The 57,671-nt window shown below is 59.6% G+C and carries 57 protein-coding genes, 2 tRNA genes and 4 pseudogenes (2 of these 63 running past the window's edge); 12 read left to right on the top strand and 51 right to left on the bottom strand.

Features of this window, described 5'->3' with window-relative positions; all coding sequences use genetic code 11:
* The 5 genes from A5483_RS04325 to A5483_RS04305 all read right to left on the bottom strand — a co-directional run.
* A protein-coding gene (locus A5483_RS04325) for a sugar kinase (protein ID WP_002548969.1) crosses the window boundary here: on the bottom strand, positions 1-241 show its 5' portion. Its footprint begins 710 nt before the window's first position; only the first 241 of its 951 coding nucleotides appear in the window; the start codon lies at positions 239-241; the stop codon falls past the left edge of the window.
* On the bottom strand, positions 238-906 hold the full coding sequence (locus A5483_RS04320) for an L-ribulose-5-phosphate 4-epimerase (protein WP_063811106.1): 669 nt from the start codon (positions 904-906) through the stop codon (positions 238-240). Before A5483_RS04320 ends, A5483_RS04325 begins: the two co-directional genes overlap by 4 nt.
* An 89-nt stretch (positions 907-995) precedes the next feature.
* Positions 996-1,883: an L-ribulose-5-phosphate 3-epimerase gene (locus A5483_RS04315; protein ID WP_002548513.1), complete on the bottom strand. Its 888-nt coding sequence runs from the start codon at positions 1,881-1,883 to the stop codon at positions 996-998.
* On the bottom strand, positions 1,880-2,533 hold the full coding sequence (locus A5483_RS04310) for a 3-keto-L-gulonate-6-phosphate decarboxylase UlaD (protein ID WP_042842640.1): 654 nt from the start codon (positions 2,531-2,533) through the stop codon (positions 1,880-1,882). Before A5483_RS04310 ends, A5483_RS04315 begins: the two co-directional genes overlap by 4 nt.
* Before the next feature lie 5 nt (positions 2,534-2,538).
* Complete coding sequence (locus A5483_RS04305) at positions 2,539-3,531, bottom strand: phosphotriesterase family protein (RefSeq protein ID WP_002548421.1); 993 nt, start codon at positions 3,529-3,531, stop codon at positions 2,539-2,541.
* A 179-nt stretch (positions 3,532-3,710) separates the two neighbouring features.
* On the opposite strand from A5483_RS04305, the gene A5483_RS04300 reads away from it, so the two are divergent.
* Entirely contained in the window at positions 3,711-4,655 is a 945-nt protein-coding gene (locus A5483_RS04300) for a sugar-binding transcriptional regulator (protein WP_002548533.1), read from the top strand.
* Positions 4,656-4,872: 217 nt separating this feature from the next.
* Here the strand turns inward: A5483_RS04300 and A5483_RS04295 are convergent, their stop codons facing one another.
* The 5 genes and pseudogenes from A5483_RS04295 to A5483_RS12600 form a co-directional block, all read right to left on the bottom strand.
* Entirely contained in the window at positions 4,873-7,998 is a 3,126-nt protein-coding gene (locus A5483_RS04295) for a type I restriction endonuclease subunit R (RefSeq protein WP_063811105.1), read from the bottom strand.
* A complete protein-coding gene (locus tag A5483_RS12525; RefSeq protein ID WP_082863993.1) occupies positions 7,998-8,219 on the bottom strand; it encodes a restriction endonuclease subunit S in 222 nt (73 codons plus the stop codon). Before A5483_RS12525 ends, A5483_RS04295 begins: the two co-directional genes overlap by 1 nt.
* 5 nt (positions 8,220-8,224) lie before the next feature.
* Positions 8,225-9,211, bottom strand: coding sequence for a restriction endonuclease subunit S (locus A5483_RS04290; protein ID WP_161485337.1), 987 nt, complete (start codon positions 9,209-9,211; stop codon positions 8,225-8,227).
* Positions 9,204-10,772, bottom strand: a complete 1,569-nt coding sequence (locus A5483_RS04285) for a type I restriction-modification system subunit M (RefSeq protein ID WP_063811104.1) — start codon at positions 10,770-10,772, stop codon at positions 9,204-9,206. The genes A5483_RS04290 and A5483_RS04285 overlap by 8 nt, the downstream gene beginning before the upstream one ends.
* A 157-nt stretch (positions 10,773-10,929) precedes the next feature.
* A pseudogene (locus tag A5483_RS12600) lies at positions 10,930-11,303 on the bottom strand (aminotransferase-like domain-containing protein); the annotation flags it as partial.
* Positions 11,304-11,442: 139 nt separating this feature from the next.
* Between A5483_RS12600 and A5483_RS12520 the strand changes: the two are divergent.
* Positions 11,443-11,565 carry a hypothetical protein gene (locus A5483_RS12520; RefSeq protein ID WP_255262729.1) on the top strand — a complete coding sequence of 41 codons (123 nt, stop codon included), beginning with the start codon at positions 11,443-11,445 and terminating at the stop codon, positions 11,563-11,565.
* A gap of 101 nt (positions 11,566-11,666) precedes the next feature.
* Here the strand turns inward: A5483_RS12520 and A5483_RS04280 are convergent, their stop codons facing one another.
* Positions 11,667-12,602, bottom strand: a complete 936-nt coding sequence (locus tag A5483_RS04280; protein ID WP_063811103.1) for an Abi family protein — start codon at positions 12,600-12,602, stop codon at positions 11,667-11,669.
* 290 nt (positions 12,603-12,892) lie between these two features.
* On the opposite strand from A5483_RS04280, the gene A5483_RS11230 reads away from it, so the two are divergent.
* Both A5483_RS11230 and A5483_RS04265 read left to right on the top strand, forming a co-directional pair.
* Entirely contained in the window at positions 12,893-13,327 is a 435-nt protein-coding gene (locus A5483_RS11230; protein ID WP_241497675.1) for a phage antirepressor KilAC domain-containing protein, read from the top strand.
* Positions 13,328-13,477: 150 nt separating this feature from the next.
* A complete protein-coding gene (locus A5483_RS04265; RefSeq protein WP_002548854.1) occupies positions 13,478-13,702 on the top strand; it encodes a hypothetical protein in 225 nt (74 codons plus the stop codon).
* Between the two features lie 1,080 nt (positions 13,703-14,782).
* On the opposite strand, the gene A5483_RS04255 is transcribed toward A5483_RS04265, so the two are convergent.
* The 4 genes and pseudogenes from A5483_RS04255 to A5483_RS04245 form a co-directional block, all read right to left on the bottom strand.
* Complete coding sequence (locus tag A5483_RS04255) at positions 14,783-15,298, bottom strand: Ltp family lipoprotein (RefSeq protein ID WP_002548656.1); 516 nt, start codon at positions 15,296-15,298, stop codon at positions 14,783-14,785.
* A gap of 450 nt (positions 15,299-15,748) precedes the next feature.
* Positions 15,749-16,255, bottom strand: coding sequence for a TetR/AcrR family transcriptional regulator (locus tag A5483_RS04250; RefSeq protein WP_063811309.1), 507 nt, complete (start codon positions 16,253-16,255; stop codon positions 15,749-15,751).
* 2 nt (positions 16,256-16,257) lie between these two features.
* Positions 16,258-16,448 (bottom strand): annotated as a pseudogene (locus A5483_RS12690) (hypothetical protein).
* A 3-nt stretch (positions 16,449-16,451) separates the two neighbouring features.
* Positions 16,452-16,739, bottom strand: coding sequence for a hypothetical protein (locus A5483_RS04245; protein ID WP_063811102.1), 288 nt, complete (start codon positions 16,737-16,739; stop codon positions 16,452-16,454).
* Between the two features lie 196 nt (positions 16,740-16,935).
* On the opposite strand from A5483_RS04245, the pseudogene A5483_RS04240 reads away from it, so the two are divergent.
* Positions 16,936-17,504: pseudogene (locus A5483_RS04240) on the top strand (flavin reductase family protein).
* Between the two features lie 260 nt (positions 17,505-17,764).
* On the opposite strand, the gene A5483_RS04235 reads toward A5483_RS04240, so the two are convergent.
* The gene (locus A5483_RS04235; protein ID WP_042842644.1) at positions 17,765-17,974 is read right to left on the bottom strand and encodes a hypothetical protein; all 210 of its coding nucleotides are present in this window, start codon (positions 17,972-17,974) and stop codon (positions 17,765-17,767) included.
* A gap of 96 nt (positions 17,975-18,070) precedes the next feature.
* Here A5483_RS04235 and A5483_RS04230 point away from each other — a divergent pair, with 96 nt between their 5' ends.
* Both A5483_RS04230 and A5483_RS04225 read left to right on the top strand, forming a co-directional pair.
* Positions 18,071-18,325 (top strand): type II toxin-antitoxin system Phd/YefM family antitoxin, encoded by a 255-nt coding sequence (locus A5483_RS04230; RefSeq protein ID WP_002548574.1) that lies wholly within the window; start codon positions 18,071-18,073, stop codon positions 18,323-18,325.
* A 3-nt stretch (positions 18,326-18,328) separates the two neighbouring features.
* Positions 18,329-18,589, top strand: coding sequence for a Txe/YoeB family addiction module toxin (locus A5483_RS04225; RefSeq protein ID WP_063811101.1), 261 nt, complete (start codon positions 18,329-18,331; stop codon positions 18,587-18,589).
* Positions 18,590-18,732: 143 nt separating this feature from the next.
* Here A5483_RS04225 and A5483_RS04220 read toward each other — a convergent pair.
* From A5483_RS04220 to A5483_RS04075, 30 genes and pseudogenes are all read right to left on the bottom strand, one after another.
* Positions 18,733-18,808 (bottom strand) — tRNA-Ala (locus A5483_RS04220).
* A gap of 72 nt (positions 18,809-18,880) precedes the next feature.
* Positions 18,881-18,953 (bottom strand) — tRNA-Ala (locus A5483_RS04215).
* A gap of 125 nt (positions 18,954-19,078) precedes the next feature.
* Positions 19,079-19,711, bottom strand: a complete 633-nt coding sequence (locus A5483_RS04210; protein ID WP_002548864.1) for a histidine phosphatase family protein — start codon at positions 19,709-19,711, stop codon at positions 19,079-19,081.
* The gene (gene rsfS, locus A5483_RS04205) at positions 19,708-20,094 is read right to left on the bottom strand and encodes a ribosome silencing factor (RefSeq protein ID WP_002548735.1); all 387 of its coding nucleotides are present in this window, start codon (positions 20,092-20,094) and stop codon (positions 19,708-19,710) included. Before rsfS ends, A5483_RS04210 begins: the two co-directional genes overlap by 4 nt.
* Positions 20,091-20,756 carry a nicotinate-nucleotide adenylyltransferase gene (nadD, locus tag A5483_RS04200; protein ID WP_002548626.1) on the bottom strand — a complete coding sequence of 222 codons (666 nt, stop codon included), beginning with the start codon at positions 20,754-20,756 and terminating at the stop codon, positions 20,091-20,093. The genes rsfS and nadD overlap by 4 nt, the downstream gene beginning before the upstream one ends.
* Positions 20,756-20,878, bottom strand: coding sequence for a hypothetical protein (locus A5483_RS12515; RefSeq protein ID WP_002548582.1), 123 nt, complete (start codon positions 20,876-20,878; stop codon positions 20,756-20,758). Before A5483_RS12515 ends, nadD begins: the two co-directional genes overlap by 1 nt.
* Before the next feature lie 47 nt (positions 20,879-20,925).
* Entirely contained in the window at positions 20,926-22,173 is a 1,248-nt protein-coding gene (locus A5483_RS04190; protein WP_063811100.1) for a glutamate-5-semialdehyde dehydrogenase, read from the bottom strand.
* 31 nt (positions 22,174-22,204) lie between these two features.
* Complete coding sequence (gene proB / locus A5483_RS04185) at positions 22,205-23,371, bottom strand: glutamate 5-kinase (protein WP_002548396.1); 1,167 nt, start codon at positions 23,369-23,371, stop codon at positions 22,205-22,207.
* Positions 23,364-24,881, bottom strand: coding sequence for a GTPase ObgE (gene obgE / locus A5483_RS04180; RefSeq protein WP_063811099.1), 1,518 nt, complete (start codon positions 24,879-24,881; stop codon positions 23,364-23,366). The genes proB and obgE overlap by 8 nt, the downstream gene beginning before the upstream one ends.
* 92 nt (positions 24,882-24,973) lie before the next feature.
* Complete coding sequence (locus A5483_RS04175) at positions 24,974-26,740, bottom strand: MDR family MFS transporter (RefSeq protein WP_063811098.1); 1,767 nt, start codon at positions 26,738-26,740, stop codon at positions 24,974-24,976.
* A gap of 95 nt (positions 26,741-26,835) precedes the next feature.
* Positions 26,836-27,444, bottom strand: coding sequence for a TetR/AcrR family transcriptional regulator (locus tag A5483_RS04170; protein WP_002548387.1), 609 nt, complete (start codon positions 27,442-27,444; stop codon positions 26,836-26,838).
* Positions 27,445-27,544: 100 nt separating this feature from the next.
* Complete coding sequence (locus tag A5483_RS12100; RefSeq protein WP_042842645.1) at positions 27,545-28,222, bottom strand: hypothetical protein; 678 nt, start codon at positions 28,220-28,222, stop codon at positions 27,545-27,547.
* Positions 28,223-28,391: 169 nt separating this feature from the next.
* Positions 28,392-28,661, bottom strand: a complete 270-nt coding sequence (rpmA, locus tag A5483_RS04160) for a 50S ribosomal protein L27 (RefSeq protein WP_063811097.1) — start codon at positions 28,659-28,661, stop codon at positions 28,392-28,394.
* An 11-nt stretch (positions 28,662-28,672) separates the two neighbouring features.
* Positions 28,673-28,981, bottom strand: a complete 309-nt coding sequence (gene rplU / locus A5483_RS04155; protein ID WP_002548615.1) for a 50S ribosomal protein L21 — start codon at positions 28,979-28,981, stop codon at positions 28,673-28,675.
* Positions 28,982-29,140: 159 nt separating this feature from the next.
* A complete protein-coding gene (locus tag A5483_RS04150; RefSeq protein WP_002548775.1) occupies positions 29,141-31,780 on the bottom strand; it encodes an Rne/Rng family ribonuclease in 2,640 nt (879 codons plus the stop codon).
* A 267-nt stretch (positions 31,781-32,047) separates the two neighbouring features.
* The gene (locus tag A5483_RS04145; RefSeq protein WP_002548959.1) at positions 32,048-32,782 is read right to left on the bottom strand and encodes a TIGR03936 family radical SAM-associated protein; all 735 of its coding nucleotides are present in this window, start codon (positions 32,780-32,782) and stop codon (positions 32,048-32,050) included.
* Positions 32,783-32,784: 2 nt separating this feature from the next.
* Positions 32,785-34,737 carry a TIGR03960 family B12-binding radical SAM protein gene (locus A5483_RS04140; protein ID WP_063811096.1) on the bottom strand — a complete coding sequence of 651 codons (1,953 nt, stop codon included), beginning with the start codon at positions 34,735-34,737 and terminating at the stop codon, positions 32,785-32,787.
* Between the two features lie 45 nt (positions 34,738-34,782).
* Positions 34,783-35,199 (bottom strand): nucleoside-diphosphate kinase, encoded by a 417-nt coding sequence (gene ndk, locus A5483_RS04135; protein WP_042842647.1) that lies wholly within the window; start codon positions 35,197-35,199, stop codon positions 34,783-34,785.
* Between the two features lie 33 nt (positions 35,200-35,232).
* On the bottom strand, positions 35,233-35,619 hold the full coding sequence (locus A5483_RS04130) for a DUF4233 domain-containing protein (protein ID WP_002548373.1): 387 nt from the start codon (positions 35,617-35,619) through the stop codon (positions 35,233-35,235).
* On the bottom strand, positions 35,616-37,064 hold the full coding sequence (locus A5483_RS04125) for a bifunctional folylpolyglutamate synthase/dihydrofolate synthase (protein ID WP_063811095.1): 1,449 nt from the start codon (positions 37,062-37,064) through the stop codon (positions 35,616-35,618). The genes A5483_RS04130 and A5483_RS04125 overlap by 4 nt, the downstream gene beginning before the upstream one ends.
* Positions 37,061-37,417, bottom strand: coding sequence for an RNA polymerase-binding protein RbpA (locus A5483_RS04120; protein ID WP_002548413.1), 357 nt, complete (start codon positions 37,415-37,417; stop codon positions 37,061-37,063). Before A5483_RS04120 ends, A5483_RS04125 begins: the two co-directional genes overlap by 4 nt.
* Before the next feature lie 116 nt (positions 37,418-37,533).
* The gene (gene secG, locus A5483_RS04115) at positions 37,534-37,776 is read right to left on the bottom strand and encodes a preprotein translocase subunit SecG (protein ID WP_176607859.1); all 243 of its coding nucleotides are present in this window, start codon (positions 37,774-37,776) and stop codon (positions 37,534-37,536) included.
* 157 nt (positions 37,777-37,933) lie between these two features.
* Entirely contained in the window at positions 37,934-38,713 is a 780-nt protein-coding gene (tpiA, locus tag A5483_RS04110; RefSeq protein WP_063811094.1) for a triose-phosphate isomerase, read from the bottom strand.
* The gene (locus A5483_RS04105; protein WP_063811093.1) at positions 38,713-39,921 is read right to left on the bottom strand and encodes a phosphoglycerate kinase; all 1,209 of its coding nucleotides are present in this window, start codon (positions 39,919-39,921) and stop codon (positions 38,713-38,715) included. The genes tpiA and A5483_RS04105 overlap by 1 nt, the downstream gene beginning before the upstream one ends.
* 122 nt (positions 39,922-40,043) lie before the next feature.
* Positions 40,044-41,051, bottom strand: coding sequence for a type I glyceraldehyde-3-phosphate dehydrogenase (gene gap / locus A5483_RS04100; RefSeq protein ID WP_063811092.1), 1,008 nt, complete (start codon positions 41,049-41,051; stop codon positions 40,044-40,046).
* 233 nt (positions 41,052-41,284) lie between these two features.
* Complete coding sequence (whiA, locus tag A5483_RS04095; protein ID WP_002548689.1) at positions 41,285-42,274, bottom strand: DNA-binding protein WhiA; 990 nt, start codon at positions 42,272-42,274, stop codon at positions 41,285-41,287.
* A gap of 56 nt (positions 42,275-42,330) precedes the next feature.
* A complete protein-coding gene (locus tag A5483_RS04090; RefSeq protein ID WP_042842649.1) occupies positions 42,331-43,299 on the bottom strand; it encodes a gluconeogenesis factor YvcK family protein in 969 nt (322 codons plus the stop codon).
* Positions 43,296-44,171: an RNase adapter RapZ gene (gene rapZ, locus A5483_RS04085; RefSeq protein WP_002548811.1), complete on the bottom strand. Its 876-nt coding sequence runs from the start codon at positions 44,169-44,171 to the stop codon at positions 43,296-43,298. The genes A5483_RS04090 and rapZ overlap by 4 nt, the downstream gene beginning before the upstream one ends.
* 18 nt (positions 44,172-44,189) lie before the next feature.
* Positions 44,190-46,208 (bottom strand): excinuclease ABC subunit UvrC, encoded by a 2,019-nt coding sequence (gene uvrC / locus A5483_RS04080; RefSeq protein WP_063811091.1) that lies wholly within the window; start codon positions 46,206-46,208, stop codon positions 44,190-44,192.
* A 116-nt stretch (positions 46,209-46,324) separates the two neighbouring features.
* Positions 46,325-46,546, bottom strand: a pseudogene (locus A5483_RS04075) (hypothetical protein); the annotation flags it as partial.
* 305 nt (positions 46,547-46,851) lie between these two features.
* Between A5483_RS04075 and A5483_RS04070 the strand changes: the two are divergent.
* Positions 46,852-47,598: a histidine phosphatase family protein gene (locus A5483_RS04070; protein ID WP_063811089.1), complete on the top strand. Its 747-nt coding sequence runs from the start codon at positions 46,852-46,854 to the stop codon at positions 47,596-47,598.
* 15 nt (positions 47,599-47,613) lie between these two features.
* On the top strand, positions 47,614-48,021 hold the full coding sequence (locus tag A5483_RS04065) for a Rieske (2Fe-2S) protein (protein WP_002548568.1): 408 nt from the start codon (positions 47,614-47,616) through the stop codon (positions 48,019-48,021).
* 14 nt (positions 48,022-48,035) lie between these two features.
* Here the strand turns inward: A5483_RS04065 and uvrA are convergent, their stop codons facing one another.
* Positions 48,036-51,005: an excinuclease ABC subunit UvrA gene (uvrA, locus tag A5483_RS04060; RefSeq protein ID WP_063811088.1), complete on the bottom strand. Its 2,970-nt coding sequence runs from the start codon at positions 51,003-51,005 to the stop codon at positions 48,036-48,038.
* Between the two features lie 245 nt (positions 51,006-51,250).
* Between uvrA and A5483_RS04055 the strand changes: the two genes are divergently transcribed.
* Together A5483_RS04055 and A5483_RS04050 are read left to right on the top strand one after the other, a co-directional pair.
* On the top strand, positions 51,251-51,892 hold the full coding sequence (locus A5483_RS04055; RefSeq protein WP_042842749.1) for a maleylpyruvate isomerase family mycothiol-dependent enzyme: 642 nt from the start codon (positions 51,251-51,253) through the stop codon (positions 51,890-51,892).
* Between the two features lie 45 nt (positions 51,893-51,937).
* Positions 51,938-52,594, top strand: coding sequence for an MBL fold metallo-hydrolase (locus A5483_RS04050; protein WP_002548722.1), 657 nt, complete (start codon positions 51,938-51,940; stop codon positions 52,592-52,594).
* An 8-nt stretch (positions 52,595-52,602) separates the two neighbouring features.
* Here the strand turns inward: A5483_RS04050 and A5483_RS04045 are convergent, their stop codons facing one another.
* Both A5483_RS04045 and uvrB read right to left on the bottom strand, forming a co-directional pair.
* Positions 52,603-53,589 carry a TerC family protein gene (locus tag A5483_RS04045; protein ID WP_063811087.1) on the bottom strand — a complete coding sequence of 329 codons (987 nt, stop codon included), beginning with the start codon at positions 53,587-53,589 and terminating at the stop codon, positions 52,603-52,605.
* Positions 53,590-53,786: 197 nt separating this feature from the next.
* Positions 53,787-55,892: an excinuclease ABC subunit UvrB gene (gene uvrB / locus A5483_RS04040; protein WP_063811086.1), complete on the bottom strand. Its 2,106-nt coding sequence runs from the start codon at positions 55,890-55,892 to the stop codon at positions 53,787-53,789.
* A gap of 84 nt (positions 55,893-55,976) precedes the next feature.
* Here uvrB and A5483_RS04035 point away from each other — a divergent pair, with 84 nt between their 5' ends.
* Positions 55,977-56,408 (top strand): ATP-binding cassette domain-containing protein, encoded by a 432-nt coding sequence (locus tag A5483_RS04035; RefSeq protein ID WP_002549001.1) that lies wholly within the window; start codon positions 55,977-55,979, stop codon positions 56,406-56,408.
* Between the two features lie 94 nt (positions 56,409-56,502).
* Here A5483_RS04035 and coaE read toward each other — a convergent pair whose 3' ends face one another.
* Both coaE and A5483_RS04025 read right to left on the bottom strand, forming a co-directional pair.
* The gene (gene coaE, locus A5483_RS04030) at positions 56,503-57,201 is read right to left on the bottom strand and encodes a dephospho-CoA kinase (protein WP_063811085.1); all 699 of its coding nucleotides are present in this window, start codon (positions 57,199-57,201) and stop codon (positions 56,503-56,505) included.
* A gap of 30 nt (positions 57,202-57,231) precedes the next feature.
* Positions 57,232-57,671: the final stretch of an amino acid ABC transporter ATP-binding/permease protein gene (locus A5483_RS04025; protein ID WP_193790438.1), read on the bottom strand. The gene runs 1,228 nt beyond the window's last position; the window shows 440 of its 1,668 coding nt (coding positions 1,229-1,668); its start codon lies off the right edge, out of view; the stop codon is at positions 57,232-57,234.

Below are 57,671 nucleotides of genomic sequence, written 5' to 3'. Positions count from 1 at the left end.
AGATGTGTGAAACATCGACCCCGACGCTGCGGAACTCGTTGACGACCCGATCAGTGAGATCACCCTTCGGCATGACGGAGGCCCAGCAGGTGCTGCGCCCAAGTTGGGACAACAGGCCGGACACATTGGCCTCGGAGCAAGCTGCGGTGGCACGCAGCTGCTGAGCATTGATGAGCCGTTCACCTTTGTAGCAGGTGAGTCGGATCTGCCCTTCCCCGATAGTCGAGATGTCGTAGGTCATGCCGTCACCCCCGTGGATGCTGCCGCGGTGCCGTAGCGATTGGTGTATCGGTCGTGATTGGAATCGATCTCCGACTGTGGCAGCGCAGAGATCTCGCCAATGAGCTTGGCGTAGGTGAGGGTTTTGGCAACATCCTCGACCATGACGGCTGCCTTGATGGCCTTCTCGATAGATGCACCAACAGTGAAGACACCGTGCTGTTTGAGCAGCACCGCCGGGGACTGGTCGATAAACCGCATGATCTGCTCACCAATCTGTTCGGTGCCGATCTGGGCGTACTCGCCGCATGGCACCGGCCCCCCAAACTCGTCGGCAATGGCCGTCACGGCACAGGGGATGTCTTGGCCGGTGGCCGCCCACGCAGTGGCGAAGGTGGAATGGGTGTGGATGATGCTACGAATGTCGTCGCGACGCCGGTAGACGTACAAGTGCGAGGCAGTGTCCGAGGACGGTCCTCGATGTCCTTCTACGACCTTGCCGTCAAGGTCGACGACGACCATATCGTCGGGGGTCATGGCGTCGTACAGCATCCCGGACGGCTTGATGACGACCAGGCCGGTTTCAGGGTCGCGAGCCGAGAGGTTACCCGAAGTCCACGTCACGAGGCCGTGGCGGGGCAGTTCCAGGTTGCCCCGGCAGACGTCTGTCTTGAGCTTTTCAAGCATGAAGGGTTCTCCTTTGAACAGTAATGAAAGTTTTGTTGGGGTGCGGAGCCGGTCAGCCCGGGTTTCATGCCGAGCCGACCGACCGATGGTCAAGCGAGGGCGCGACGAACCGGGATTCCAGCAGTCCGAAGGTGATCCTCGATGAACTCGCGTGCCGACGAGCTGCGCGCGTTGGAATCGGGAGCGTCGTCGTTCCACATCTCGATCATCATCCGACCGCGCCAGTTCTGTTCGGCCAGGATGGCGAAGGACTCGTCCCAGTCGACAGTTCCTTCCCCCATCGGCACTCGACGAGGCTCGCCCGGCCGAACATCTTTGACGTGGATCGCGACCATGTGGCCTCGCCCGGCCTCGAGCTCAGTCACGGCGTCAAGCTGTTGCTCGGCAATGTTGCCGAGGTCTGGGTACACCTGCAGGTAGGGCGAGTCGGCAAGCTTGACGAACTCCATCGCCTTACGGATAGAGGTGACGTCGGTGCCGTCAACGTTCTCGATGCCCATGACAACTCCCAGTCGTGCGGCCATCGGGAGGGCGTCCAGCAGGAGGTCGGTGTACCACTGCTCAGCATGGTCGTTCATCTGCTCGTAATAGCAGTAGTACCCCGCGACCTGAAGCACGGGCGCGCCGAGGTCGTGACACAGCCGTAATCCTTCGGCCATCACGTCTCGAGCCCGCTGCCGCACGGCAGGGTCGGCACTACCAGGACCAATACGCCGATGCACCGATAGGCAGACGCCACCAATCACGGTTTCTGCAGCCTCGGCGCAATGGCGCACCATGCGACGCCGGTTCTGCTCCCATCCCAGCCGTGCCATCCTCTCATCGGACTCATCGACGGACAGGTCGACGAAGCTGAACCCTGCTTCGGGTACCTGGTTCAGAAAGCGTCGCCAGTCGTCGTCGGTGGCCAGCCGGTTGCCGACGAGGGCTTTCTCATAGATACCGAGGGTCACCCCGTCGGTCAGCGATTCGGTCATTGCGGCCACACCTCGTCCAGGGCTGAGCGCAGTTGTTGGGCGGCAACCCTGGGATCATCAGCAGCAACGATGGAACGACCGGCAATAACGATCCCGACCGGACGCCCGGCGAAAACCGGGAGGTCCTCGGGGGTGATTCCTCCGGTGACGGTGACGGTAAATCCCATCTCAGCCAGTTCGTCGACCCGCCCCAGGTCTTCGGGCTTCCAGGAGAGGTCTCCGGCAGCCTCACGGTCGCGGGAACGCTTGACGATGACGTGTTGGACACCAAGTTTGCGCCATGCGCGGGCACGGTCGGCGTCGTACCATTCGTCGGCGAGCTCGACTTGCACTTCACCGCCAAACTCCCCCGCCACTTTGCATACTTGGTCGATGGTTGTCAGGGATGCCCCGGCGACGCAGGAGACGAGGTCGGCGCCTGCTTCGAAGCACATCCGGGCGATCTTGGCCCCGGCTTCGGCGATGCGAACGTCGGCAAGAATCGTTTTGTCAGGATAGGCAGCCCGGATAGCCCGCACCGCACTCATTCCCTCGGCAAGGACGAGGATGGTACCGCACTCGATGATGTCGATCTGGTCGACGGCGGTGGCCAACGGAGCGAGGGCCGATGGCAGATCGTACGTGTCGAGAGCAATCTGAAGTCGTGGCATCGTCGTCACCCGGCTAGCGGCTCGAAGCCGAAGAAGGTGGCTGCGTTGTTGATGAGGAGATCGTCGACGTAGCCGCGGTCGACGCCTTCGTCCTCGACGAGACGCGGGCAGAAGACGGCCGGATCGTAGTCGATACCTGAGACCGAACCGTAAACCTTCTGGTAGGAGGCCTTACCGGAGTCAGTGCCCAGCAGGATCTGCTTACCGTAGCCCTTCTCGCCGAGGGTTTTCACCAGATTGACGCGGGTGTTATCCGGGACGTACTTGATGCGGTTAGTGCCGTCAAGCTCGACGTAGCAGCCGAGCTTGCAGATCTGCTCGTGAACCCACGGATCCCAGTTGCGCTGCATATGGCCGATGGCGATTTTGGCGGGATCAACACCTTGGTCAACGAGGAATCGCGCCTGCTCTGGGCCACAGGTTCCGGCTGTGACGTGGGTATTAATGGGGCAGCCGGTCTCTTTGGAGGCGATAGCGACGGCCTTACCGGACTTCTTCTCCCACTCGGTGATCTTGCCGTAGGCGGTGGCCCACTTGATGACGCCCGCCTTAACGTTGGTGCGCTCGACGATGGGGCCCATGTAGTCGAAGCGGTCGATACCCTCAACGATGTCGGCGATGAGCAAATCGGCGATCTGGTTGACGGTGTACTGGTTGACCCAGCTCTGGCGCCACTCGAGGTAGACCTTCTGCTGGTGGAAACCAGTGGCTTGGACAACCTGCAGGCCCGGGACTTTCTCGACGACCTCGAGGGTCTTGAGCACGCCACGGCCCGAGGAGGCGGGGCACATGTCGATAATGGTGCCGCCGTCGGCCCAGTTCTTAGAGGCCTCAACGAAGTATGTGGCTTCCTGGGCGGCCTTGTCGACATCGTCGAGCAAGTGGTCGGGGTCGATGTAGACCTCCCCGGCTCCGACGCGGATGAGGTGATCGTGGGCGTTGACGACGCCGAGGGTGTCGGGTGAAACGTCGCCATTGATGGTGCGAACGACGGCCATTGGAGTGATTCCTCTCTCACGACTGTGTGACGGGAACCATTGAGCCGCCGCCACGGCAACCTCGCAAGGCCACGTGCTCACACATGTGAATTCTTCCTAAGCAGAACGACTAGTAGAGTGGCTCTACTCCGCGCTTCAGCGGACAAACTACGACAAAGATTCACATCTGTGAGATTCCTATGACTGATCGCGAACACATCCAGACCCTGCTGACGGTCGCGAGGCGGTACTGGTTGGAGCAGGCAACTCAGGCCGAGATCGCCGCCGAGATCGGCTACTCCCGCTCGATGGTGTCCAGGCTGCTCGACGAGGCGAGGCGCCGCGGGATCATCACTTTCACAGTGCAGCACCCCTTGGAGCGGGCCATCGAGTTGGAGGACGCCCTAACACGCACCTTCGGGCTGACCTGTGCCCGGGTTGCCATGTCCAACGACAATGCCACAGCCGACGAGGTGGCGCGGATGGCGGCCGACTTGGTGACGACGTACATGCATCCCGATTCGGTGATCGCATTGTCGAACGGACGTGGGGTGGCGTCGGTGGTGCATGCCATGACGCCGATGCGTCGTCCGGGGGCAACAGTGGTGCAAGCAATCGGCGGGACGGCCAAGGGAAATTTGTTATTGGACTCCCCCGAGCTATGCCGCCAGCTGGCAGAACGAATCGGGTGTGCGTACCGAGTGATGCCAGCTCCGGTGCTGGTATCGAACCCACAGGCGGCGGCCGCGCTGAAGGCCGAGGAGTCTGTGGGTATGACGATCGCGATGGCCTCCCACGCGGACATCCTAGTAACCGGCGTGGGAGCGGTTGGAATGCATTCGGTAGCGCCGATCTTCGACCACGTGATGTCGGAGCGCGCACACGCAGAATTGTTATCACGCGGGGCAATAGGCCACATCTGCGGGCATCATGTCGATTCCCGGGGTCGTCACATCGACGCAGACTTTTGTCAAGGGCTGATGGCAGTTCCGCTGGACCGAGTTCCGTCAATCACCCACGTCATCGTCAGCGCCTTCGGAGTCGAGAAAGTACCGGCCCTGGCAGCAATCCTGCGAGGCAACTGGGTGACGGATCTGGTGACCGACATAGCGACGGCGAGGGCGGTACTAGGCCATCTTGACTGAGATTCCAGTGGCTCGCCGGCTGCTAAAGCCACGGCATCCTGGTCGGGGACGATTACCGTGACCGCTGACGCCACACGGACGAGTTCGTTGAGATGGCTGCTGCGGGCCAAGATGAGATCACATCTCGACCCGCAACAGGTAGCTCAGGAGCGACAGGGCGACGAAGAATAGAGCTTCGGTGACCGAAGAGACCGCCGAGCTGTTAAAGAGGTGCGGCTCAATCTCCTAGATCCTCACCGAGCCCGAGTCCGCGGAATCGATCAAAGTGGGCACGGAGCGCCTTGATGACTCTGGCCTTTTTCTCGGCGTGATTGTTTTCAGCACCAAACCTAGATATCGGTTTCATGACCTTGGTGATCGCGATTCCAGTAGTCTGCAGTTCACCGTCACGAAACACATTGTCCATGTATTCGTGAGTCTTGTCGGAGTACAGGTTTTCTCGCTCGATGATCTTGTCGAGTTCCTGGTCTCGCTTGTTATTGATGAACTGCTCCCATTGAGGATTGACGGCTTTGTCAACTGACATCGTCGCCACGAACTGCTCGATGAGATCCTTCTTGCTGCGCAGGCTGGGGTTGGCGTCAATAGCTCGGGAGATTGCCGGGGTCAGTTTGGCGTTCCTGCCATCACGATGCTCCTCGCAGTGCTTCTTGCGGTGCTCCTCAACGAGCATGAGGATGTAGTCGACATTGATGGCGACCTGCTTGATGAGTTCGATCTCGAAGACGACGTCCTCATGGTCGATCTTCTCCTTGTCGCTTTCCTCTTCCCGCACTCTTCGGAATTCATCCCACAGGTCTAAGTAGATACTGCGATAGTCCTGCTTCTGGCGCTCAGTGAGCGTGTCGTCGTCAGCGAATTCATCGAAGGAGGTAAGGATGTTTTCCAGCCTGATGATCGCACCAAAGAGTTTGACGAACTTCTTTTTTGCTACTTCGCCTACGATGGGATCTCCGAGCGGGTACTGGACGAGCAGATCGTTAACCTTCGCGGTGTAATCCTTCAGGTAATGCTGGTATGGCTTGAGCAGCACTATGCCTCCGGCATCCTTATTTCCGAAGAGCTCGAGCGCCTTGTTGGTGGCGTCCTCAAGGTCCCGGAAGCAAACGATGTTGCCGTAGGTCTTGACGGAGTTGAGGATGCGATTGGTACGCGAGAAGGCTTGCAGCAACCCGTGAGCCTTTAATGGCTTGTCGACGAACAGCGTGTTGAGGGTGGTGGCGTCGAATCCGGTGAGGAACATGTTGACGACGATGACCAGATCGACCTCACGGTTCTTGAGCCGTTGCGAGAGGTCCTTATAGTAATTCTGAAACTTTTCAGCAGTGGTGTCGTAACTGGTTCCAAACAGATCGTTGTAATCCTGGATGGCATTCTCAAGAAAAGCGCGCGAGTCCTCGGAAAGGGACTCGGTATCGAAGGCCTCGTCGTCGAGAGTGTCGTCATCGGTGGCCTCGTTGGCTCCGTAGGAGTAGATGATGGCGATCTTGAGCCTTTTGTCCGGTGCGAGATCCTCCTGCTGGCGCTGAAACTCGTTGTAGTAACGGCGGGCAGCATCAATAGATGCCGTGGCGAAAATGGCGTTGAAGCCGTGAACCCTCTTGCGCTCGCGGAGGGCTTCTGCGGCGCGACGGCCGCGGGTGGACTCGCTGACGTTCGTGACGACAGAGTGCTCGTAGCTACTCGTACGCTTGGTCTTCTGATCGAAATGCTCCAAGGTGTACTGAACGATCTGCCTGATGCGTTCGGGCGCCATGAGGGCCATTTCGGTATCGATGCCAGCAACCTGACGGTCTTCCGGGCTTCCGACTCTCATGGTGTTGTTGTAGTCCACACGGAAAGGCAGCACGTTCTTGTCGTTGATAGCGTCGATGATGGTGTAGGTGTGCAGCTTGTCTCCGAAGGTCTGCTCGGTAGTACGCAACTTCGGATTGCCCGAGCTTCTACTGTTGGCCGCGAAGATGGGCGTACCGGTGAAGCCGAAGAGGTGGTAACGCTTGAAAGCGCGGGTGATGTCGGTGTGCATGTCACCGAACTGGGAGCGGTGACACTCGTCGAAGACGATGACGACGTGCTTGTTGTAGACGTCGTGGTGGTTGTTGTTGCGAATGAAAATACTGAGCTTCTGGATCGTCGTGATGATGATCTTGGCACTCGGATCCTCAAGCTGGGCCTTTAGGATTGCCGTTGAGGCGTTCGAGTTGGCAGCGCCTTTTTCGAAGCGGTCGTATTCGCGCATGGTCTGGTAGTCCAGATCCTTGCGGTCGACGACGAAAAGCACCTTGTCAATGCCGGGCATCCTGGTGGCGAGCTGGGCCGTCTTGAACGAGGTGAGCGTTTTACCCGATCCGGTGGTGTGCCAGATGTATCCACCAGCGGCGACAGTGCCGAGCTGGCGGTAATTGGTCGAAGTGGCGATGCGCTGCAGAATCCGCTCAGTGGCGACGATCTGGTAAGGGCGCATGACCAGGAGCATGCGGTCAACGGTGAGCACACAATACTTGGTGAGAATGTTGAGCAGGGTGTGCTTGGCGAAGAAGGTTCTCGCGAATGCCTCGAGATCCTGAATGGGTTTATTTTGGGCATCAGCCCACCACGAGGTGAATTCGAAGCTGTTGGAAGTCTTCTTAGCCGAGCGCTTGCGCTGATCTTTGAGGTGCTGGCTACGGGTCGTGTTCGAGTAATATTTGGTGTGAGTACCGTTTGAAATGACGAAGAGCTGTACGTACTCAAACAATCCCGAACCCGCCCAGAAGCTGTCGCGCTGATAGCGCCGGATCTGGTTGAAGGCTTCGCGGATTGCGACTCCCCTGCGCTTGAGCTCTACGTGGACCATAGGCAGACCATTGACGAGGATGGTGACGTCGTAACGATTGTCATACCGGGACCCATCACGCTCGGTACCCACCTGGTACTGGTTGATGACCTGGAGACGGTTGTTGTGGATATTGCTCTTGTCAATGAGCTTGACGTTCTTCGTAGTACCGTCATCACGACGCAGTAACTGGACCTCGTCTTCCTGGAGACGGACGGTCTTGTCCTCAATGCTGTCGTTGGCCGAGGCAACGCACGTCGAATAGAAGGATGACCACTCGTTCTCACTGAAGGTGAACCCATTGAGGTCCTCAAGTTGACGTCGCAAATTGACGACGAGATCCCTCTCGCAGTGAATCGGAAGGTGCTCGTAGGCCTGTGATTCCAAAATCCTGATGAATTCACGCTCTAGCGCCGCCTCAGATTGGTACTCCTCACAGCGAGAATCAGTCGGAGCATATTCGGCGACGACGGTGCTCTGGTCGGACATCACGATGGGGTCATAAACGTGAGGTGATGATTCACTCATTACGACAACTCCTTGAAGGTCAGCAGTTTGTCTCGGTAGTACTCGTACTGCTTACGGCGAGCAGAGATTTCGGCAGGAAGACCAGACGACAAGTCCATCGTCAGCGTTTGAAAAGAATCCAAAGTTCGCGCGATTTCAACTTGACGACCCATTTCTGGAATCGGTATAGGAAAACTCTTAATCAGATTAGAATTGAGGTCACCCCGCACACCTCGACCCATGGCCTTTAGATTCGTATAATTACTGGCAACCCAATGATAAACATAACGAAAATACGCCTTTTTTCATCAACCTCAATATTGCAGCAATGTTGATTTGTTGTCACTGGAATCGCATTCACCGCAGATCTGCCGGCCGATGCGCCAGAGATAGCAACAATCACGCAGTTTCCTGGTATCCACTTTGCCGAGGAATTTTTTACTGCCGATTCCGTAATATAAACCGCAGTGTCATGGATGTCCTGGAAACGGACTTCATTAGTGCGCAGCCACGGAATAGTTCCACCATCATAGAAATCTGGATTACGCGCCGACGGCGTTCCCCCAGAACTAACCCTTTTGGCGACGTCCGAAATTGACAACCATTCACACTCCCCCTCTTCAGGAAAGATCATGTGACCATACCAGGAAAACTGAGCCTTCCTCGCCTCCAGCTCCGCCTCCAGCTCCGCCTCCAGCTGGGTGAACCGATCCAATACCTTCACAATTTCGCTCTGCACCTCAAGCGGTGGTACAGGGACCATTACCGTGGCCAGTTTCCTAGCTGCCACATCTATGACTTTGACACCTCCAGCAATTGCCCTCTTCTGCCTCTGAAAGGCTTGACTTCCGAGCCAATAAACCAAATACTTGGGATCAAGACGATGACGAATCGTAACCGTGTGGCCACCTGTCACGATCGGCTCTTCTCCCAGCCACGCAAGCGGTGTGCAGACATCTTCCATGTTCTCGCTCGTACACGCAACGATGACATCACCAGGATTTACTACGACGAGCTTGTCGGCAATGTCCCGATCCACACGCGAAATCGTCGTGGTCGTGAAACGGCTGTACTTCGTGTATATCTGACCATAATGGATAGCGCCAACGTCCGATCCAATCAATTGCTTCTTCGAGAGACCATTTCCTCTCACCAACGTCGCAATATCACCAAGGCGCTGGAATCTGACCCCGTTTGGACACTTGTGCTCGATGAAGGCACGAAGATCACTCACCACTATCCTCCAACATAGCAATAGTTTCATCTAACTGGGTACGAATTTGTGATTGACGCTCTACAATACGAGCGATCTCGGAGTTCAATTCAACAATGTCGGTCTCTTCATGGGTATCCTCAGGCTCAACATAGGATAATACCGTCAAGTTATACTCATTCCCGGCGATGTCTTCATTGTGAACCAGCGTGCACACATGCGGCTCCTCAGATCGCGCCGAGACTAGTTCAACGATTCGGTCCTGGTTGGCCGACAGGAGCTTATTCTTGTTTCCAACCCGCGAGAACTCCGCCGATGCGTCCACGAACAACACCGAATTGTCCTTCTTTGACTTCTTGAGAACGATGACACAGGTGGCGATCGTCGTCCCGAAGAAAAGATCCGGCGGAAGCTGAATTACGACATCAATGTAGTTGTTATCGATGAGGTACTTGCGGATTTTCCGCTCTGCTCCCCCTCGGTACAGCACACCTGGGAACTCGACGACGGCAGCCGTCCCGTTCGTCGCCAACGACGACAAGATGTGCATCGTAAAGGCGAGATCCGCCTTGGACTTGGGAGCCAACACTCCCGCAGGCGCGTACCGATCATCGTTAATGAGGAGCGGGTTGTCGCTGCCCTCCCACTTGGTCGAGTACGGCGGGTTGGAGACTATCGCTTCGAACGGCTCTTCATCCCTGTGCATTGGATTGGTGAGGGTATCCCCCAGCACAATGTCGAACTGCTCGTAATTGATCCCGTGCAGGAACATATTAATGCGGGCCAGGTTGTAAGTAGTCAGGTTGATCTCCTGGCCGTAGAAACCCTTCACGTTCTCGGGTCCCAGCAGTTTGGCGAACTTCAGTAGGAGAGAACCCGAGCCCACAGCCGGGTCGTACACCTTGCCAATCCTCTTCTTATCCCCCACAGCGATCCGAGCCAGAACCTCGGACACTTCCTGAGGCGTGAAGTACTCACCACCGGATTTGCCCGCCTGGGAGGCATACATCTGCATGAGGTACTCGTAGGCGTCACCAAACAGGTCGATGGCGTTATCCTCGAAACTTCCCAACGGCAAATCGCCCACCGCGTCAAGAACCTTGACCAGTTTCTGATTTCGCTGCGCGACCGTCGCCCCCAAACGGGGACTGTTGACGTCCAAGTCCGCAAAAAGACCCTTAAGATCGCGCTCACTAGGAGTACCCGCGGCCGATCCCTCAATGTTACGGAACACGCCTTCCAAGGTTTCGTTGAGGTTCTCGTCCTGCGCCGCACGAGCCCGCACGTTGACGAAGAGGTTCGACGGGAGGATGAAGAACCCTTTCTCGGCCACCATCTCCTTAAAGATGCCCCTGGCGTCGGCATCGCCTAAGTTACAGTAATCAAAGTCGGTGTTGCCGGCCTTCCACTCGCCCTCATTGATGTAGTCAGTGAGGTTCTCGGAGATGAACCGATAGAACATCATCCCCAACACGTAGGTCTTGAAGTCCCAGCCGTCGACACTGCCGCGAAGATCATTGGCAATCCGCCAGATCGTCTTGTGCAACTCTGCCCGCTGCATCTCCTTGGTGGTAGGAACCATCGCCAGCCTCCTGCGCCCATCGCGCCCTTGATACGTTTCGAACGTGAGCGAGTGTATTCCCAACGACCACCAGTTTTGATCGCATTCATGTTCCGCTCGTGCGAACAACGAACGTCGTAACTCTTCCGACCGCCGCAGCGCCGCAGGCGCACCCGAATCATTCGGCGTCATCACCTATCAGAGATGGCTCGTCGCAGCGCTCCCAATGCTTTCTCGAGCGACTCCGGTTCATAACAGACCGAAAGACGCAACATTGTCCGCTGCCCGTCATAAGCCAACTATCCCGGCCCCGGAGACAGTCGAGCCCCCACTCGTTTCGCCGCCTCGGCCGAAGCTGATCGACCCACACGCCAGTACCACTCTGTGATGCGGCCCACACCCATGCCGGAAACACCTCACTGTCGCCTCCCAGCCGACTTGTAGCAACGCTCGTCGCTCTTGACACGCTTCCGCCACATGCGTCATCAGGTTGGCGGCAACCACCCGGGTTGGTATGGGGCTGGCAAGGTCCTTCGCCTTGCGACGCTCGATCTGGGGGTGCATCGGCAGCGTCTTTCATATCGTCGTCACGATCTAGCAATGATCCAGCTACCGCAACCAACCCGAACATGGAGCATCTACGACGCCAGCCATATCCAGTTCACCCAAACGGCGCCGCCAGGTTGACACCGTGTTCTTTGAGATCCTGAGCTGCCCGGCGATCCTGTCACCGACAGCTGGACACCAGACTGTCATGCACGTCCACGCCGAAATCTTCATCGTCGAAGCATACAACCCTGGGTTCACCGTCTAGGACGTTGGCGCGCTGATGTTCACCATGCCCCACTGAGCGGCTGGGCTCCCGTTAAATGCCGACGGTTACGAGTGCGCCGACTACCCAAAGACTGATCAGATTCAGAGACTGTCAGGTAGTCCAAGCGCTGAACGGGTTACCAGTGGGTTGGCTAAAAACTCATCCTTGATGAGCGTGCGCACCTTATCCGGCCACGTCGTGCGAGGAGATGCGACGTGTAGAATTTGAACCATCACCAACAGCGCACCAAATACTCGTTCGCTTTGCGATTCAGGAAGTTGACTAAATTGCGATTGCGTTCTTAAGGCCGCCGTGGGGGCTGGAGCAAAGGACTTATTCCATAACCGACCGTGATGAGCGCAGGTATTACGGATAATTGTTAACTGCTCAAGCCATCGCACCAATGGGGACTGTTTTTTAGCATTACGCTGTTGATTCTTCGAAAGCGCGTCTAGGTTGACGATAAAGGCGAGATCCTCAGCGATCATGCGCTGATCGTTAGTGGCGAGCCCTTCAAACGCTCTGGAAATATCAGAAAAATCGAGGACTTCTGCAAGTACCCAGAAGGGATAACGGCCATCGTAGTTGTCGCGGTAGTGCCTGATTGCTTCATTGTTCCTGCCAGCGCGTGCGATACGCTTCTGCGCCGTTTTCATCCATTGGGAATGATCAAACGACGGACGAAATTTACTTGGATCTGTATACGCAAGAGGATCCGATTTACACAACAGTTCCCCGATGCGAGTTCGCAATGTAACCTCTACACGCTCCATGCCGTCATGAACGAGCGTTCGTAACTTACGGTCAGCTTCATACAGGGCGACGACGTCAGTAAATGATGTGCTGGGGATGAAACTGTCGATGCGCTGGCCTGCGGCGTTGAATTCTCTGGCTGGATAGCAGTAAGCCGAGAGCCGATAGTAGGAGACGTTCGCTAACCACTGACATGCGAGGCCTTCATCGACATCCAAACCGCGTGAACGCAATAGCGCGATCTGCTGGGCGACCGTTGTAGCCGCCTTGAGCGGCTTGGGCATTGCACGGCTCCTCGGGCTAAAAGAGATCCAGCCCACTCTCGACCGAAGTCGAGGCAGGCTGAACGATTGCTTACAGTTTAGCAGCATCCACGCCTGAACTCCAGTGGGCGACAGAGCAGGAATCCTGATTCATCGCACGGCCTCTCGTGGAGACTCCCACCGCCAAGAGACATACGGAGTCCTCCTTCAAGACCGTCCGGTCTTGGTTCTTGCCGTGCCTGACTACTGAGAGCCGCGCGGCACCCCCCTGCTCCACCATGTCGTTCCCCGTTCTCAGAAAGGAGCCGGTCATGGCTATCGAGCTACAAACATTCACCAATCACAAGTTGGGCACGCTCCGAACCATCAACGATGACAGGGATGTCCTATTGGAGGCGACACCGAAGCTCTTGTACTACGACATCGTGTTGCAGCCCGATTCGCTACTCACCATCACCGAGATCGCCAAGGGCTACGGCCTTTCTGCGAAGAAGCTCAACCGAATCCTATGCCACGAGGGCATCCAGTTTCACCAGTCAAGTAGCTGGTTACTTTGCGCCAAGTTCGCAGAGCAGGGCTACACCCAGTCCAAGACGCACAAGTACGACGGCGGCAAGACCCGCACCCACATGCACTGGACGCAGAAGGGGCGGATATTCATCTACGCCCCACTGAAAAACAGTTGGGCATCCTGCCGGTCATCGAGCAGGACGGCCAGCAGCGATCAGCACCACGGCACTGCTTAATCTGGAGATTCCGCCCTGCAACACCGATAGGTTACCCCGACCCCACGAATTACCTGACACTGAAGGAGAACTAACGTGCCGAGATCGAGAAGACACACCAGCTGGAGATCCCATGCGCTACTTCGACGCCACGTTCCAAGAGGTCCACCCGTGGCACCGTTTACCTTGTGTGCCGCGACCGCCAGCGGCAACCAGCACAACAACCATTACTCGCACCACCAGGTCACTGATGCCGCCGACCTTCAAGCGGTCGCTGAGCATGATCATGTAGCCGCGATATACGTTCAGGTCCTGCGCTCGATCGCCAGCTTTACGGACTTCAACTACGTGGTCATGGGCATCAACAACGACCACACCGATATTCCAGCTAAGTAGGTCATGTCCAATGAGTTGGCTGAACCCATGAGTGGAGTGGCATTTATAACTGCCAGCTCCCCAAACCACCAGCGGCCTAAATGAATTCCGATACCGGGGTTCTCTTGATTACCTCACGCCTGATACCGCCATCCTAATTTCTGATGATATTCCAACCAGTTGCCTTGTTGTAGTACCGCAATGTTCCTTTGCACTTGGGACGTTCCCCACCGCAACGACGCCCTTCAGCATCTGTAGACCCATGCCACTATCCGTGTGCATCTTCCGCCTGTGCGAAACGAAAACCACCACTCCGCAGATGAAGGCAGCCACGACAGTGACGATCACCACAATGATCACTCCCGAACGAGACCATTCAGCTACCCGCATTAGGGGCGCCAGCTGAGCAGCGAGCATGACTAGCACCCACGCGGCGCAGGAAGTATGCGAGCCCACCAGACCTAGAGCCTGAAATTCGATCAACCGGTTGTCTCGCTTGGCGTTGATGAACGGCATCACCAGCATTACGAGGACAATTAATACTGCGAGGACTACGAGGGTGCGGCTTGCTTCCACGTGCAGCTGGACAAGGAACGCGCGACAACCACAGACATTCCCGAGCGCTCGGGCCACCTCTCATAAGCGAACACCGCTGCTACGAACAGGGGCTGTGAAATGTCGACGTTCGACGATCGGGCTGCTAATGCTATTGAGGCCCATGAGATCTGGAGCTCATCGACCTAGATGGCGGGACGAGGACCGCGCATCCGGTGCAGTAGAGAGATCACCAGTCCGACGCCCTGACCGATATCACGTCAAAAACAAAACTGCCCCGTCGGTAGACGGGGCAGTTCCACTGCTTTTCTGTGGAGCTCAAGGGTCCAAGCCTCTGCCCTACCCCACGTCATAGGAACGTAATCACTAGCCACAGGTTCACAGCGAGACCTGGAGAAAGCCGATCATCACGTCGTCCGCGGCTCGGCATCGGTCAGCGGAGAGTCAAAATCCTGCATAGACATTGAACGTCATGCACCACAGTGCCCGTCCCGCTTCTTCAGCCGACCATGACGGTCGTGCCCCCCAGACCGATGATAGCTGCGCTTACTTGAGATGACTGACGGCGTAGTCCGCCTCAGCACCGGTGAACTTGTCACCCGAATCACTCACCAACTGGTCACGTATTTCCTTTGGCGACATTTTCATCTGCTTCTGGTAGCTCCGCGCTATCTTGAGTGCATTTGCCTTGTAATCGGCCTTGACATGGGCAAGGGCATACGTCGCCGCTTTGGCACTGAACTTGTCACCCGAATCGCTGGTGAGCTGATCGTAGAGACCCTTCTTCGACATGTGTACCGTGTCTACGTACTGCTGCGCAGTGTCCAGGGCCGAGGTGTACTCCTCCGGGAGATCGGAATCCTTGGAGGCCTGCTGCGACGCCTCTTCCTTGGTCTGGGCCATAGCTGATACGGATGCGCTACCAGACGCTGCTGACTTGTCGCCGCCGCAGCCCGACAGGACGGCAGCTATGACGGCTACAAGCACCCCGAGAGTTATCAGGATGACCTTGTTCTTCGTGTGCCACGTGGTGACCTGCTCGGCGGCAAGGGCCTTGGCCATTACTGTTCCTTCCATTCGTGCCGCAATGACGCGGCTGTCGACGTACAAGCGCCCCAAAACCTACAGGCTCACGGCACTTACAGGTTTATGACCCAAAACGACAAGCAGGATTCACCCGTCGATCACGGCGCCTCTAGATGATCTCACAGCTTACGGACCGGCCCCGTTCAGCCTTCCTTGAACCCCCTGTACGAGCTATCGCAGTTCCAGCGGCTTCGAGGAACAGTGCGCGAATCTCCCTGGACCGTCTCGCCTGCAACACATACGTCACCCACCTCGACGACTTGGCACCCCATGACTTGCAACAGTTGGAGACTTATACCTGGCCGCGAGATCGTTGGACCTCAAGGACACCGGGCAGTCCCGGGCCACGTACCATTCACTGGGCACTCAAGCTGGCTCAGTGATCCGGGTAACATACGAGGCACTCATATCGGGAACGTGATTGGGTCAGATACCGCGGTGCTGATGGTAGTTCACGAAGTTGGACAGAGTCTTTTCGATGAGTTCCCGCAGCGCAAAGCTTGATGGGAACTCTGGTGAGTCCGGCCAGGCGAGCACCGTCTCAGTGATGGCCCCCACCAGGATCCGGGCGTAGATTCGCGAGTCCAATCCAGGCCCTAGCACCTCGCTGATGGCATGGGTCCAGGAGGTGGAACGCTGCCATAGGGCATTCACTAAAGTCTGGTTGGCCCGAACTAAGACAACGCGCTCGGCCAGTTCCGCTTCCCAAGATGCTGCGTCTGCGAAGAAATCATCGAGAACATCTGGGATTTCGCCTGGGATACGAATTCGATCTAGCGCACCAATAGCATAATTCATGTGGTCAGTAGTGGCGGCGCTGATGACGACGGCTTCCTTGCTGCCAAAGTGCCGGTAAAAAGTCATGGCGGAGACGTCAGCGGCCTCGGTAATCTGTTCCACGGTCACGCTGTCAAAACCGTCCCGGGCAAACAACGTCAGGGGTGCTTCTCTAATAGCGCGACGAGTGGCGAGGAGCGTGGAGGATGCCCGGGCGGCTCGGTGAGCGAAGCTTGACGAGCTGCATGACCGGCTGATTGGTGCGGTCGAGCAATTAGCCTCGGGGAAGGATTGGGCTCGGTCGTTCCCGAACACAATTCTGATTTTCACCCAGTACCAAGAGACTCATGCGTTAGGTCTTGGTGCCGCCCCCGGTCCCGGCGTCCGGGCGGGTCGTGTTCCCGCTACCCCAAGGAACCCGGGTCGCCGCCTCACCATTCAGGATGCGCGTCGACCCCATCACCGGAGTAACCAAACTCCACCCCAGCGCTGACGACGGCGCCCCGACCGCACCCCCCTCCTTGCCGCCGCCGACGGCATCGTCACCGTCGGACAACGCATCGGCAACGTCGACTCCGCCGACTACTCCCCTGGCGGGCGCTACGGCTACGCCCACATCACCGTCGAGCAAGGCAACCAGCCATGGATATCTTCCCCGACGTCAGCACCCTCGACGACCAGATCTAACCACATCAACGCGCACGCCGGCGCATGGGGCGACAAAGAGCGATGGCAGCCTGTGAGCTAGTAAAAGGTCAGGCGGGTTGCGTCAGCGAGGGTGCAGTCGCACCGCCGGCGCGGGGACGGTACGTCACTGCTCGGCGGGATAACCTGATTTGGTGCAAACTGATCCGTTCGCCGTCCTGCCGCTCGACAAGTGGAAGTGGCATCCCTCACCCCTTGCCGGACAGATCGTCTACGTGCTCACATGCTCCGCATCGGGTGAACTCGACCTTGCACCCAAAAGCTGGATCCAGATGGCAGGCTTCAACGGGCCGTTACTGAGCTTGGGATGCTCCAAGCACCATTGGACACACAGACACACAACAACATCATGGCCACGGGCCACTACACGGTGAGCTTCCCCATGATCGAGCAGACGCGCCGCGCTGGGGCAACTGCACGGACTCCACGTGCCGAACGGGTCGCGGCGAGCGATCTAACGCCAGTGCCGTCCTCCACAACCGGAATCCCGCATCTGCGCGAATGCCCGGCTTACTGCGAATGCGAGCTGTACCGCGAAGTCGCGCTCGAGGGCGATGAGGTGTTGATCCTCGGCCAGATCCGTCACTTAGCCGTGCACACCGATGCGATCGGTCTCGGACCAAGCAAGATGCACTCCCGCCTGGCTCCCAGATTTTTGCTGGAACTCGGAGCTACGGGAACCCTGACTCTAGAGGATTGACCACTTCTCTCGACAACGAAAAGCGCGGTAATTCGGCAGTTAAACATGCCCCGCATCACAAGCGGAGGCCAAGGGGCACCCGATTAGCAGACCTTCCTGATGTCCTGCCAGTCCAGGGCTTCTAACAGCAAGACTTCTGCTCATGAGGAGCGTGCTGTGATTAATCATGTTATTGCTGTGGTGCCGGACCTGCCGTTGTTGCTCCGCTAGACGTGGGCATCACCCCGAAGTTCCCGTTCCGCAATCCTCGCCAAACGAGCTCAAGCCGAGATCGAACGCCCTACCAGCGCAACCCCTGAGCCAAATCCAAGCTGCGCGCCAACTGCGCCGGAGTCTACGAGCACTGCGACGCCACCAACACTCTCACCTGGACGCAAGAAAGCAACAAGGCCCGAACCAAAATCACCGGCGATAGCCAAGGTTCGAGCCTTATGCGTGGGCAGAGCTGAGGCGGTACGTGTCGAACTCATCGCTGTGCGTGGACACTTGCTCCTGCAATACCTACTTCATCGGCCTTGCCGTCGTATCACCCACAACGTACTGTTTTCCGTACAGGAGGGAGAGCCATGAAGACGCTCAGCTACACCGAGTCCCGCGCCAGCTACGCCCAGGTGCTCGACGACGTCGTCAACAATCGCGAAGAGACCATCATCACCCGCGCCGGCCACGAGCCAGTCGTGATCGTCTCACTGGCCGACTACGAGTCGCTGCGCGAGACTGCCTATCTACTCCGCTCCCCCGCCAACGCCCGTCGCCTGCTTGATTCCATCGACAACCTGGAGCACGGCCACGGAACACGACACGACCTCGTCAAGGATTGAGACATGATCCTCGTCTGGGATGAGGCCGCCTGGGAAGACTACCTGTGGTGGCAGACCGAGGATCGCCGCACGCTCAAGCGCATCAACCAGCTCATCAAAGACATCGCCCGCAACGGTAACGACGGCATCGGAAAGCCCGAAGCCCTAAAGCAAGGCTTGTCTGGCTACTGGTCAAGGCGGATCACCGATGAACACCGACTGGTCTACAAGGTTATCGACGACCAGGTCCGCATCGCCGCTTGTCGCTACCACTACGGACGATAGGGACCAAGCCTACATTTCACCCACCGACGCGCGCCCCTGGCCGAACCGCTCACTGATGCCGTGAGCAAAATGCAGCAATGGCGATCCCTCAGAAGCCGCCATCGTCATCAACAAGACGCATCGGATGTCCGTAGAGGCGGACATGGTGGAGCATAGGGGATTCGAACCCCTGACCTCTTCCATGCCATGGAAGCGCGCTACCAACTGCGCCAATGCCCCGCGGGCGACCTTGTCAGGCCTTTTACACGATCCTCCACTGTAGCTTCTGCCACACCGAAAAACCCTGCCTTGTGGAGCATAGGGGATTCGAACCCCTGACCTCTTCCATGCCATGGAAGCGCGCTACCAACTGCGCCAATGCCCCGAAAACATCCCCCGAAGGAGACATCTTCTTCGTTCCCCGATTGCCCGGGCGACCCGCCAAACATTACCGGATCTCACCCGTCCTCACCAAATCGGCTCCATCACCGCACCCCATCACCGCCGGATTCACAGCACGGTCGCGTTATACGTCCGCAACCGCCACCGATCGTCCATCCCGCGCCGGCCTGCCTCATTCGGCCCAATCCGATCCAGCACAGTCCACGAGCAATTACTCAGCCCGCCAAACCTCAGGAACTCCGGATACCCACCGCCGAGCAGCCACACCACGACCGCCCGCAACGCAAATCCGTGCGCGACCAAACACACAGTTTCCCCCTCATGCGCGCGCACAGCATCCTGAACGGCTGAGGTGACCCGCCCGGCAACCTCAGCGGTCGTCTCACCGCTAGATCGCCGAAAATCTTTCCCCGAAGCCATCAGACGCGCGTAATCGGGATCATTGCGATGCAGATCAAGCACAGTCTGGCCCGCCCACTGGCCAACGTCGACCTCCTTAAGTCGCTCGTCGACACCGACCTCGACCCCAGCGACCCGTCCAATCGTCTCCGCTGTGACACGGGCACGCATCAACGGTGACGACACTATTGCCACCGGGCTCATCCCGGCGATCACAGGCCCAACAGCTTCAGCCTGGGCAATTCCCACCGCAGACAGCGGAATGTCCGTTTGCCCCTGCAACCGTCCTTCGGCGTTGAACTCGGTTTCACCGTGCCGAACCAGGACGATCCGCGTCGTCACATCTGGTCCCAGTCAAGCTGTTCTTCCGGCAGCTGCAGGTCAACCGTAGGGCAGTCCTTCCACAGCCTCTCCAGGGAGTACAACTCGCGCTCCTCCTGATGCTGCACGTGCACCACGATGTCGATGTAGTCGAGCAGCACCCAACGGTTCTCCCGCTCCCCCTCGCGACGTGCACGATGGGCTTTGTGCTCGTGCATGGCTTTGTCAACAGCATCTACGACCGCCGACACCTGACGCTCATTGGCCGCCGAAATGACAACGAAGATATCGGTAATGGCGAGGTGCTCTGAGACGTCGAGGGCAACGATGTCGAAGCCCTTCTTATCAAGGGCGGCGTGGGCCGCTATGCGGGCCAGCTCGATGGCTTGTTCAGTGGCGCTCAATGATCCTCCGAAATGGTCTTGTCGTTGTCACGGTAAAGACCGCGCTTGTTGATGTACTGCACGATGCCGTCCGGCACGAGGTACCAGATTGGCATATCTTCCCCAACTCGCTGACGGCAATCGGTGGATGAGATAGCCATAGCCGGCACTTCGAGAAGAGTGACCTTCTCTGCTGGTAGGTGAGAAATGTCCTTGGCCCCCAGCGGTACTCCGGGGCGCGACACGCCGATAAAATGAGCCAGATAGAATAACTCTTCAGCCCCGCGCCACGTGAGGATGTGGCTCAACGCATCGGCACCTGTGATGAAGAACAAGTCGACGTCGCCGCCCCGCTCCCGGCGCAAATCCTTGAGGGTATCGACGGTATAGGTGTCTCCCGGACGATCAATATCGACCCGCGACACCGAAAAAGACGGGTTCGACGCCGTCGCAATAACGGTCATGAGGTAGCGATCCTCGGCCTGCGAAACCTTGCGTCCCTTTTTCTGCCAGGGCACGCCGGTGGGCACGAAGACGACCTCGTCGAGGTCGAACCTAGCCGCAACCTCCGAGGCTGCGACGAGATGGCCATGATGAATGGGGTCGAAGGTGCCACCCATCACCCCAAGCCGGTAGCGGCGTCCGTTGTGGACCCGCGCCAGCCCCAGCTCAACACTTGGCATCAGGAATGCGGCCGGCCCTTGCCGATACCACGGACGACAGCCAACGCGATCAGCAGCACCAGCAGCGTCAAGATGCCGACGACAAGAGCCGACGACTCCATCAGGAGAGGAATGATACCCATGGCGCCACAGCCTATCCCACAGCGACCCCACGACAACCATTAAGAGGTCACAGGCGGGTCTGACCATCCCCTTGCAGGACGTAGGTCGTCGTCGTCATCTCCCGCAGGCCCATTGGTCCGCGCGCATGGAGCTTCTGGGTAGAAATACCGATCTCGGCGCCGAATCCAAACTCGCCGCCGTCAACAAATCGGCTGGAGCAATTCACCAGCACCGCCGCAGCATCGACGCTGGAAGTAAAGAACTCCTGCGAGGACATCGACCTAGTGATGATGGTTTCCGAATGCCCTGAACCATGCTTGGCGATGTGATCAACCGCTTCTTCCAAATCATCCACAATGCGCAACGCAAGATCCAGCGATAGGTACTCGTTGTCGTATTCATCAGGGGTGGCTGGAACGATCCTCGGATCCAGTCGGATGCTCTCTTCATCACCGTGTACCGTCACTCCGCGGTCACTCATGGCATCAACCAACGGGGGCACTGCCGAGTTCGCAATTTCTCGATGTACCAGGACCGTCTCGATAGCATTGCACACGCTGGGACGCTGAGTTTTGGCATTAACAGCAATATCGACTGCCATTTCCACATCGGCGCTGGCGTCAATAACGAGGTGGCAGTTGCCGGTCCCGGTCTGGATGACGGGAACCTTGGACCCGGTCACGACGGCGTTGATGAGCCCGGCACCACCGCGCGGAATGAGCAGGTCGACGTATTCGCGGGCAGCCATGAGCTCATCGGTGACCTCGTGGCCACCCTCGACGAGCTGCACCGCATCGCGAATCTGCTCGGGCAGCCGGGAGCGCATCGCCGCAATAACTGCCCGGTTGGACTCCAGAGCCGACGAGGATCCTCTCAGCAAACACGCATTTCCAGACTTCAAGCAAATGCCCGCCGCATCGGAGGTGACATTAGGGCGAGCCTCGTAAATGATCCCGATGACACCAATCGGCACCCGGACCTGTTCAACCCTGACCCCCAGCGGAGTGTGCCAGCCGCGCACCACCTCGCCGACGGGATCGTCGAGACGAGCAATTCCCTCCAAGCCGACGGCCATTCCTTCAATCCGCTCCGGGGTGAGGGCCAGACGGTCGAGGAGAGCTTCGTCCATCCCGGCGTCACGACCACGATCAACGTCAGCACGGTTGGCAGCAAGGATCTCCTCGACGCCCTTGCGCAACCCGGCCGCCATTGCCGTTAAGAGGTCGTCCTTGTCGATGCGGCGCAGCCGACGCAACACCGTGGCGGCAGATCGGGCAGCTATAGCCTGTTCGATGACTCGCGAGCTCATGACCATATGGTATTCGTCAGCCGGGTATATCAGGGCGTCACCCTTGACCCGCCACGTTCCGGCTCCTCGACGACGACCCCGCTTTACGACGGCGGCTCAGCACCATGGCATCGCGGTGGATGATCTCACGAGACGCCGCCGCACCCATTTCTGCCGCCAGCCAAGCACTCGAACGTCCCCTCATGACCCGCACCTCATCATGGGAGAACTGGGCGATCCCACGACCAACAACCCGACCGTCAGGGGCCAGGATTGTCACTGGGTCGCCCGCTTGGAAATCTCCGTGTACCCGAGTGACACCCACCGCCAATAACGAGGAATGGCGCTTAGTCAGGGCCTCGACAGCTCCGTCGTCGATAACGATCTGCCCCTGCGGGGCGGCAGCGTCAGCCAGCCACAGCAACCGTCGGGACCGACGCGTCGCCGTTGGGCGGAAATAGGTGCCCACGGGGGCACCAGCCAAAACGTCACGGGCATCCGTAGCCGCCGCCAGTACCACCGGTACCCCGGCACAAGTAGCGATTCGGGCGGCTTCGAGCTTCGTCGTCATGCCGCCGGTTCCCACCCCCGAACCAGCCTTATGGGTATCGACATCCAGTGCCTCGATGTCCTCAACAACCTCCACGCGCCGGGCGTCCGGCGAATCCGGATGGGCGGTGTACAAGGCGTCAACGTCAGAGAGCAGGACGAGGGCTTGTGCGCGCACCAGCTCGGCCACCAGGGCCGCAAGCCGATCGTTGTCGCCGAAGCGAATCTCCCCGGTGGCGACCGTGTCATTCTCATTGACGATCGGCACGACTCCCAGCCTCAGTAGGGTGTCGAGGGTTGACCAGGCGTTGCGGTATGAGGTGGGCCGCACCAGGTCATTGACGGTGAGTAGCACCTGCCCCACCCGCAGCCCGTGGCTGGCAAACCTCGACGTGTAGTGAGCCAGTAAAATGCCTTGCCCCACCGACGCGGCCGCCTGCTTGCTAGCCAACGTGCGCGGACGATGAGTCATACCCATAGCAGGAAATCCGGTGGCAATCGCCCCAGAGCTCACCAGGACGACGCGCCGGCCGAGGGCAACGACCTCGCTTAGCGCATCGACCAGGTCGTCAACACGGCGAACGTCGATCCCGCCGCCAGGAAGAGTCAAGGAGGACGATCCAACCTTGACCACCACGGTGGCGGCCTCGCACATGACTCCGCGCTGATCAGCCACGGCCCTCGAGCCACTCTTCTTCAGCAACGCGGGCGCGCCACGACTCTCCGCGCGGATCACGACCGACCTGGCCGTACTCCTCTCGAGCACGATGGTATTCCCGGTCCATCTCCCGACGCCGAGTAGCCGAGGGACGCTCGGTCTCCAAACGCTGGTCCTCACCTCGACGAGACAGCAACTCAGCGCCCGACTCGATCTGCGGGGCAAAGTCAAAGATGACGGCGTCCTCGCCGCCGACTGCGACGGCATCCCCAGCAATCGCACCCATAGCCAGCAACTCCTCCTCGACGCCCAAGCGGTTCAGGCGATCCGACAGGTATCCGACGGCCTCTGGGTTGTTGAAGTCAGTCTGGGCAACCCAGCGGGTCGGTTTGTCGCCGGTCACACGCCACAAGAATCCGCCTTCGCTGTCACCCTGGCGCGTGATGGAGAAGGCTTGACCCTCGTCCTTAGGTTTGGGTCGAATAACGATGCGCTCCGGCTGGGGTTCAGGCTCGTTTTCGCGGGCCTTCTCCACCAACTCGGCCATAGCGAATTTGAGCGAGTTGAGTCCCTCCCCCGACTTCGTCGAGATGCGGAATACCGGCCAACCGCGCTCAGCGATGTCATCAAAAACGATATCGGCTAGGTCAGCAGCATCAGGGACGTCAACCTTGTTGAGCACTACCAGGCGCGGACGATCCTCAAGGCCACCGTGGGCAATAAGCTCCCCCTCGATGACATCGAGGTCACTCACTGGGTCGCGGCCAGGCTCGTAGGTGGCGCAGTCAATGACGTGGACGATGGCCCGGCAACGCTCAATGTGACGCAAGAAATCGAATCCCAGGCCCTTTCCCAAAGAGGCTCCCGGGATGAGGCCGGGGACGTCAGCAACGGTATATGTCGTCTCCCCCGCGACGACCACACCCAGGTTCGGTACCAGCGTGGTGAATGGGTAGTCAGCAATCTTCGGCTTAGCACGCGAGATCGCCGCGATGAGGCTGGACTTTCCCCCCGAGGGAAATCCCACCAGGCCGATGTCAGCGACCACCTTAAGTTCGAGCAGAATCTTACGTTCCTCCCCGGCCTCACCGAGGAGGGCGAAACCAGGAGCTTTGCGAGCCGAGTTTGCGAGGGCTGCGTTACCGAGGCCACCGCGACCACCAGCCGCGACGACAAGTTCGGAACCCGACCCGACGAGGTCCCCAAGCAGCTCGCCCGTGTCAGCGTCGGAGACGACCGTGCCTTCTGGGACGCCCAAGATGATGTCGGATCCGTTCGCCCCAGCCTGGTTATCCCCACGTCCGGGCTCACCGTTCGTAGCCTTACGGGTGGACTGCCAGTGATAGTCCACGAGAGTCGTCACCTGAGGATCGACGCGCAGGATCACGGATCCGCCATGGCCGCCGTTGCCACCGTCTGGGCCTCCCAATGGCTTGAACTTTTCACGCTTAACGGAGGCGCAGCCGTGTCCCCCTTTGCCGGCCACAGCGGTCAGCGTCACGCGGTCCACGAAGGACGGGATGGCCATATTCTCTCCTCAGAAGATGGAATCGGGCCTTCCGACCCAGGGCGGATAACAAGTCTAGACGCCGTGACGCCTCACCCCGTCCTGGTGAGGCGTCACCACCCCTCAGACCTGTGCGGGTTGGTCCGATGCGGCGGGGCCGCTTCGACCTTCATAACATCTGTCGCGCGACGAGCCGACGCCCCGGTCAGGCCGTCGGAAAGATCGCCTCGCGCGTCGTCTGACAGGTTTTCTTGATCATCGCTGGCGGCTGCCAAAGACTCCTGGGAGGCTCCGACCTTAGCCTCGGACGCGGCGCGCATCTGCAACCCGGTGTGGTGGGACAGCGGCACATCCTTGAGCAGGAAGGCGAGCAAACCTGCAGCCGCAACCATCGGAGCCATCCACAAGAACAGCGGGGTCAAAGAGTTGACGTATGCCTCGACAATGCCACTACGAATGGGATCGGGCATCTGGTTGACAGCCCCCGGAGTCAGCGAGGCCGCAGCGTGGCTGTGCGAGCTCATGGCCCCTGGCATTTTGAGGGCCACGGGGTCCTTACTCGTGGCCAAGGATGCGAACAGATCGCTGACGCGGTTGGTCAGGCGAGTGGTGAAGGCCACACCGACAAGGGAGGAGCCCAGGCACACACCAATCTGGCGGAAGAAGTTGTTATGACTGGTGGCGGTGCCAAGCAGGGTTGGACGAACATCGTTTTGCACCGCCATGACGAGCAGCTGGAAGAACATGCCCATGCCCAAACCAAGGACGAAGGTATCGCCCATGATGCGCCACACTGGCGAGTTCTCACTGAGAGTGGACATCAACACCATGCCACCTGCCGCGACTATCGGGCCGGTGATGATGAAGATTCGGTACCGGCCGATACGAGAGGTGAGCAGACCAGTCACTGTCGAGGTCAACAGGATCCCGATTGTCATTGGGATGAGTAGCAAGCCAGACACGGTAGCCGAGTAGCCGTAGGTCATTTGCATGTAGGTCGGCAGGTAGGCAAGCACGCCGAACATGGCTCCCATGGCCAGCATCCCGATGATCGTCGAGACGACGAACGTTCGATTGTGGAACAGTTCCAGCGGTAGAACGGGATCTTTGACACGACGCTCCACGAAGGGCAGCAGGCCCCATACCACAACCGTGACGACGCCCAGACCGATGATCTGCCACGACAGCCAGTCGTATTGGGAACCACCCCAGGTGGCAGCCAACACGATCGCCACGGCACCGACGTCCATGAAGGTAAGTCCAAGCCAGTCGATCTTCGTCGCCAGCTCGTGCTTGGGGAGCTTAAGGGCGAAGAGACACGCGACCCAGGCCACCACACCGAGCGGCAGATTGATCCAGAACACCCAGCGCCAGGAGATCGAATCGGTAAACCAACCGCCCAGCAGCGGCCCGAGCACGGAGGAGACACCGAACATCGCACCCATTGGCGCCATATAAGCAGCACGGACGCGCGGTGGGATGAGGTCGCCGGTGATCGCCTGAGACAAGATCATGAGACCACCACCGCCCAGCCCCTGGACGAAGCGGTAGAAAATGAACGTGCCCATGGTGTCGGCGGTACCGCAGAGGGCAGACCCCAACAAAAATAGACCAATAGCGATGAGATAGAGCGTCTTGCGGCCAATGAGGTCGGACAACCGACCGTATAGCGGCATGCCTACCGTGATAGCGAGCGTATAAGCGGTAATAACCCATGCCATGTGCTCGACGCCGGACAAGTCACCGACGATGGTCGGAAGAGCCGTGGCGACGATCGTCTGGTCCAAGGAGGACAAGAACATCACCATCATGAGGCACAGATAAACAACCCAAAACCGACGGTCCGGTTTAAATTTGACAGGGGAAGCAGTCGCGGTCATATAAGAATCTTTCGTAACGATCTGGGACGGACGGTATGGCGCGGTCGAACCCGCGCACACAGGCGGCCATCAGGTCTAGACGGCCAGAATTCAACTCAAGGCTTGGTCGACGAGATGCCTGCGATGAGCTCGGCGGACAGCCTGGCCCAGACGTCGATGACGCGGTCCACGGTGTCGGCCATCTCGGCCGAACTTCCCCCAGGTCGCGCCACGACCGACTGGAAAGCAGCGCGTTCCATCGCCTGGACAGTACCGACCAGGACCAGCACCTCTAAAGAGTCTTCCGGCTTTCCCGTGCGCCGAGCGGAAGCCGTCACTAACGCCGCTCGTTGGCCTTCGACGGCCTCCTTGAGGGCCATTCGGAGTTCCGAGCTTTCCCGTCCGATTTTCATGAGGATACAAAGATCATCGAAGTCGACGTTCGCCTCGCGCCAGCGCGCCTCTAGCAGGTCCTGAATGAGCGTGGTGAGAGGAGTCTCGGCATCCGTCGCGAAGGCCTCCAGGGCTTCTTGGGAATAAGGGACGAGGGGCGGAAGGTAGACGTCATACTTGGACGGGAAATGGTTGAACACGGTACGTCGGGAGACCCCGGCGCGCTCCGCAATGTCATCGACGGTGACGTCGTCAACCGGCTTTTCGATCGCCAGCTCGATGGCGGCACGACGAATGACGCCTTGAGTTCGAATTGCTGTTGGTGAGGTCACAACAACAATTATGCACTGAGTGCAGATTCTGCATCAAGTGCAGAAGGTGCACTCAGTGCACATACTGTCATGCCCATGGTGAACAAGAGCATCAGCGTCGTCATCGGAACGCGTTCCACGCAGCCCGTAAATATGGCCACGCTCGCTGAGCCGACTCCTTCCATTGCTCAAGTGAGCCAGTGGATCGGTGCACCCACGACCCAGCTTCCTCGCCAACCGACGGCGCCAACCACAGCACCCCGACAACGACGGTCAACACGCTCACGACAAGGGCCACCGCGACCATACGGGCCCACATCCCACGACGCTGGCGAACTCCGGAAACGCTGCGGTGAGTCCGGGAAAACCACCTCGTAAACAACGCACCGCTGAGGGCAATGACCAGGCTCGTGACGGCAGCTCCAACCATCGTTCCGCCGATCCCGAGGCCTCCAACTACCCCAGTAGCACAAGCAGAAGCACAGGCGCCGGCAGCCACCTCGTACAGGCGTGGCCACCGATGACGAGCATGGGGCTGCGGCACAGCAGCACGATGATCTTGAACCGCGCAAGCTCGCGAGGTGGTTGGCCAGTTGCGGCGAACCGGTGCCAGCGGCATAGTGATCCTGGGCAATGTCCTCGTGAGCCTCGGCGCATCCGACCCCGGCTCAATCCGGTACAGCCATCGCTCGTCCTCGCTGAATTCCCGGTTGCCCACGATTCTCTGATCTCCCCTCATCATGCCGTTGATAACGACCAAGTCTTGAGAGTAGGTCGACATTTCGTCACTTCCAGTCATGACGCCCCAGTGACGACCACAGTCGTGCCGAAGATCCGACGACAGTCGCAAGCACCGGCGAAATTCTCAGCTAGCGCGGAGGCCATAGCTCACATGCGCTCAGCTTGCCTCACACACAGATTGACCCCCGCCGTGATGGCGGGGGTCAATCACATCTATGCCGTGAGACTCAGGCTTCGACCGTGGCCTTCACGGGGTTCACGTTGACAACCTTGCGACCGCGACGAGTACCAAACTCGACATTGCCGCCGCGCAGAGCGAAGAGGGTATCGTCGCCACCGCGGCCAACCCCATCACCAGGGTGGAAGTGAGTGCCACGCTGACGAACGATGATCTCGCCGGCGTTGACGAGCTGACCGCCGAAACGCTTCACGCCGAGGCGCTGGGCGTTGGAGTCACGACCGTTGCGCGAGGAGGACGCGCCCTTCTTATGTGCCATGTCTGTCTACCTCAGCCTTCGATTCCGGTGACCTTGACCTGGGTGTACTTCTGACGGTGCCCCTGGCGCTTCTTATAGCCGGTCTTGTTCTTGTACTTAAGGATGCGGATCTTCGGGCCCTTGGTCTCGCCGAGAACCTCGGCGGTCACCTTGACCTTCCCGAGCGCGTCCTTATCGGAGGTGACGGACTCGCCATTAACCACGAGGAGCGGGGTCAGCTCGATGCTGCTGCCCGCCTCGTCGGCGACCTTGTCGATCTCGACGACGTCACCCACTGCCACCTTGTGCTGGCGGCCGCCACTACGCACGATCGCGTACACGCCTGACCTACTCTCGTTCTTGTCGTACATTTCCGGGGACCGGAACCAATGGCCCCGGACAAACCTGACCGACGATTCGCGTCGGACCGGCTGCTCATTTTACATTCCCTGCGCTGGACGGTCAAAACGACCATCCACCAGCCTGCTGTGGGCCTAACCTCACTTGGAGTGGGACTTGCCCGCCGAGCCCTTGTGAGCGCGACCACGGCCCTTCGAACGCTCGCCACCGTCGGCCGGAGCCTGAGAATCGACCGGCTCATCGAAGCGGTGGTAGCCACGACCGCCACAGGCCTCGCACTCTTCAGTGAAGGCCTCAGCCAGCCCGGTACCGATCTTTTTTCGAGTCATTTGAACCAAGCCCAGCGATGTCACCTCGGCAACCTGGTGTCGGGTACGATCCCGCCCCAGACACTCAGTGAGGCGACGCACCAGAAGTTCACGGTTGGTCGGCAACACCATATCGATGAAGTCAACGACGATAATCCCGCCAATATCGCGCAGTCGTAGCTGACGCACGATCTCCTCAGCCGCCTCCAAGTTGTTAGCGGTAACGGTAGCCTCGAGGTTACCCGCCGATCCGGTGAACTTTCCGGTATTGACGTCGATCACCGTCATGGCCTCGGTGCGATCAATGACAAGGGATCCCCCCGAAGGGAGGTAAACCTTGCGCTCCAGGGCCTTCGCAATCTGCTCGTCGATACGGTACTCGGCAAAGGGATCCTTGTCGGGGTCCTCCCAATGGGTCAACCGCGACGTCATCTCCGGGGCCACGTGATCGACGTAGGCCTTAATGGTGTCGTAGGCGTCGTCGGGGCCACCGTTACCAGCGATAACGAGCTCGGAGAAGTCCGCGGTGAACAGATCCCGGATGATACGTACCGTCAGATCGGGCTCGGTGTACAGCATCAGTGGAACCTTGCTGTTGCTGGTCTTGCGCTCAATAACCTCCCACTGAGCCTTGAGGCGGTTGATATCGCGGACCAGGTCCTCCTCGGTGGCCCCCTCCGCGGCAGTGCGCACAATGACGGAGGCATCCGACGGGATGTTATTCTCCACGATCTTCTTGAGGCGTTTGCGCTCCGAATCAGCCAACTTGCGGGAGATCCCGGAAAGATGCCCGCCGGGCGAATAAACAACAAAACGTCCGGGCACCGAGATATGACTAGTCAAGCGGGCACCCTTAGCTCCCACCGGATCCTTGGTGACCTGCACCAGAACCTGGTCACCGGACTTCAGCGCCTGCTCGATGCGCTTGTCCTCACCTTCCTTGCCATACTTAGCCCAATCGACCTCACCGGCATAGAGCACAGCGTTGCGACCACGGCCGATGTCAATAAAAGCGGCCTCCATCGACGGCAGGACGTTCTGCACCTTGCCCAGGTAGATATTGCCGATCGAGGAGGTGGCAGAGGCACGATCAACGTAATGCTCCACGAGCACCCCGTCTTCCAGCACCGCTAGCTGGGAATAGCCGTCGGACTGACGCACAACCATCTTCCGGTCGACCGACTCGCGACGGGCCAGAAACTCCGCGTCGGTGATGACAGCACTGCGACGACGTCCAGCGGCACGCCCCTCCCGACGACGCTGCTTCTTGGCCTCAATGCGGGTCGACCCCTCGATGCCGGTGACCTCGTCAGCCACCGACTGACGCGACCGCGGCTCGCGCACCTTGATGACGACGTTGCTGGGATCATCGTCAGAACCGCTGATGTCCTCACCGCGGCGACGACGACGGCGACGACGGCGGTGGGTAGTGTCCGAGGTACTGGACTCGGAATCATTGTCAGAGCTGGTCTGGGAGTCGTCATTATCGCCCGACTCGTCCTCGGAGGTGCTGTCCTCAGAGTCTTCGCTGCGCCGGCGACGACGCCCACCGCGACGACGGCGACGCCGGTTCTGGCCGTCCTCGTCGGCGGTCTCCTCGGCGTCAGCCGTGGTCTCCTCCTCTACCGCATCCGTAGTGCCGTGAGCGGATTTCTCGCTCTTTTTATCGGAGCTATGGCGATTCTTAGCCTCGTCCTTGTCCTCCTCAGCCAGGGTCACCTCGTCGGCGGTTTCGGAAGTATCTACAGCGTGATTTCCGGCCTCGGAAGGACGAGTGGCACGACGGCGACGGCGCTTCGGCATAGCGGCCTCTCCCCCGCCGATCTCGGCGGCCAGAGAGTCGAGGATAGCGCTCGTTGAGCGCTCCTCACCTTCCCTAAGTCCAAAGGGATTAGCCAGGGCACCCTCAACCTTGTGGCTACGAGACCGAGCCTTGGCCTTAGTCAGCGCAGCATTGATGGGATTGTCGTCCGCACCATCACCCTTATTCGTCGCGGACTTCACCTCGGTCGTTTCCTCGACATTCTCTGCGGTCCGAGAAGAGCGACGGCGAGTGGCGCGACGACGCTGCGAGGTTCCCCGCTCAGCCTCGGTGGACGGCGCGGTTTCAGCAGCACCACGACGAGTACGACGCGACTTCTCCTCGCCCTTCGTGTCTGCGGACTTGGACTCCTCTGATTTCGGCTGCGGAGTGTCGACCTTGGGAACGTCACTACTAACGTCCGGTGAGGCGCTCGCCGCCTTACGACGACGTCCCACCGGGGGGCGAGGCAGATCAGACGCCTCCGAATCCGAGCTAATAATCGAACCGCCTGATCCGGCGGCGGTGATAGCTACGGGAGTCCCCGTCGTCTCGACGGGGGCCGGGGCCCCAGCGGGGCGTGATGCGGCCCGACGGCGTCGAGGAGCGGAAATCCCAGCGGTGGAATTCTCGCCAGAATTCAGTGTGGTGTTGTCAGTTTCGTCGAGCACTGTGCTCTCCTTAGCCTTTCGGCATGGTCAGTGCCCACCCGGGTCACGGCCCGGCAGGAATCCTCCCACGGGCGTATGCACACGCCGCTACTGGCGGCGTCGTTCCCCGGCATGGGGCAAAAGCTTGCGGTGAGCCCCTCGAGTCCCCCGCGGTCGCCTCTCGGCGTCGCGGTATGAACCGTCGAGTGGGGTGGCACCCCGTTCACCTGGGCTCTAGTATGTCACGTCCCCTACGTCGATGCCAGATTTCGCACACTTGTTGGCTGCTCACCACACAGTCACGGCAGCACCGGTGAACGGGTCTATCAGCGCGGTCGAAACCCCGCTGGCATTCTCATCACAAGCCCCTTGGGCCAGCCGCGTCACCCGTGCCACCTCGACGGCCGGACACTTCTTGGCTAAGGCACGCAGCACATCGTCAGGCCGAACCAGCGGCGTGGCATGGCGCAGCATGAGACGCACATGTCCGTTGGCGACATCCAGGCCGATCAGCGCGGCGCGGACATCGAACGTACGCATACCTGATTTCGTCATCCGCTGCACATCGACGGTTTCAGCTGCCATAACAGACTCCACCGCCTCCGTTAGCCCCGGCGCGTCGCCAGGGGGCTCAATCAGCCAGGCAGACGCCGTCAACAGCTCAGTGAAAGGAGTGCGATCAGTCGTGACGACCTCCAACACTTCCATTCCCGGTGGCATCTCACGACCCGAAACCGTCAAAACCTTCTTCGGATCACATACTTCAGCCAAGGCCACTTCGAGGTACTCCGCCTCAGAAGCTGCCCCGGTAGCTGCCGCGTTGGCATAGGAGATACGCGGGTGCGGGTTAAATCCTGACGAATACGCCATCGGGATATGTGCCCGGTTGAGGGCCCGCTCAAAGGCACGCGCGAAGTCACGATGGGAGGCGAATCTAGCGGTACCACGCTTGGCGTACCGCATCCTTAGCCGCTGCTGCGGCGGGGCCTGTTGTTCCGGCTGTTGCTGCGCGCGCTTCGACATCGTCACGCCTCCTTCGACGGTGCGAGATCAGGCACCACTGGCGTCAGCGGGATCAGCGGATGGCCCGACGGTCCCACCTGAATCTCGGTGCCCATCTGCGGACACACCCCGCAGTCATAACAGGGGTTCCAGCGGCAATCGTTGACGGCCTCGCCGTCCAAAGCATCCTGCCAGTCGTCCCACAGCCAATCACGGTCCAGCCCAGAATCTAAGTGATCCCAAGCCAGTACCTCCTCGTAGTCGCGCTCACGGGTGGTGAACCAATCCAGCGAGACGCCCAGCGGCTCAAGTTCCTGCTCGCAGCAGGCCATCCAGCGATCGTAGGAGAAGTACTCATTCCAGCCGTCGAAAACTCCCCCGTCGCGCCACACAGCCTCAATAACGTTGCCGACACGGCGGTCACCGCGCGAAAGCAGCCCCTCGATGATTCCTGGGCGGCCGTCGTGATAACGCATTCCTATCGACCGGCCAAACTGGCGATCGGCGCGGATAGAATCCCGCAGCACTGAAAGACGATGATCGACCTCCTCAGCGGAAGCTTGAGCAGCCCACTGAAACGGAGTGTGAGGCTTGGGTATGAACCCACCAATAGAGATCGTGCAGCGAATATCTTTACGCCCGGCAGCGGCTCGACCAGCCTCAATAACGTGGGAGGCCATCTGGTGGATTCCCAACACATCCTCATCAGTCTCCGTGGGCAGACCGCACATGAAGTACAGCTTGACCTGGCGCCACCCGTTTCCGAACGCCGTGGCAACCGTACGAATGAGATCTTCCTCGGTCACCTTCTTATTGATGACTTGACGCATTCGCTCTGACCCACCTTCCGGGGCGAAAGTCAGACCGGAACGACGACCGTTACGGCTCAACTCGTCTGCCAGATCGATATTAAAAGCGTCAACTCGGGTGCTCGGCAGGGACAAGGAAACGTTCGTGCCCTCGTACCGATCAGCTAGCCCCTTGGTGATGTCGGAAATCTCCGAGTGATCGGCGCTAGACAGACTCAATAGCCCGACCTCTTCCAGACCGGTGGCCTGAAGACCGTCATCAACCATCCGAGCGATGGTGTCGATAGACCGCTCGCGCACCGGGCGGGTTATCATCCCTGCCTGGCAGAACCGGCACCCACGAGTACAACCTCGGAAGATTTCCACCGAGTAGCGCTCGTGGACAGTTTCAGCGACTAGCACGATGGGACGTTTCGGGTACTGCCACTCGTCGAGGTCCATGACGGTGTGCTTGGAAACGGTGAAGGGGGCCTCCGGACGATTCGGGGCAACCCTGCCAATAGTCCCGTCATCGACATACTCGACGTCATAGAAGGACGGCACGTAAACCCCACCGGTCTCGGCAAGGCTCACAAGCAGGCCTTCACGACCACCGGGGCGGCCGGCCTTCTTCCAGTCCCGAATAATCCCGGAAATCTCCAGGCATGCCTCTTCACCATCCCCGAGGACAGCAGCATCGATGAAGTCAGCTACCGGCTCAGGGTTAAACGCGGCATGGCCGCCGATAAGGACGATGGGGTCGTCGTCCGTGCGGTCTGCCTGATGAATGGGGACACCGGCCAGGTCAATGGCGTTGAGCATGTTGGTGTAGCCCAACTCCGTCGACAGCGAGATCGACATGATGTCGAAGTCGCGAACTGGCCGGTGCCCGTCGAGGGTGAACTGAGGGATCCCGGCCGCCCTCATCTGTTTTTCCATGTCCGGCCACACCGAATAGGTGCGCTCCGCCAGGATCCAATCACGCTCATTAAGCACTTCGTAGAGGATGGCTACGCCTTGGTTAGGCTGGCCAACCTCATACGCGTCGGGGTACATCAGGACCCAACGGACGTCAGCGTCCTGCCACCCCTTGACGATGCTGTTGTGTTCCCCGCCCACGTACTGGATGGGCTTATTGACTCGAGCCAGCAGCGGTTCAATCCGACCGAGGAGATCCGTGGTATCCACGAACGGCCATGCTAGGCGGTCCGAGCCGGATCATGGAATCACATATCACACCAGGTTAGGGAACCAGAGGCTAATCTCGCGCTCAGCGGACTCTGGGGAATCGGAGGCATGAACAAGGTTATGGTTCTTCTCCGTGCCGAAGTCGCCGCGGATCGTTCCAGGCAGAGCCTCAGCGCAATCCGTTTTCCCGTTCATAGCACGGACAACCGAGATAGCTTTGCGTCCCTCGAGCACCATGGCGACCAGCGGCCCCGAGGTGATGAACTCCTCCAACAGCACGTAGTAATCCCGGCCAACGTGCTCGGCATAGTGCTTACGGGCAGTCTTAGCGTCAATTGTGCTCAGCTCCATCGCCCGCACAGTCAAACCCTTGGCCTCATACCTACCGATGATCTCTCCCATGAGATGGCGCCTCACGGCGTCCGGCTTCAACAGCACCAAGGTGCGTTCCTCGTCACTCATGGGCTCTAACATATCGCAGCCCGAATCGACGCCTCATCGCACCTCAGGGTTTCCGTCAATACGCCGTCCCAGCACCATGATTGACACCCAGATGGCCGCGAACATGATCCCGACGACGTACATCATCGGGGTGGCCAGTCCGAGCAGGATACCGAAGACTTGGAGAACCCAAGACAGTAGGTATCCCCACGAGCGGGGCACACCAATGGCACACACAATCGAGGCAGCCATGCCGACACATCCCAGGATGACCGACATGACCACACTGATCCCAGATACAAGGATCATCCCCGGGATGGCTAGACCGAAGACAATGACCTCACATGCCAGGAAGCTCACCACAACCTTCGTCATCGGGTTACCGGCAGGAAGGGTGAGGATTCCACCCTTGTCAGCCTCGGGCTGTGCGGCCAACGTCACCAATCTCCATCGTCGTCGCTCATGTCATCGTCAGGCAGTGGCTCGAGCTGATGCCCCTCCATGGCTTTGACCTGATCCTCGGATAGGTCCGGGGTCTCGACGATGGCGGTCTGTGGGGCATCCAGCATGGTGCCGTCCGGGCGAAGAATGGCACGAGCCCGACCCGCCAGAACCACCGATCCGGCAATGAGGACCCCAGCTCCCGGAGCGTAGGAATCCGCGATTCGGAAAGCCTCCTCGAGCGCTTCAGGGACGTCGGCGACACAGGTCACATGATCAGAATCCCAATGGCTTGACGCCTTCTCAGCTAGCTCGTCAACGCTCAGAGCGCGCGAAAGATCCGGCATTGAGGTGACGACGAGGTGGCTCACCGTATCCGAAAGCACCGCCAGCACGCCGTCGATATCCTTGTCAGCCATCGCGGCCACGACTGCGATCAAGGGCTCAACCTCGAAGGACTCGCGCACCCCAGCCATTGCGGAGGCGGCACCGTGCGGATTATGGAAGGTATCGAGGATGACCAGCGGGGAACGTCGCACTACCTCGAGGCGAGCCGGAGCCTCCACAGCTGTCAATCCCTGCTCAATAATTGCGGGTTGAAGCGGCCCAGTGAGAGCTTCTACAGCCGCCACAGCTTGCGCAGCATTGTGAGCCATATGCTCGCCAAAAACCGGCAGAAACAACTCTCCTAATGGACCCGATGCCGTCTGAACGCGAAGAACCTGACCCCCGACGGCACTGCGTCGGTTCAACAAACCCCAGTCTGGGCCTTCCAACAAGGGCTTGACGCCGGCATCGGCGCATTGAGCCAACAACACCGGAGCAGCTTCTGACTCTTGACCAGCAATCACGGGAGCGCACCCAGGCTTAATAATCCCGGCCTTCTCGGCAGCGATCTTATCGATGCTATTGCCGAGAATATGCATGTGGTCCATGGCGACGGGGGTAACGACAGCGACGTTCGCATGAGCGACGTTGGTCGCGTCCCAGCGTCCGCCCAGACCCACCTCGACGACGGCAACGTCCACTGGTGCATCAGCAAAGGCGGCGAAAGCCATCGCCGTCATCACCTCAAAGAAGGTCATCTCGATACCGTCGATGCGCTGGGCGTCAACCAGATCCACCATGGGTTCAATCTGACGCCACGTCTCGTCAAAAAGATCGTGGCTGATGGGGCGGCCATCGATGCAGATGCGCTCAGTGACGTCCGCCAGGTGCGGAGAGCAGTAACGACCCACCCGCAGACCAGCCGACCGCAGCAAAGAGTCAATCATAATCGCCGTCGACCCCTTGCCGTTCGTACCGGCAATCTGGATGACGGGACAGGCCTGCTGCGGGTTACCGAGCAGGTCTAGAACGGCTTGTTCCCGACCCAGCCCGGGGCCGATGCGATGCTCGGGCCAGCGAGCGCTCAGCTCGGCGACGAGCTGGTCATGGCTGCTCAATAGATGACCTCACCATCACGGCGGCGCTGGCGCAGGTTCTCTAGCGCTTCCGCAAGAATCGCAGCGGCCTCGGCCTCGCTGCGGCGCTCCTTCACGTAGGCCAGATGAGTTTTGTAAGGCATGATCTTGGGCGGGGCGGGCGGATTCTCCTGGTCGCGGTTAGCCGGCAGACCGCACCTGGGGCAGTCCCATGTGTCGGGAATCTCGGCCTCGGCCGCGAAGGCCGGACGAATCACATGGTGGTTGGCGCAAAAGTACGAAACATACTCGCGAGGGGCGGCCTCGCCGCGCTCTGCCTCTCCCATGGGGCCGGCACCGACACGACTTCCACGGATGGCACTTCCACCGGACATTCGTTCACTCTCCTCGAGGGGTCACAAAGCTGCCTGAGGGCAGCACTTTTGGGGGTTGGGAAGGTCACCGCCTTCCCCTTGCGCTCCGGCGCGGCAGACGGCCGCCCGATTCCGGCTCAGGAATGGCTGTAGAGCACCAGCAGGACGATAATGGAGGCCAGCCACAGCAGGCCCATAACAACCGTCAGGCGGTCTAGATTTCGTTCAGCCATGGAGGTTCCGCCCATGGAGGTCGAAACGCCTCCACCGAAGAGGTCCGACAGGCCGCCGCCCTTGCTCTTATGGAGGAGGACGAAGAGGGTAAGAATGACGCTGAGCACACACAGGATGATGGACATCGTCAGTACAGGCCAGGTCATAAGGGGAGCCGAAATCACGTCGTACAGGGTAACCCACACATCGCCACTTCCCCACATTGGATCCCCGAAATATGCGCGAACTGGGTCCCTGGACCAGAGGTTGGACGAAAACGGCCCCCGCACCGCTAGGTGCAGGGGCCGTCTCAAATCTGACTAATCAGGCCTCGTAGAAGGTGACGATCTTGGAGAAATCGCCAGCCTTGAGCGAAGCTCCGCCAACGAGAGCGCCATCGACGTCCGGCTTAGCCATGATCTCAGCGACGTTGGCCGGCTTAACCGAGCCACCGTACTGAATGCGCACAGCTTCGGCAGTCGGGGCGTCGTAAAGCTCCTTGACAGCCTCGCGGATGGCCTGGCAGACCTCCTGGGCATCGTCAGCGGTAGCGGTCTCGCCGGTGCCGATAGCCCAGATGGGCTCATAGGCGATAACGAGCTTGGCGACCTGCTCGGCGGGGATACCGTCAAGGTCGGCTTTAATCTGGCCGACGGTGTGCTCGACATGCTTGCCAGCCTTGCGGATCTCGAGAGCCTCGCCGCAGCAGATGATCGGGGTCATTCCGTTATCGATGGCCTTCTTAGCCTTGGCGTTGACCAGCTCGTCGGACTCGTTGTGGTACTCGCGACGCTCGGAGTGACCAACGACGACGTAGCTGCAGCCCAGCTTCGACAGCATGGTGCCGGACACCTCTCCGGTGTAGGCGCCATCGTCGTGAGCCGAAATATCCTGGGCGCCGAAACCGATCGGCAGCTTGTCGCCATCGATGATGGTGGCCACGGTGCGGATATCAGTGAACGGCGGGATGACGACGGCTTCCGACTTGGAGGAGTCGTATCCAGCGGCCTTGAGGGCCTCGCCGAGATCCTGGACGAGAGAGGTAGCGGCAACGTGGTCGAGGTTCATCTTCCAGTTGCCGGCCATGATCGGGGTACGCGACATCAGTTGTTCTCCTTGAGTACTGCGATTCCGGGCAGTTCCTTGCCCTCCATGAGCTCGAGGGAGGCGCCACCACCAGTGGAAATGTGACCGAACTGGTCATCCGCAAAGCCGAGGGCACGCACGGCAGAGGCAGAGTCTCCACCGCCGACCACCGAGAGGCCATTGACCTCGGTCAGAGCCTGGGCGACAGCCTTGGTGCCGAGCTCGAGGCCCTTGATCTCGAAGACGCCCATCGGGCCGTTCCAGAACACCGACTTGGCACCCTTGATCGCGTCAGCGTAAGCCTTCTCGGTCTCCGGGCCAATGTCGAGGCCCATCTTGTCAGCCGGGATGGCGTCAACGGGCACGACGTCGACCTTGCCGACGGTGTGAGCGTCGAAGTCAACGTCGGAGGCGACGCGCACGTCGGTCGGCAGCAGGATCTGCTTGCCGGCGGACTTGGCGGCCTCAAGGTACTTCTTGCAAGCATCAATCGACTCGTCGTCGACCAACGACTTACCAACCTCCAAGCCCTGAGCCTTGAGGAAAGTGAAGAGCATGCCTCCACCGACCACGAGGGTGTCAGCAACCTTGAGCAGGTTATCGATGACCGCGAGTTTGTCGGCGACCTTGGCGCCGCCGAGCACGACGACGAACGGACGTTTCGGATCGGCGGTTAGGCCCTCGAGGACCTCAACCTCTTTGCCAACGAGGGAGCCGGCAGCACTCGGCAACAGCTTGGCAACGTCGTAGACGGAAGCCTGCTTGCGGTGCACGACACCGAAGCCGTTAGAGACGTAAAGTTCACCAAACGAGGCGTACTTCTTAGCAAGCTCAGTGCGCTCGGCCTCGTCCTTGCTGGTCTCGCCCTTCTCGAAGCGGACGTTTTCGACCAAGGCGATCTCGCCGTCAGCCAACGACTCAGAGGTCTTGGTGGCGGAGGGGCCGACGACGTCCTCAGCAAGCTTGATATCAAGGTTCATAAGCTCACCGAGGCGCTTGGCGACTGGAGCCAGCGAGTACTTGGGATCGACGGCGCCCTTGGGGCGACCGAGGTGAGCGAGCACAGTGGTGCGAGCACCAGCTTCATGCAGCTGGGTCAGGGTAGGCAGGGCGGCCTTGATGCGGCCGTCGTCGGTGATCTTGTCTCCGTCGAGCGGAACATTGAAGTCGCAACGGATGACGACGCGCTTACCGCGCAGGTCTCCGAGATCCTCAACAGATTTCATGTAGAAGCCCTTTCTTGAAGTGGTAGTCGTGAACGATGTTTCGCGGGCGTCGCGGCCCGGGTACAGGTGACGGCCCCGCGCCCGCATGGGCACGGGGCCGTCATCAGCTCACGATGGTGAGATCAGGCAAGCTTGCTGGCGACGAGCTTGGTGAGGTCAACCAGACGGTTGGAGTAGCCCCACTCGTTGTCGTACCAGGAGAGAACCTTAACGAGGTTCCCGATGACCTTGGTCTCGGTGGCGTCGAAGATCGAGGAGTGCGGGTCACCCTCAATGTCCTTCGACACAATCGGATCCTCGGTGTAGGCCAGGATGCCCTTGAGCGGACCCTCGGCAGCCTTCTTGACGGCAGCCTGGACCTCCTCAATGGTGGTCTCCTTGGAGGTCTGGAAGGTCAGATCGGTCAGGGAGCCGGTCGGAGTCGGAACGCGGACAGCGAGGCCGTCGAACTTGCCCTTGAGCTCCGGGAGGACCAGGGCCACAGCCTGGGCAGCACCGGTCTTGGTGGGGATCATGTTGAGGGCAGCAGCACGGGCACGACGCAGATCCTTGTGAGGAGCGTCCTGCAGGCGCTGGTCACCGGTGTAAGCGTGGACGGTGGTCATGATGCCGCGCTCGATACCGAAAGCGTCATTGAGGACCTTAGCCAGCGGGGCCAGGCAGTTGGTGGTGCAAGAAGCGTTCGAGATGATGTTGTGCTTCTCGGTGTCGTAGTCACCATCGTTGACACCCATGACGAAGGTGCCGTCGACGTTCTTGCCGGGGGCGGAGATGATGACCTTCTTGGCGCCGGCCTCACAGTGAGCCTTAGCCTTCTCGCCATCAGTGAAGAGTCCCGTGGACTCGACGACGATCTCGGCGCCAAGTTCTTTCCAGGGCAGGTCAGCGGGGTTGCGCTCGGCAAGAACCTTGATGGTCTTGCCGTCAACGGTGATGGAGTCATCGTCGTAACTGACCTCACCGGAGAAACGACCCATGATGGAGTCGTACTTCAGGAGGTGGGCCAGGGTCTTGGTGTCGGTGAGGTCGTTGACGGCGACGACCTCGAGGTCAGCACCCTGCTCAGTGAGGGCGCGGAAAAAGTTGCGGCCAATGCGGCCAAAACCGTTGATACCAACCTTAACGGTCATTAAGGGATCTCCTCCAGATGAGGTTTGTGCGTTCAGCACTCGGACATCTCTAAGCATAGCGACCAAGAACAATGAACGAACCCGAGGGTCCGCATTAAGGCAATGCCACGGGCGAACGATCACCAGCGCCGCTCAGATCGGCGCACAAATGACCACCAGGTTGCGCGAATGCCTCCCCACGTGGGAACGGAATCCAGCCTACGGTTTACCCTGCAACAGCGCTGTAGCGACCGTTAGCCGCGATCCTCACGCATCTCGGGAGGAAGGCTCTCCACAGTGGTGGGCTCTCCGTTGCTTCGGGCCGTCTTGTCGGCAAGAGCCAACAGGCGACGAATCCGACCGGCAATGGCGTCCTTCGTCAACGGAGGCTCATGCGCCTTGCCTAATTCCTCCAAGCTGGCATTTCGATGTTCGAGTCGAAGTCGACCAGCCGCTCGCAGATGGTCTGGAACAGAATCTCCGAGAATCTCTAAGGCGCGTTCCACCCGGGCACTCGCAGTAACAGCGGCTCGCGCAGAGCGACGCAGGTTAGCATCGTCGAAATTAGCCAGCCGGTTGGCAGATGCTCGCACCTCTCTACGCAACCGACGATCTTCCCAAGCCAGCACGGATTCATGGGCTCCCATGCGGGTGAGCATCGCCGAGATCGCGTCACCATCACGGATCGTCACCCGGTAGACATGACGAGACTCACGTTGCTTCGCAACGATGTCTAGGCGCCGGGCAGCGCCGACAAGGGCCATGGCAGCACCCTCGCCGGGAGCGGTAATTTCCATCGCCATGGAGCGCCCAGGCTCAGTTAGCGACCCGCGGGCGAGGAAGGCCCCACGCCACGCTGCGGCCTGGCAGCATCGTCCCCCACCAACAATGGGAACCGGAAGTCCCTTCACCGGATGCCCACGACGATCAAGCAGTCCGGTCAGACGAGCCAGATCGGCACCCCCACGCACCATCCTCACCAAGTAGCGGGTGCTGCTGTGCAGCCCGGTGCCATTGACGACCACGAGGTCGGTGTCAAAACCGAAAACTTCCTGAATGGACTGACGCAGTCGTCGCGCTGCTCCTCCCGTGTCAACCTCTGCCTCGATCGTAAGGTGGCGATGCTGCACCAGATGTATGCCACCTGCGAATCGCAGGGTAGCCGCGATCTCGGATCGGCGGCAGCACAGTTTCTGCACCGGCACCGTCGCGAGTTCGTTCTTCACCTGCAGGGTGAGCGCCATGTGGGTCTAGCCTCCGGAAAGGGTAACGGGGATAACAATGTGATCTTAGGCGACAATCAGCGGGGCTGAACGCCCATGATGTTGGCATAAGCTGACGCCAACCTCAGCGGATCGTGCCGGGCCGAGCCATCACGCATAGCCAGATCATCAACGACGATTTCCGCACCGAGGTTGCGCGCAAACGGTTCCAAATGGGGATCCTGGCCGGCAAACCCGCGATCAACAAGAATAACGTCAAACCGCATCCGCGGCTCATGCTCAGCGATGACCTCCAGATGTCGCGCTGGGCTAAACCCGTCAGTTTCATCAGCACCGGAGACATTAAGCGTGAGGACCTTTCGCGCCTTCGACTCCAAGATCGCGTCGACGATCTGGGGCACCAGCAAGTGGGGCATGACGGAAGTGAACCACGACCCGGGACCAAGCACGAGGTTGTCAGACGCACGGATCGCCTCCAGCACCTGGGGACACGCGTCTGGCTCGGAAGGCTCGAGACCCACCTTGAGGACCTCTGCCCGAGTCTTCGCGACGGTAGCCTGGCCCGTGAGGGTGTACTCCTCATCCGGCCGATTGGGGTCAAGACCAACAACTTGAGCACTGATGTCTAGTGGGGTTAGGGACATCGGCAGGACGCGTCCGCGAACGTCAAGAAGCTGACCCACCATGTCAAGACCAGAGACCGCGTCACCAAGTTCTTGCCATAGGCCGGCGATCAGAAGATTGCCGATAGCGTGGCCGGCGAGCTCACCAGCGCCATTAAATCGCGCCTGCAAAACCTCGGCCCAGGTGCGACCTAGACGGTCGTCGGCACATAGCGCGGCCAGGGCACGGCGGAGATCACCAGGGGGCAGAATGTCGAACTCGTCACGCAACCGACCGGAGGACCCGCCGTTATCAGCGACAGTGACGACGGCGGTCAGACGATCAGTAAGACGGCGCAGCGCTCTCAGAGAGACCGCTAACCCGTGGCCGCCGCCAAAGGCCGTGACGACCGGCAGCTTGGAGGGGGTCGACACCATCGTCATTCCTTCCCGAGGTCTCGGTGCAGGACGGCGGTGCGGTGCCCCCGAGCTGCTAACCGAGCGGACAGCTCCTCAGAGATGGCGGTACTGCGATGCTTCCCGCCCGTGCAACCAACGGCCACCGTGACCTGCTTCTTGCCCTCCCGAAGATACCCCGGAGCCATGCCAACCAGAAGGTCCTCGACACGGTCAATAAATTCTTTAGCACCAGCTTGGGCCATGACATAGGCAGCGACGTCAGAAGACAAACCGGTCTTGGGACGCAGCTCAGGAACCCAATATGGATTTGGCAAGAAGCGGACATCAAAGACGAGATCAGCGTCGATCGGAACCCCGCGCTTGAACCCGAAGGACATCACCTGGAATGCCAGCCCTTCATCAATCCCCTCGGCGAAGGCATGGTCAACACGTTGGGCTAGTTGGCGAGCAGTGATCGAAGTGGTGTCGATGACGAGATCAGCCTCGGCTCGCAGATCAGACAGCATCCGCCGCTCGAGGGCAACGGCGTCGAGCAGATGACCACCTTGTTGTAGCGGCAGCGGGCGACGGCTGGATTCCTGACGGCGCACGATCGTCTCATCCGACGCTTCCAAGAAGACGATGGCAGGATCAATGCCGCGCTCATCGAGCGCATTGACGGCCACCCCCAGAGTGTCAAACATGATGCGGCTACGCACATCGAGGACTACCGCTAGACGATCAATGTCGTTGGCGGCAATTTCGTCAACGAGAGCCCCCAACATGGCGGGCGGAAGATTGTCGACGACGTACCAGCCGAGGTCCTCCATAGCGTGAGCTGCGGTACGACGCCCAGCACCGGAAACGCCGGTGATGATGACAACTCGTGGGGTCTTCGCTGTCTGCTCGCTGCTCACATCTCAAGGGTAGTGCCGTCACCTCCCTTCGTCCGGAACATCGGCGTCAACAACCTCACCGGTGGCGGTGTTGATGGCCTCGGCTGGTTTATCCTGGGACAAAGCCGCAACGACTTCGCCAGCGAGTTTCGGACCAAAACCTGGCACCTGAGCAATGTCGTCAACGGTGGCCTTGCGCAGCGACCGCAGCGATCCGAAGTGGGAAACGAGGGCTTTGCGCCGGACCTCCCCCAGCCCTGGCACACCGTCGAGGACGGACTCCACCATGGCTTTGGAACGCTTCGATCGGTGAAAGGTAATAGCGAAACGGTGAGCCTCGTCACGCAGACGCTGAAGAAGATAGAGCCCCTCAGAAGTTCGCGGCAAAATAACCGGCCATTCCTCGTCGGGCAGCCACACCTCTTCCAGACGCTTGGCAAGGCCACACAACGCGATCTCGTCCTCAAGATCGAACTCCTCAAGCACCTGCTGAGCGGCATGTACCTGAGGCGCGCCACCGTCGACGACGATGAGATGCGGGGCGTAGGCGAACTTCCGAGGGGCACCGGTAGTTGGGTCGATAAGGGAGCCGACGTCACCGTCTGGAGTTTGGGCAGCGGCCATGGCGTCACGGTCTTCAACGAGGCGACGCAGCCGACGAGAAAGCACCTCGTGCATAGCGGCGAAGTCGTCGGACCCCTCAAATCCCTTGATAATGAAGCGACGATACTCAGCCTTGCGGGGCATGCCGTCTTCGAAGACCACCATCGACCCGACGACATTGGTGCCCTGGATATGAGAGATGTCGTAGGACTCCATCCGTAGTGGGGCGCGGTCCAGGCCCAGTGACTCCTGAATTTCCTCCAGAGCGCGAGTGCGAGTGGCGAGGTCAGAGGCCCGCTTGAGCTTGTGTTGGGCAAGAGTTTCCTGGGCATTGCGAGTAACGGTGTCCATGAGGGTCGCTTTGTCACCACGACGCGGGACACGAATCTCGACGTGCGAGCCGCGTTCGGAGCTGAGGATCGTCGACATGACGTCGGGGTTCGTAGGATTAGCGGAGACCAGCACCAGCGGCGGGACGGCATTGCCGTGCCCATCGTCGCGGACCTGGCCGTCACCGGCATTGACGCCGTACAACTGCGTCAGGAACGTCTCCATGAGCTCGGCTTCGTCCGCATCGTCAGCACGGTCAGCGACCCAACCGCGTTCACCACGGATGCGGCCACCTCGGACATGGAAAATCTTGACGCCGGCCTCTAGCGGGTCGAGAGCCATGGATATGACGTCAGCGTCAGTACCATCACCAAGCACGACAGCGTTGCGCTCCAAAGTTTTAGACAAGGCACCCAGAGAATCCCGAATCACCGCAGCACGTTCGAATTCAAGGTTCTCAGAAGCCTCCGCCATCTCAGATTCGAGCCGCTTGACGACTCTCGTCGTTCGTCCGGCCATGAAATCACAGAACTCGTCAGCAATCGCGCGATGGGCCTCGGGGGTGATCCGCCCAACGCAGGGGGCCGAACACTTACCGATATATCCGAGTAGGCAGGGGCGCCCTTGGTTCTTCGCGCGATTGAAAACCCCAGTCGAGCAGGACCGCATAGGGAACACACGCAACAGGGTCTCAACGGTGTCGCGAATCGCCCAGGCCTGGCCAAAGGGTCCGTAATAGCGCCATCTTTTATGGTGCGCACCGCGTCCGACGAAGACGCGTGGGTACTCGTCGGTCCAGGTAAAGCACAGCCACGGGTAAGACTTGTCGTCGCGGTACATGACGTTGAACCGCGGGTCGAACTCCTTGATCCAGGTGTATTCAAGCTGCAGGGATTCGACCTCGTTCTGAACCACCGTCCACTGCACGTGCGCCGCCGTCGTCACCATCCGCTGGGTGCGCGGGTGGAGAGCCGAGATGTCCTGGAAGTAGGAGTTCAGCCGATTGCGCAAGTTCTTAGCCTTGCCGACGTAGATGACTTGGCCATGCTCATCGCTGAATCGATAGACACCTGGCTGGGTAGGAATCGTACCCGGGGATGGACGGTAACTCGACGGATCGGCCATGGGGTGAACTCTATGCGCGAGTCGGGAAATATCGCTCCCCGCTCGCACCACGGGTGTCCGCTGCGGAGGCCGGCACTGCAAGTGCACTTCGGCGGCTCAACCGTCCCTCAACGATGTCAACGCATCACAAACTCGCGCGGCTCTCCTTCTTTCGTGTCCTGCGCCATCCGCTTCGACAAGCGTTTGACGCGAATACCACCTATGACAGCGACGACCCCTGTTAATACGAGACCGGCCACGAAGAGACCAAAACTTGGGTCCGATACGAGGGCCAGAAGTGCCAACATCGTCGACATGACAGTCAGAACGAAGACGATGATCTCCAGACGCTTTTCTGCTGTCTATCACATCCTAACCGCTCCCCATACCCTCTCGGAACAATAGTATCTACGGGGTTTGCATCCTTGGTTTCGGGAAGATCGCAGGAGATTGTCACCGAATCATCAGCTACTGCGGTCGCCATCGAATACAACCTCCAACGCTCACCAATTCTCGTCACCTCCGGCCACAACGGGGTGCCTTCTCACCTGACGCAGTTTGAAATAGTGGTGGGCACGGGTCGACCGCCGCCGGCCTCGGGCCCCGAGGTAACGCCGATGTCAGAGTGCCGCCTTTCGGTGGGACTCGTCGGTAGGCTGGAATCGTGCATCTTCTCCTCATCCGCCACGGCCAGTCCGAGAACAATGCCTTTGCTGCGCAGTCCGTCGAGACTTACCAGCACAGTCGCAAGCCTGACCCGGAGCTCACCGAGCTAGGACAACGTCAAGCTCAGGCCCTAGGAAGGTGGATCGGATCGGTTTCCCCCCGACCAACGAAACTGTATTCCTCCCCCATGATGCGTACCATCCAGACGGCTGACCCGGTCGCTGAGGCCCTTGATCTTCCTATCATCATCAATGACCTCATCTTCGAGCGTCCCGGCCCAGTTCAGATCGTTGACGGCGTCGAGACTGGCCATCCAGGATCGCCGAGATCGGTTCTGTCGGCCATCACAGACCGGGCCGTCTTCCCCGAATCCATCACTGAGGAAGGGTGGCGCGAGGCTCGCATCGAGACCGCTTCCGAAGCTGCTGAGCGCGCCGGCCGAATTGCCCAGTGGATCCGCGACGATCATGACGATGACGAGTGCATCGCGATTGTCGCCCACGGCGCTATCGGATCCATGGTGTTACTGCACCTCATCGCCCCACAACTTGCCGCTGATCTGCGCAAGTGCTCCATCGGCAGCGAACCGCACTGGATCGGGCTTCAGAACACCGCCACCTCGATGATCGAGTTGCACCCTGACGGGTACGAAGTTCATTGGATCAATCGCGTGGATCACCTCATCGAAGCCGGTATGGTTCACGGCGCCGTCGCCGCCTCCACCGGCAATCCTGGCACCCGCTGACTACGAAGGAGAGAAATGTCCCCCACCCGACGTGAGATTCTGCGCACCGTTGGAAGTGTTACAGCCTTGGCTACTACCAGCGCGGTCACCGGATGCAACACCTTTCAGAACTCTAACGACGTTCATACCGGCCCTGCCACCGTCAAGGCGGCTGATGTCCCAGTCGGTGGAGGCACCGTCATCGACGGCACGAACTTCGTCATTACCCAGCCCACCAAAGGAACCTTTAAAGGATTTGTGCGGGTGTGTCCGCACGCTGGCTGTCAGGTCGATAAGGTCCACGACGGTGCGATCCTGTGCCCGTGCCACGGATCGAAGTTCGCTATTACTGACGGTCACGTCACCCAGGGCCCGGCTACCTCCGGTTTGGGCAAGGCCACGGTCACGCAGAAAGGCGAAACTCTCACCATCAGCGGTTCCTGACGCCTGACTTTTTCTCAACGCGACCTCTTGCGTGAGGTCGTGGTCCTCTTTGCCTTCCTCCTGGCGGTGGTTTTCTTCTTCCCAGCGTCCGCCGGCGCCTCGACGAGCGCCGGTTCATCTCCGACTGGTACCTCGTGCCCGGCCAGAATTTCCGAAAGGTACTGACCGGTGTAGGACCCCTCGACGGTGGCAACCTGCTCCGGGGTGCCCTCGGCGACAACGGTTCCGCCGCCATTTCCTCCCTCAGGCCCCATGTCGATGATCCAATCGGCGGTTTTGATGACATCCAGATTGTGCTCGATGACGAAGACCGAGTTGCCTTGGTCGACGAGACGCTGCAGCACCAGCAGCAACTTGCGAATGTCCTCGAAGTGCAGGCCGGTGGTGGGTTCGTCAAGGACATACAGCGTCCTACCCGTGGAACGTTTCTGCAACTCGGAGGCCAACTTGATGCGCTGCGCCTCGCCACCGGACAGAGTCGTCGCGGGCTGGCCGAGCCTGACGTATCCCAGACCGACCTCGACGAGGGTTTGGAAGTGGCGATGGATCGACGAAATCGGTTCGAAGAAGGTGCAGGCCTCCTCGATAGGCATGTCCAGGACCTCAGCGATCGTTTTACCTTTGTAATGGACCTCTAAGGTCTCGCGGTTGTATCGGGCGCCGTGACACACCTCACAAGGCACGTAGACGTCAGGGAGGAAGTTCATCTCGATCTTGATGGTGCCGTCACCCTGACAGTTCTCGCAGCGTCCACCCTTAATGTTGAAGGAGAACCGGCCCGGCTGATAGCCGCGCATCTTAGCCTCGGGAGTCTGGGCAAAAAGAGCACGGATCTTGTCGAAGACACCGGTGTAGGTGGCCGGATTCGATCTTGGTGTGCGCCCGATCGGCGATTGGTCGACGTGAATCACTTTGTCAATTTCCTCGACACCGGTGATCGTCTCGTGTTTACCTGGTACCGCCCTGGCGCCGTGGATACGGTGCGCCAGCGATGTGTAGAGGATCTGGTTGACCAGGCTGGACTTACCCGAGCCACTCACTCCGGTGACGACGACGAGTTGCCCTAGTGGGAAGGTGACATCCACCCCTTTGAGGTTGTTCTCACGGGCACCCCTGACGACGAGCTCACGTCCCGTACGTGGGCGTCGAGTCGCCGGCAGTGGGATCGACCTCTTGCCCGACAAGTACGCACCGGTCACGGATCTCTCGCTGGCCAGCAGTTCATCAACGGCTCCTGACACGACGACCTCGCCGCCGTGCTCACCGGCCCCTGGGCCGACGTCAACGACCCAGTCCGCTGTCCGAATGGTGTCCTCATCATGCTCGACGACGATGAGGGTATTACCGAGATCTCGTAATCTCACCAAGGTGTCGATGAGGCGTCGGTTGTCACGCTGGTGCAAACCGATGGAGGGTTCGTCAAGGACATAGAGAACCCCGACCAGACCCGAACCAATCTGGGTAGCGAGCCGGATACGCTGAGCCTCACCACCTGACAAGGACCCTGCCGACCGTGACAAGGTGAGGTAATCGAGGCCGACATCGACAAGGAAACGCAGCCGGGCGCGAACCTCCTTGATAACCCGCTCTGCGATAGTGGCTTCCCGCTCGGTCAACGTCAACGCGTTGAGGAATTCTGAGGCCTCCCCAATGGACATATCTGAGACCTCGGCGATATTTCGCCCACCGACCGTCACAGCCAGGCTCGTCGGCTTGAGACGCTTGCCGTGACAGTCACGGCAAGGTACCTCGCGCAGGTACTGGCCCCACCGGGAGCGTGCAGAGTCCGTCTCGGCCTCGTCGTAGCGTCGCCGCACATAGTGCAGCACTCCCTCGTAATTCTGCGAGTAAGTACGCACCCGCCCGAATCGGTTGCGATACGAGACCATGACCGGATCACCATCACCATGCAAGACCAGCTTGCGGGCCTTGGCCGGCAACTCAGACCACGGAAGAGCCGCGTCAAACCCGTGGTTCTCCGCCAGTCCGGCAAAAACGTGCTGATAGTGGTTCGATACTCGTGGCCCGGACCAGGGCGCAATGGCTCCCTCCAGCAGGCTCAACCCGGAATCAGGAACGACTAATTCCGGGTCAACCTCGAGGGTCGCACCCAGACCAGAACAGGTCGGGCAGGCACCCCACGGCCCATTAAAGGAGAACTGACGCGGCTCCAGCTCCTCAATGTCGATGTCATGCTGGTTAGGGCAAGCCATCGTCTCGGAGAACCGACGTTCCCGGTGCGGATCAGACGGATCTCGGTCGACGAAATCGATCCCGACGATGCCGTGGGCCAGCCCCAACGCCGCCTCCACCGACTCGGTGAGACGCTGCTTAGCCGATGGCTTGACTGCAATCCGATCAACGACGACGTCGATGTCGTGCTTGCGCTTCTTGTCCAGCGGCGGCACTTGACCGAGCCGATGAACGTCTCCGTCGACTCGTACCCGAGTGAAGCCGTCGGTCGTTAATTGTCGGAACAGCTCGACGTACTCACCTTTGCGTCCGCGGATCACCGGCGCGAGGACCTGGAACTTGGTGCCCTCGTCGAGGGCCATCAGGCGGTCGACGATCTGCTGCGGAGTCTGACGGCTGATGAGCTCGCCACACACTGGACAGTGGGGCTTGCCAACGCGGGCCCAGAGCAGTCGCAGATAATCATGAATCTCGGTGATAGTGCCAACGGTCGACCGAGGGTTGCGGGAGGTGGACTTCTGATCGATGGACACTGCCGGACTGAGGCCCTCAATGAAGTCGACGTCAGGCTTGTCCATCTGGCCCAAGAACTGGCGGGCGTAGGAGGATAGGGACTCCACATACCGGCGCTGCCCCTCGGCGAAGATCGTGTCGAAAGCAAGGGAAGACTTGCCCGATCCCGACAGGCCGGTGAACACAATCATGGCGTCTCTGGGAAGGTCCAGATTGACATTGCGCAGATTGTGCTCCCGGGCACCTCGGACGACGATGTGGTCACTCACAAATGTCATCGTAGAGGCCGGCCAGGACAGTCCCGCGGTTCTGCGCGGTTGGCACAACGGAACACGATGAACCCCCTCATACTGCTGTGAAACTGGCTGCCATGCCTTCGCTCATCTGGCATGTTCCATCCCGTGGCATTAGGTTGGACGACATGAGCGCTGCCGAACGACCACCAGGTCTATGTCCCAGCGCTCCCCTGCACGAGATCCGGGCTGCCAAGCGAGAGGCTACTCAGCGCCTTCTTGGCGCAACTATGGGGCTATCGGACGACGAATGGCAGGCACCAAGCCGCCTGGCCGGATGGACCCGCGCCCATATCGCCACCCATATAGCCCGTAACGCCGATGCCTTTGAAGCCATCACGAAAGCAGTCGTCACCGATCAAGAAGTCCCCCACCTCTATCCCTCCGACGAACTCCGCGACCGCGACATCGAACGCGGTTCGGAACGCACCGGGCTGCAGCTGCAAATCGATCTCGACACCACTGCAGGCTCCCTGAACGCCACTTTTGACGCGCTCGACGACATGGAACGTGGCACTGCGGTGTGGCTGACCAACGACATCCGCGTCGACGTCACTGACCTGCCAGCACTACGACTTGCGGAGATCGCCCTTCACCACGTCGATCTTGATCTCGGGATGACCGTCGATGACCTCCCTGAGGTTCCCGCACGTACCCTCCTGGAATGGGTCTGCTTCCGCCTGCGGGACCGTCCTGAGGTGCCCGCCATGCGTATCGTCTCTGATTCGGGTCTGACCGACCGCGTTGGCGGGGTCGGATTCGCGACCACAGTCCATGGGCCCGACGGCGCACTGGCAGGATGGCTATCGGGCAGAGGGGGAACTGAGCGTCTCGCCGGAGCTGACCAGCTCGCCGTCCCTATGCTCATCTAACGGGACAGCTGGCAGAGTACCTGCTCGTCCCAGGAAGGAATCGTCATGCCGCTCTACCATGTAGATCCGGGCTCAGAGGCCGCCCTCGTCAGGGTTAACGATGACGTCGACCTCATCAAAATCTCGGTAGGCACCATGGACAATAATGCCTACCTCATCCATCCCGGAGCCGGCCCCGCCATCCTCGTAGACGCAGCTGCCGAACCCGGTCGGCTCAAAGCCCTCATCGGCGATTACGACGTTGGAGCCGTTATTACGACCCATCGTCATCAGGACCATACTGGGGCTCTCGCGGAGATCATTACCATGACGGGAGCCCAGCCGTGGTGCGGAGAACCCGATGCCGAAGCCATTCAGGCCACCACCGGAGTAACCTGCCGCACCATATGGGACGGTGATCTGTTCCGTCTCGGAAATGTAGAACTCGACGTCATTGGGCTGATAGGCCATACCCGCGGATCCATCGCCTTGTGGTTACACGGTAGCCCCAACGACCACGTTCTCACTGGCGATTCTCTGTTCCCGGGTGGGGTCGGCAAAACTAGCGGAAGCCGAGAGTTCGAGAGTCTCTACAACGACGTCTGTATGAAGATCTTCGCGCCCATGTCAGACACGACGGTTATTCATCCCGGGCATGGCGACGCCACAACTGTCGGGGAGGAACGTCCCAACCTTCCACTGTGGCGCGCCCGGGGCTGGTAAGCGTCAAATCAGGCCTGGGCGCGGTCTTTACGACTTTTGATGAGACTCGCGACGGTGGTAAGAATGAGGGTCACGACGATCACGCCCAGCGAAACTCCAATCGAGACCTCAGTACTGAAACCAAACCAGGCTTGGTCCAAACCGTAGTGGTGCATCGCATGGCCGATGAGCTTGACAGCGATAAAGCCCAAGATCACGGCCAGACCCAGCGACAGGTACACCAGGCGTTCCAACAGGCTTCCGATGAGGAAGTACAACTGACGCAAGCCCATGAGGGCAAAGACGTTAGCGGTAAAGATGAGGTATCCCTCACTGGTGAGCCCATAGGACGCCGGAATCGAGTCGAGGGCGAAAAGCAGGTCCGTGACGCCCAGAGCAACACAAACCATGAACATCGAGGTTGCGAGGGTTTTACCGTTCTCTCGAACAAAGAATTTCGCGCCACGGTAATACCCAGTAGTCGGAACCGTGTGCTTGAACCACGTCATGAAGCGACCCCCCTCACCAGGACCCTTATCCTCGTCCTCATCGTCACGGTGACGGTACTCACGCACCTGGTCAACAGCCGAATACAGCAGGAAAATCCCGAAGATAAAGAACACCCACGCCCAGGCCTCAAGAATCGCCTGCCCCAGGGCGATGAAGACACCACGGAAAACGAGAGCAACGATGATGCCCACCAGCAGCGCGAACTGCTGCAGTTTCCGTGGGACGTTGAACTTCTCCATGAGAATGAGGAACATAAACAGGTTGTCGATCGACAAGCTGTACTCGGTCAACCACACCGCGAAGAACTGTCCACCTGCGGCATGGCCCTGCAAGATCCAGACACCTAGGCCGAAAAGCACCGCCAGGCCGACGAAGACGCCGACAAAGGTGGCGCATTCCTTAGTGGAGGGAACATGGGGTTTGCGCCCCAAAACGAGAACGTCGGAGAAGAGCAAGGCCCCCATCACGAGGATGGTAATAATCCAGACATAGGCATGAACGTGCAAATCCGGGCCTCCAAGGGGATAGCGGAAGAAGGTCCAGAGGTCTCGTCCACCCCGGTGCGCTACCGCTTCACCGAGGCTGTGCAGCCGGACCGTGACGGCACGATCGTGATGACGACCACACTTCTCTCAGGAGTACTCCCCTCCAACAAGTTCCATACTTGCATACCAATGGCGTCGACTGCGACTCCCGGTCCCCCTTACCGGTTGGCCTCCACCATCTGGCGCAGTTCCTTCTTGAGATCGGCAATTTCATCACGCAGGCGGGCAGCGACCTCAAACTTGAGCTCGCCAGCGGCAGACCGCATTTCGTTGGTGAGGTCCACGATGAGGTTGCCCAGATCCTCTTCAGCCATCTTCGAAGCGTCGAGCCGCCTGCCTTGAGCCGCTCGCTGCTCGTCGGTGATCATCGAGTTGTAACCGCGGTGGCCCTTCCCATAGTTGAACTTCTCGACGAGCTCATCAGTATCGGCACCTTCGCGAGCCAGCATCTCGGTGATGTCGCCGATCTTCTTGCGTAGCGGCTGCGGATCGATCCCGTGTTCCTTGTTGTAGGCGATCTGGATATCGCGACGACGATTCGTCTCGTCAATAGCGACCCGCATGGAGTCAGTGATCTGGTCGGCGTACATGATGACCTGGCCGTTGACATTACGGGCAGCCCGACCCACAGTTTGGATAAGGGACCGCTCAGAACGCAGAAAGCCCTCCTTGTCCGCGTCGAGGATTGCCACCAGGGAGACCTCCGGGAGGTCGAGTCCCTCTCGTAGCAGGTTAATACCGACGAGTACATCGAACTCGCCCATGCGTAATTCCTTGAGCAGCTCGATGCGTTTGAGGGTGTCGATTTCCGAGTGCAGGTAACGGGTGCGAATCCCGTGTTCCATGAGATAGTCGGTGAGGTCTTCGGCCATCTTCTTCGTCAGGGTCGTCACCAAGACGCGGTCGCCACGATCCACTCGGGTGCGGATCTCACCCATGAGGTCGTCGATCTGGCCACGAGTGGCCTTGACGATGATCTCCGGATCTACCAGCCCGGTCGGACGGATGATTTGTTCGACGACGCCGTGAGCTCGCTCCGTCTCATAGGAACCGGGCGTAGCGGATAGGTAGATAGTCTGTCCGATCCGCTGTGTGAACTCGTCGAATTTGAGCGGACGGTTGTCCATCGCGCTAGGTAGTCGGAAACCATGCTCCACTAGTGTCCGCTTGCGGCTCATATCCCCCTCATACATGCCGCCAATCTGCGGGACGGTCACGTGAGACTCATCAATGACGAGGACGAAGTCTTCCGGAAAGTAGTCGAGTAGACAGTTCGGGGCAGAGCCGGGAGCGCGTCCGTCGATGTGCCGCGAGTAGTTTTCGATGCCAGCGCACGCACCAACCTGCTGCATCATCTCGATGTCGTAGGTAGTGCGCATGCGCAGCCGCTGGGCCTCCAACAGTTTTCCATCGCTTTCTAGGACGGCCAGGTGCTTCTCGAGCTCCTGCTGGATGGACGCGATGGCCCGCTCCATACGTTCCGGGCCGGCAACGTAGTGGGTGGCCGGGAAAACGTAAACCTGCTCATCCTCGCTGATGACCTCCCCAGTGAGCGGATGCATCGTCGTGAGGGCCTCAATCTCGTCACCGAAGAACTCGACACGCAGCGCGTTCTCCTCATAAACCGGGAAAATCTCCAAAGTATCCCCGCGTACTCGAAAGGTGCCGCGTTCCCCCGATATGTCGTTACGGGCGTATTGGTTGGTGACGAGGTCGCGCAGCAACTCATCACGATCCCATTCCTGCCCAACCCGAAGTGGGATCATCCGGTCGACGTATTCTTGTGGGGTACCCAGACCGTAAATGGCCGAAACAGTCGACACCACGATGACGTCGCGACGGGTGAGTAGGGAGTTCGTCGCGGAGTGACGCAACCTCTCAACTTCCTCGTTGAGGCTTGAATCCTTTTCGATGTAAGTATCCGTCTGCGGAATGTATGCCTCGGGTTGGTAGTAGTCGTAGTACGAGACAAAGTACTCGACGGCATTGTCAGGAAAGAAGGTACGTAACTCCTGAGCGAACTGGGCTGCCAAAGTCTTGTTGGGCTGCATGACAAGCATCGGGCGCTGCAGCTTCTCCGCCAGCCACGCCACGGTGGCCGTCTTGCCAGTACCGGTGGCGCCGAGCAGAACGACGTCCTGTTCGCCACTGTTGACCCTCTTCTCCAACTCCGCGATGGCCTGTGGCTGGTCACCAGAAGGCTGAAACTCACTGACGACGTGGAAGGGCGCAACGCGGCGAGTGATGTCGGTGACTGGACGCATGATTCCACCCTAGTTCAAGGCACCCGCGATGAGATCCGCTGAAAGCATGCGACCGGGGCCGGGACGTCAGATCCGGAAGCCTGCATGCCCAGTCTCGATGAGCCTCACCGGTATCCCCCTCGCTCCCAATGCATCCACCGTCACCGGAACCGTACCTGCATCACTGTCCTCAGTGGGCTCCCGCACAAACGCGTCCGCCGTGAGACCATCAGCTACCTCTTCCAGGATTACGCTCTGTTCGAGAGCGCTACGGTACGCGAAAACTTAGACATCGCGGCGCGTCCAGGATCCTTATTGCCCAAGCCCTCCTTCGCATCCGTCTTGGAACGCGTTGGGCTACCCGGGCAGGAACGAACCCCCGTACACACCCTCAGCGGAGGCGAACAGCAGCGTGTCGCCTCGGCTCGATTGCTCCTCAAGCCAAGCCGGATCATCCTGGCTGACGAACCCACGGCGTCACTTGACCGGGACAACGAGGACCTGGTGCTGAATCTTCTACAAGATCTCGCCAAGTGACGGCAAAGTGATACTCCCGCCACCCACAGCGACCGAGTCGCGGATCGTTGTTCGCGGGTGCTGTCACTGCACCACCACTGACCGGCTGAACACCTCACACCGAGAAACAGGAAGACTCGCTCTCAATAATTTTCGACCACACCCGATCGACCTGCTCGGACAGATCCTCCAGCGGAGCGCTGGTATCGATGACGACATCGGCAACCGCCAGACGCTCCTCGCGAGAAGCCTGAGCGCGAATCCTCGCCCATGCATCGGCCTGGTTACACCCATCTCTGTCGACAACCCGACGTACCTGTTCAGCCGGATCAACGTCGGTCACCATCACCACATCAAATTCGTCGGCGCGCCCAGTTTCGACGAGCAGCGGAATGTCATGGACGACGACCACGAGGTCGTCAGTGGCGCGGGCCTCCTCGTCAACCCGCTGGGCGGCTTCTTCGACCAGTGGATGGATAATCGCTTCAAGGCGGCGACGCGCTCGTGAATCAGCAAACACAATCGACCCCAAGGCCGACCGATCGAGGGAACCATCGGCAGCAAGAACCCCACGCCCAAAAGCCTCAACAACCCCGGCGAGCCCCTGCGTCCCTACCGCAACAACATCTCGGCACAGCTGGTCATAATCAATAACGACAGCCCCACGCTCGGCCAACAGTCCAGACACCGTCGATTTACCACTGGCAATACCACCGGTCAGACCCACGCGAACAACACCACCTGACCCGCAACTCGGAGCAACTCGCAGCCAGTCCCGCGTCATCGTCTCGTCACCTACCACCGTGCGCCTCACATCCCGACTCCCCCGACACCCCGCTAGCTATCAGTACAGATGCTTCACAATCCTGCCACGATCCATAACAACGGTCTCACCAACACGATCGCATTCATGACTGATCTCCACCACAGTGACCTCCGGCAGACACCGCGCCAAATTCACACGAATCTCAGCTGCCAAGCCAGGATCCAAAGACGCAGTGAACTCATCAAGGATAAGAACCCTCGGCTGCTGCAAAATCGCCCTGGCCACTGTCAACCGCTGAGCCTGGCCCCCCGAAAGCCTCGTACCACCCGAGCCCACAATGGTACGCAACCCAGCCTCCATGCCCCGCACCTCATCAGCCAGATCAACCTCACCAAGGACACGCCACAACTCCCCATCACCAGCATCAGGAGCTACCAGCCTCAAATTGTCAGCGACAGAAGCATTCAACAACTCCACCCGCTGCGAAACCACCGCAACCGACCTACGCAAAGAATCCA

Origin of the sequence: Cutibacterium namnetense, assembly GCF_001642025.1 — a bacterium.
Classification (GTDB): domain Bacteria; phylum Actinomycetota; class Actinomycetes; order Propionibacteriales; family Propionibacteriaceae; genus Cutibacterium; species Cutibacterium namnetense.
Note: the sequence above shows the minus strand (reverse complement) of the source record. Positions and strands in the feature narration are given on the sequence as shown.

Bases quoted from the DNA above. Each gene is read 5' to 3' on its own strand.
- A5483_RS04320 (WP_063811106.1), bottom strand. From the start codon at position 906: ATGCTTGAAAAGCTCAAGACAGACGTCTGCCGGGGCAACCTGGAACTG.
- A5483_RS04315 (WP_002548513.1), bottom strand. From the start codon at position 1,883: ATGACCGAATCGCTGACCGACGGGGTGACCCTCGGTATCTATGAGAAA.
- A5483_RS04310 (WP_042842640.1), bottom strand. From the start codon at position 2,533: ATGCCACGACTTCAGATTGCTCTCGACACGTACGATCTGCCATCGGCC.
- A5483_RS04305 (WP_002548421.1), bottom strand. From the start codon at position 3,531: ATGGCCGTCGTTCGCACCATCAATGGCGACGTTTCACCCGACACCCTC.
- A5483_RS04300 (WP_002548533.1), top strand. From the start codon at position 3,711: ATGACTGATCGCGAACACATCCAGACCCTGCTGACGGTCGCGAGGCGG.
- A5483_RS04295 (WP_063811105.1), bottom strand. From the start codon at position 7,998: ATGAGTGAATCATCACCTCACGTTTATGACCCCATCGTGATGTCCGAC.
- A5483_RS12525 (WP_082863993.1), bottom strand. From the start codon at position 8,219: ATGGGTCGAGGTGTGCGGGGTGACCTCAATTCTAATCTGATTAAGAGT.
- A5483_RS04285 (WP_063811104.1), bottom strand. From the start codon at position 10,772: ATGGTTCCTACCACCAAGGAGATGCAGCGGGCAGAGTTGCACAAGACG.
- A5483_RS04280 (WP_063811103.1), bottom strand. From the start codon at position 12,602: ATGCCCAAGCCGCTCAAGGCGGCTACAACGGTCGCCCAGCAGATCGCG.
- A5483_RS11230 (WP_241497675.1), top strand. From the start codon at position 12,893: ATGGCTATCGAGCTACAAACATTCACCAATCACAAGTTGGGCACGCTC.
- A5483_RS04255 (WP_002548656.1), bottom strand. From the start codon at position 15,298: ATGGCCAAGGCCCTTGCCGCCGAGCAGGTCACCACGTGGCACACGAAG.
- A5483_RS04235 (WP_042842644.1), bottom strand. From the start codon at position 17,974: ATGAGTTCGACACGTACCGCCTCAGCTCTGCCCACGCATAAGGCTCGA.
- A5483_RS04230 (WP_002548574.1), top strand. From the start codon at position 18,071: ATGAAGACGCTCAGCTACACCGAGTCCCGCGCCAGCTACGCCCAGGTG.
- A5483_RS04225 (WP_063811101.1), top strand. From the start codon at position 18,329: ATGATCCTCGTCTGGGATGAGGCCGCCTGGGAAGACTACCTGTGGTGG.
- nadD (WP_002548626.1), bottom strand. From the start codon at position 20,756: ATGCCAAGTGTTGAGCTGGGGCTGGCGCGGGTCCACAACGGACGCCGC.
- A5483_RS12515 (WP_002548582.1), bottom strand. From the start codon at position 20,878: ATGGGTATCATTCCTCTCCTGATGGAGTCGTCGGCTCTTGTCGTCGGC.
- A5483_RS04190 (WP_063811100.1), bottom strand. From the start codon at position 22,173: ATGGTCATGAGCTCGCGAGTCATCGAACAGGCTATAGCTGCCCGATCT.
- obgE (WP_063811099.1), bottom strand. From the start codon at position 24,881: ATGGCCATCCCGTCCTTCGTGGACCGCGTGACGCTGACCGCTGTGGCC.
- A5483_RS04175 (WP_063811098.1), bottom strand. From the start codon at position 26,740: ATGACCGCGACTGCTTCCCCTGTCAAATTTAAACCGGACCGTCGGTTT.
- A5483_RS12100 (WP_042842645.1), bottom strand. From the start codon at position 28,222: ATGACTGGAAGTGACGAAATGTCGACCTACTCTCAAGACTTGGTCGTT.
- rpmA (WP_063811097.1), bottom strand. From the start codon at position 28,661: ATGGCACATAAGAAGGGCGCGTCCTCCTCGCGCAACGGTCGTGACTCC.
- A5483_RS04145 (WP_002548959.1), bottom strand. From the start codon at position 32,782: ATGTCGAAGCGCGCGCAGCAACAGCCGGAACAACAGGCCCCGCCGCAG.
- ndk (WP_042842647.1), bottom strand. From the start codon at position 35,199: ATGAGTGACGAGGAACGCACCTTGGTGCTGTTGAAGCCGGACGCCGTG.
- A5483_RS04120 (WP_002548413.1), bottom strand. From the start codon at position 37,417: ATGTCCGGTGGAAGTGCCATCCGTGGAAGTCGTGTCGGTGCCGGCCCC.
- secG (WP_176607859.1), bottom strand. From the start codon at position 37,776: ATGACCTGGCCTGTACTGACGATGTCCATCATCCTGTGTGTGCTCAGC.
- tpiA (WP_063811094.1), bottom strand. From the start codon at position 38,713: ATGTCGCGTACCCCGATCATGGCCGGCAACTGGAAGATGAACCTCGAC.
- A5483_RS04105 (WP_063811093.1), bottom strand. From the start codon at position 39,921: ATGAAATCTGTTGAGGATCTCGGAGACCTGCGCGGTAAGCGCGTCGTC.
- gap (WP_063811092.1), bottom strand. From the start codon at position 41,051: ATGACCGTTAAGGTTGGTATCAACGGTTTTGGCCGCATTGGCCGCAAC.
- whiA (WP_002548689.1), bottom strand. From the start codon at position 42,274: ATGGCGCTCACCCTGCAGGTGAAGAACGAACTCGCGACGGTGCCGGTG.
- A5483_RS04090 (WP_042842649.1), bottom strand. From the start codon at position 43,299: ATGACGATGGTGTCGACCCCCTCCAAGCTGCCGGTCGTCACGGCCTTT.
- uvrC (WP_063811091.1), bottom strand. From the start codon at position 46,208: ATGGCCGATCCGTCGAGTTACCGTCCATCCCCGGGTACGATTCCTACC.
- A5483_RS04065 (WP_002548568.1), top strand. From the start codon at position 47,614: ATGTCCCCCACCCGACGTGAGATTCTGCGCACCGTTGGAAGTGTTACA.
- uvrA (WP_063811088.1), bottom strand. From the start codon at position 51,005: ATGACATTTGTGAGTGACCACATCGTCGTCCGAGGTGCCCGGGAGCAC.
- A5483_RS04055 (WP_042842749.1), top strand. From the start codon at position 51,251: ATGGGGCTATCGGACGACGAATGGCAGGCACCAAGCCGCCTGGCCGGA.
- A5483_RS04050 (WP_002548722.1), top strand. From the start codon at position 51,938: ATGCCGCTCTACCATGTAGATCCGGGCTCAGAGGCCGCCCTCGTCAGG.
- uvrB (WP_063811086.1), bottom strand. From the start codon at position 55,892: ATGCGTCCAGTCACCGACATCACTCGCCGCGTTGCGCCCTTCCACGTC.
- A5483_RS04035 (WP_002549001.1), top strand. From the start codon at position 55,977: ATGCCCAGTCTCGATGAGCCTCACCGGTATCCCCCTCGCTCCCAATGC.